Raw genomic sequence first — 57,671 nt, 5'->3', positions numbered from 1 at the left:
TGGGGCAGCAGCCTCTGATGTAGCGCTGGCGCCCTTGTTCAACGGCGCGCGTCGCTACGAATTCTTTCAACTGGTCGAACTGCTGCATCGTCATCACGGGGATGATTTGGAGCAGCGGCATGGCGGTAGCGTGCCTGCTTTTCAGCGGGTGCGTTATACCACCTCGGCGTCGTTGGGGTTTCCGAGTAGTGATGTGCTGGCTCTGGAAATGAACGAGGAGGGGCAGTATGCCCTGCAAGTCAGCTTTCTTGGTTTACAGGGAGCGCAGTCACCGCTGCCTAGCTACTACCTAGAAGCATTGGCGCATGAGTCGGCGCATCAGGAAGGGGCGGCGGGTGATTTTTTAGACTTCTTCAATCACCGCTTATTGACGTTGCTGCATCGAAGCTGGCGCAAGTATCGCCACTACGTGCGCTATCAAGACGATGCCCAGGATGGTTTTTCCGCCACCGTCTTTGCTTTGGTAGGGCTTGCCGACAGCAACCTACGCGGTGAGACACCGATCAACTGGAGCAAGATGCTGGCGTATGCCGGCTTGCTGGCCGGTCGGTCACGTTCGCCGGACGTGGTCAGCGGCATCGTCAGCCACTGTTTCGACATTGCCACGGTCGAGATCGAGCAGTGGGTACACCGCTGGGTCGACATACCGCTGGACCAGCGTAGCCGGGCTGGTTTCACGGGCATGACGCTTGGTGAGGACATGGTGGCAGGCGAACGGGTGGCCGATGTGAACGGCAAGTTTGCCCTTTGCTTGCGCGGGCTAACCCTGGAGAGGTTTCGCGATTTTCTTCCTGATGGCGTCGAGCATCAGCCGTTGAGGACACTGGTGAGTTTCGTTTTGCGCGAGCCGCTGGCTTACGACCTGGAGCTCGAGCTGCTTGAGCGCGACGTGAGGCCCATGCAGTTGGGCGAGATTGATTCCTGCCAACTGGGCTGGACGACATTCGTAAACCCTGACGGCGACGGCAGCGCGACGCATCGCCGTGTCCGTATTCAAATGACGAGTTAAACCATGCACGCCGAGCCTTTCGATGTCATTACGTTGGTTGTGTTGAACAGTGAACAGCTAGAGGGTCGCTCCTCCAGCAGCCACGTGTTTTATGAAGAAGGCGGCACGCTGGGAGCAAGCGACGCAGATGACTGGCTGCTTCAAGATCATGTCGGCCTGATACGTCCTCATCATGCTGAGATCCTTAAGATCGATGGCAAGTTTTGCTTGGTGGATGCCAGTGGCCATACCTACATCAATCGCGCGACGCTGCCCGTGGGGAGGGGCCGAAAAGTCGCTCTGCGCGATGGCGATGAGCTGATCGTAGGTGAGTATCGGTTAAAAGTGCATTTGGGCGACCGCCATGGGTGGCAGCCAGGCGTGCACTCGATCACAACGCTGATCGATGAAGAACATGAGGATATGACGCACCCGTATGACAAAGCGCCCATTGGGAGTGAGTACTCGCATCGTCAGCAGTCCAGGCAAGACGACCCCATTGAGGCACTAGGAGGTGTCATGCCTGGCTCGTTACAGCACGATCCTATGGTGGCGTTGGATCGCGGGTCAGCCCCCGTATCACCGATAGAACCTCTCGAGGAAGCCCCTTTTCGGCATCACCCGCCGCGCAGCGAAACGGTCAACCTTTCTGGTAGGCAAACCTTTAACGGCACATTTAGGCAGAGGAGCAGTGACATGGATGAGCGGCAACTTAACGACCTAGAGCGCTCGGTGGGTGAACAGCTCGAGGATCGCTGGCAAACCCCTACGACACAAGCGCTGGGCCATGTAGGCGCTGATCCCCTATTGCGAGGTATGGGGCTCGATTTACCTTTTCGTGATAGCGAAGAGCAGCAGGCATTTTTGGAAGAAGCCGGCCAAACACTACGCGCCGCCGTGGATGGTTTGCGCTTGCTACAACAGGCGCAGAATGACAGTAAGTACCCACTTCGGGATCGTCGGCTCCAGCCCATCGAGGATAACCCATTACGTTTGGGGCTCTCCTTTGATGAGACGGCACAAACGCTGTTTTCCGCCCAGCGCAGCCCCGTGCATCTGTCAGCTCCCGAGGCGGTGGCCGAAAGTTTGCGTCATCAAGGGCAGCACCAAGCCGCCGTCGAAGAGGCCATTGGCTTAGCGCTGGGGGCCATTCTGGATGCATTCTCTCCCGACGCGCTGCTCAAGCGTTTTCATGCGTACCGAGGCGCGGGCGCTCGTATCGACGATGAAGGTGGCTGGGCTTGGGAAATGTACCAGCACTATTACCGGGAGCTTAACTCTGGCCGTCAGCAAGGCTTTCAAAAACTCTTTTGGGAAGTCTTCGAGCAGGGCTATGACCAGTCCGTTCGACGCCAGCAGCGGGAGGAAGCATGAGCACCGTCCGTTTAGTTCGGCTGGCGGCAGTGGCGTGCCTCTGTTTAGTGCTGGTCGGCTGTGCCTCAACGCGGGAAGCCACGGGTAAGGCATGGCAAGTGATCCGTGATCCTTCTATCCCTGTGGGGTATCCAGAAGAGAGACCCTCTCTCGTGGACCTCAGCATGGTGGCCGAGCCCAACGCCAACCCTAATGCGGATGGCGAGGGCACGCCGCTGCGCTTTCAGATACTGCAACTGAAAGATGACTCCATGCTCATGGCCGCGGATCTGGGACAGCTGCAGCGCGATCTAGAGGAGGCACTGGGCACCAACTACTTGACCCATGATGACTTCACCCTGCTTCCCGGCCAGTGGAAATTCTACGAGCCCTTCGAGGTAGACGAGGATACGCGTTACATCGGCATCATCGCGTTTTATGCCTCGCCCAACGAGGCGGAATGGAAAAAGGTCGTGAAAATCACCAGCCAAGGCGAGCACTACCATCTGTTGGTGCACCTGCGTGACCGCGAAGTAGCACTAAGGAAGGAAGAGTAATGGCGACCCGCAACCGAGTCGTGTGGAGCGAAGGGCTCTTCATCAAACCGCAGCATTTCCAACAGCAACAGCGAAGTTTGGAAGGCTTGTTGGATACCCGCTTGAAGGGTGTTAGCCACTATCTATACGGCTTTCTCTCTTTGGAATTGAACAACGAATTCCTCAGCTTCGGGCGTGTGGCGATTAGTCGAGCCAGTGGGGTCATGCCGGACGGCGTGGCGTTCCATTTACCGGCCGATGATGTCGAGCCCACACCGTTGGAGATCGACGACGCCAGCATCACGAACCAAGTGGTTTATTTGGGATTACCGCTAGCGACAGACGGCGTAGGAGAAGTGCGCTGGCCTGGTGATGATCTGCCTGCTCGCTATCGGTTACTGAGCCGTAGCGTGCGCGACCTGCATTCACGGGAAGGTGCCACTGCCGAGCTAGACGTGGCCCGCGTATCGCCCCGCTTGCTGCTAGAAAAAGAAGATCGTAGCGGCTACGCCTGTTTAGCCGTTGCCAGAATCGTCGAACGGCGTCCTGACGGTAGCCTCGTGCTGGACGAGCAGTTCCTGCCCACGCTGCTCAACGTTCAGGCAGCTCCGGGCTTGCAGCGCTTTGTCGGCGAAATGGCCGGGTTGATGCGTGAGCGTGCACGCAACATTGCTCAGCGGCTATCGACACCCCATCAAGCCGGTGTCGCGGACGTATCGGACTTCATGCTGCTACAACTGTTGAACCGCGCCCAGCCGCGTTTCCAACACTTGGCGCGCCTAGGTCAGCTCCATCCCGAGCGCCTCTACGACACCATGCACGAAATCGCCTGTGAACTGGTCACGTTTACCGACGAGTCGCGCTTGCCGCCAGAGTGTCCCGCTTACGATCACGATCATCCCGAGCGGGCGTTCCGTCCTCTGATGAAAATGCTGCGTCAAGCGCTCTCGACGGTACTCGAGCCACGTGCCGTGGCGATTCAATTGCAGGCTCGTCGATTTGGCCTCTTGGTGGCGCCGCTGTCTGATCTCAGCTTGATCGAATCCGCCGAGTTCATTCTAGCGGTGCGTGCCGACATGCCCAACGAGCGGCTGCGCAAGCTATTCCTGCAACAAACCAAAGTGGCCAGCGTCGAGCGTATCCGCGATCTGATCAGCTTACAGCTACCCGGCGTACCGCTCGAGCCTTTGCCAGTGGCACCTCGTGAGCTGCCGTATCACGCAGGCTATACCTACTTCCAGTTGGACCGCCAAAGCGAAGCGTGGGGAATGCTCAACGGTGCCAGCGGTTTTGCGTTCCACGTGGCGGGCGAGTTCCCCGGGTTGGAAATGCAGTTCTGGGCGATCAGGAGTTAAATCATGCAGCAATTAGTGAGTGATGGACTGAGCACCTCCCGGCAGCGCGCGTTTCATGCAAAGGGGCGACACGAGGATTTGATCAACGAGCGCGGCCTTGAGCATCTCATTCATAGCCATGCCGAGCAGCTCGACGCCGACGAAGATTACTGGTTTCGCCTGCGTGGACACAATCTCAACCCCTTGGTCGATGCCGCCAGTAGTCTTTTGGGCATGGTCGTGCGGGTACGTCAGTTAGACAGTGCTGGCGATGTGGAGCGTTTGTACCGTCAAGTCGTCGACGAAATTGCGGCGATCGATATCGAGTTGACCGAGCAAGGCTATGACCGGGCGACCCTGTTGGCGTATCGCTATGTGCTGTGCTCATTCATTGATGAAGCGGTCATGGGAATGCCCTGGGGGCGCCAAAGCAAATGGGCCGAACACTCGTTACTGACGCGTTTTCACAATGAAACCTGGGGTGGGGAAAAAGTGTTTTCCATCTTGGCACGTCTGCAACAAGAACCGCAGCGTTATCGCGACATGCTGGAGTTCATCTATCTGTGCCTCTGTTTGGGCTTCGAGGGACGCTATCGGGTGATGTCGCATGGCCGCGACGAATATGAGCAAGTCGTGCGCGCCTTGGGGGATCAGTTGGCGGGGCTGAAAGAGCCTGCCGACGAGTCTTTGACGACACCGCTGAATAACGTCGTTCAGGGTCGCCAGCGCCGAGGCTCACGTTTCCCAACATGGGGAATCTTTGCCCTCTTCGGTATCGCCATGGTCGGGGTCTACCTCGCGTTCTCCTGGTCGCTGGATCAACAAGCGGACCAAATTACGTCCCTTCTCAACCAACTTTATCGTTAGGAGTCACCATGCTCAGGGTAGAGCTATCCGCACTGATTGGCCGTCTTGACACGGTGGCGAGACAAGGCCTCGAACAGGCGGCTGTACTATGCGCGCAGCAGCAAGCTCCAGAAGTGACGGCAGGGCATTTATTGCAAGCCATGCTCGACCAGCCGCTGTGCGATGTACGCCGCATCTGTGAGCATGTCGATCTGGATACGTCGCACTTGCGTGCCCAATTGGCCGAAGAGTTGCGTCCTCCACGCACCCTCGAGGTGGCCACCCCCAGCTTTTCTCCGTTGCTCATCGAGCTGCTACAAGACGCGTGGTTATTGGCCTCGACCGAGTATCAACATCTGACGCTGCGTAGTGGGGTGATTTTCACCGCCCTGCTGCATAACCCAGACCGCTACTTGGCCAGCGGATCGGTACGCGTGCTGGCCGACATCAATCGCGAGCATTTACGCCGCCATTTTGAGCGGATAACCGCTGAATCCGCCGAGGCGCCGCAAGAGGCGTCGACCTTGGCATCGCGATCGCCTACCCAGCAGAACGATGACACCGCGTTGGCACGGTTTGCCACGTCGCTAACGGAGCAAGCCCGTCAGGGCAAGTTGGACCCCGTGCTTGGTAGAGACCCGGAAATCGATCAAATGCTCGATATTCTAGGGCGGCGTCGTAAAAACAATCCTATCGTGATTGGCGACGCTGGCGTGGGTAAGAGCGCCGTCGTAGAGGGCTTGGCCGCACGTATCGTGGCAGGCCAAGTGCCCGCCGCCCTGGCGGACGTCGAGCTTTTGACACTCGACCTAGGCGCGTTACAAGCCGGTGCGGCGGTGAAAGGTGAGTTTGAAAAGCGTCTGAAAGCCGTCATCGATGAAGTGAAGAATGCACCGCGTCCGACGCTACTGTTTATCGATGAAGCGCATACGTTGATTGGTGCCGGTAACCAGGAAGGTGGCGGTGATGCGGCCAATTTACTAAAGCCCGCCCTGGCCCGGGGCGAGCTGCGTACCATCGCGGCCACCACGTGGCGTGAGTATAAAAAATACTTTGAAAAAGACCCCGCGCTATCGCGGCGTTTTCAACCCGTCGCGCTTTCTGAACCCAGCGTCGAACAGGCACTGGTCATATTGCGTGGCCTGCGGGATGTGTACGAGCGTGCTCACGGAGTGCTGATCGGCGATAGCGGTTTACGTGCGGCGGCGGCACTCTCCGCACGATATCTAGCCGGGCGACAGTTGCCTGACAAAGCCATCGATGTGTTGGATACCGCCTGCACGCGGCTGGCGCAGGCACTGGATACGCCGCCTCGCAAGCTGAGCCATCTGCAGAGCGAGCATACGGCTGCGCTGCGTGAGCGTGATCACTTAGCCCGAGAGACGCTGCTGGGTCGCGAGCCGGACACGGCGGCCCGCCACGCGTTGGATGAGCGCTTGTCGACCCTTGAAACCGAGCTATCGACCTTTGAAGCAGCTTGGCAGGCGCAGCGTGAGTGCGTGGATGCCATCGTGGGGCTGCACCGCCAACTACTCGAGCATGATTCGCAAGAGGCGTTGCCTGAACAGTGGCAGCGTGAGTTAGCCGAGCGAGAACAACAGCTAGCCCAACTTCAGGAAGACTTTGCGCTCGTGACTCCCAGCGTCGAAGAAGCGCAGATCGCGCAAGTGATCGGTGACTGGACCGGTGTGCCCGTGGAGCGAATGACCAGCGATGAGCTGACGCGACTAACCGAATTGCCTCGCTATCTGGGCGAACAAATTCAAGGGCAAGGGGCTGCCATCGAGCGGATCCATCGCCATCTGCTCACCGCCCGTGCCGACCTGCGCCGCCCCGGGCGGCCGTTGGGCGCGTTCCTGCTGGTCGGTCCTAGCGGCGTGGGCAAGACCGAAACGGTCGTGCAAATTGCCGAGCAGCTTTATGGCGGACGCCAATTTTTGACCACCATCAACATGTCCGAATACCAAGAGAAGCACACGGTATCTCGTCTGATTGGTTCGCCGCCGGGCTATGTCGGTTTTGGCGAGGGCGGGCTCTTGACGGAGGCGATCCGCCAGCGGCCCTACTCGGTGGTGTTGTTGGACGAGGTCGAGAAAGCCCACCCGGACGTGCTCAACCTGTTTTACCAAGCGTTCGATAAAGGCGAGCTTGCGGATGGAGAGGGGCGGCTGATCGATTGTAAGAACGTCGTGTTTTTCCTGACGTCGAATTTGGGCTACGAAGCCATCGTCGCCCATGGCGATGATGCCAAGGCGCTGGACGCCGCGCTCTACCCCGTTCTCGCCGACTTCTTCAAGCCTGCCCTCCTGGCGCGTATGGAAATCGTTCCTTATCTGCCCCTGGCGGGCGAGACGCTGCGCAATATCGTCCATGCCAAGCTGGCGACACTGACCAAACGTATTCAGGCGCGCCACCGCGACGCAGAGATCACCCTCGACGATGCCCTGACCGATGCCATTTGTGCCCGTGCGACGCGGAGTGAAAACGGCGCGCGCATGCTGGAGTCGGTGATCGATGGCGAGCTGTTGCCGCCGCTGTCGCGAGCGCTGTTGGCGCGTATGGCCAATCGTGAAGCCGTCACGCGCGTCTTACTTGGTATCGACCGAGCGCACGGCACCTTCACGGCGGAGGTAGGGTGACCCCATGACGCTGCCTGCTGCTTACCCTACTGCTTTCCCCTCACGGCTGCCCGTCGAGCTAGCGGGTATGCCGTTTGCCCTCACGTTGGTCGAAAGCAGCTCTCCCAGCGGATTACGCCTGCAGGCGGCCAAACTACTGCAACGGCACTTGGGCTTGACGCTAGCCGAGTGTCTCTACGTGGAGGGGAGCGGGCGTTGGCTGGGGCGGGACAGTGACGACCTGCAGTTCGACTGTGCCGATTTCAGCCATCCCTATGCCCATGTCATTCGCAGCAATAAACCATTAGCGCTGAGCGTGGCAGACGCGCGCATCCGGCTCGACCATCCTGGCTTTCAGGCCCAACTGTCGGCGTTGAGCGGCGCTTTGCAGCTCAACGTGCTGCCGTTACGTGCGCTGGACGGCGCGCGGGAGTGGCTGGGCGCACTTTTGCTAGTCGGGCAGCGAGAGACGCTCACGGCTTTGGAAAATACGCCGGAAATGGGCGCGTTCGAAGCGCTGCTTTGCCGATTGTGGTCGCGATTGACGCGGGAGCAAGGAGAGCGTCATCGCTCCCAAGCACTGCAGGCATCGTTGGCCAAACTGAACGACGGTGCTCGACGTCAAACCTTGGCCGACCGGCTCGCCGATGACCTGTTGGGTCAGTCGGCGGTGATGAGCTCCCTGCGCCAGCACATCATTCGCGCCGCAGAGACACAGCTTGCCGTTTTGCTGCAAGGGCAAACGGGCACCGGTAAAGATCGCGTGGCGCGCGCCATTCATCAATTCTCGACGCGCTCGAAGGCCCCGTTTTTGGCCATCAATTGTGCCGCCATTCCCGAAGCACTGCTGGAGTCAGAGCTGTTTGGCCATGCCAAGGGGGCTTTTTCTGGTGCTGACAAGGCTCGTGAAGGTCTGATCAGTCAAGCCGACGGCGGCACGCTGTTTCTCGATGAAATTGGCGATATGCCGTTAGCGCTACAGGCGAAGCTACTGCGCGTACTGGAGAGCGGTCGGTATCGGCCGTTGGGTGCCAGTGAAGAGCGCTGCGCCGATTTACGCTTGGTGGCAGCGACGCATCAACCGCTTAAAGAGCAGATCAAGCAGCAGCGCTTTCGAGCGGACCTTTACTACCGTTTGGGTCAGTTTCCCATCAATGTACCGCCGCTTAGCGAGCGACGGGACGATATTGCGCTACTGGCTCAGGCCTTCATTACCGCGTTTTGTCAGCGCGAAGAGCGCGACGACATCGGTATTACGCCAGCTGCCCTGCGTTTACTGAAGCGTCGAGAGTACCCAGGCAACGTGCGAGAGCTCAAAAATATCGTGGACTACGCCTGCGCCATGACGCCCGCAGGCGCTGATATCGACGTCGATGTTCTGCCTGGTGAGCATCAGGACGTGGCAACGCCTACCGCCCTGGAGGCGGTCATGCCCAATGAGTTCCCTCTCTCGGACGAAGTCGACGACCTGCGCCAAGCGCTACGTGAGGTGGAGACCTCGATCATTCGTCAGCGTTTACGGCGTTTTGGAGGAAACCGTGCACGTGCAGCGGAAAGCCTGGGACTACCAAAGCGAACGCTGGCGCATAAGTGCCAGCAACTGGAGTTGGATGGTAAATGAACACGATGCTGCTTAAACATTGGTGGCTGTTGGCTGGCCTGCTTTTGATCAGTGTGTTGATCCCCCCTCGTCTCCATGCAGAGCCCGAGACAGATTTGCTCCGTCAAGCCCGCGCCTGCGGCGAAGAGCCCTCCCGGCTGGAACGCTTGCACTGCTACGACGCGGTGTTCCAAGTCGGAGAGGGCACGTCGAACAGCGTCGACATGCCCGCACTGTGGTACGACATCGAGCAGCAAGAAGCGGCGCGTGAAGAAGAGAATGTCGGTCTCATCGTCCAAGTCTCGGGCAATGACGTGTTGATGAGCGCGCCTGCCTTGGGAACGACGCCACCTCGCCCGGTTTTGGTGATGGCCTGCGAAAAACTCATTACTCGCTTTCAACTGCACCTCCCCAGCCCTTTGACTGATGCCCGGGTAGACCTTCGACTCTCAGGGGAGGGCGGTTCCGTGCAACAGCAGTGGCGCGTGCGCGATGGCGGACAAGTGCTGAGTGGCGGCCGGGGGCTTCCCGCCATCGAAACGCTTCAGCAACTGCTGAGCGCCAATGAGCTGACCCTGCGCAGCGATGTGGGCGCTCTAGACGGTTTGCGGTTCGACGTGACGGGGCTGCGAGAATCTATTCAACCACTGCGCAATGCGTGCCGCTGGTAAAGGAGCATCGAACGATGCGCATTACGTCAGAATCTCACCTGGAGCCAATACTGGCACCGCTTTCTGCAAACGCAGAGGGCGCGCTGGTGGGTGATCCGGTGGAGGATAGCCACGATTATCTCGCGCTCGATGAAGAGATGATGAAAGTGGGATCACTGCAGCACGCTCACGTCGAGTGGGAAACCTCGGAAAGCTTGGCCATTCGCATGTTGAGTGAACGAGGTAAAGACCTAAAAGTGTTGGGCCACCTGATTCACTGCCTACAGCACGACGGCAATGGCGTTCGGTTTGCCCTTTCGCTGCGGCTGCTGGCACGCAGCATTGCCCAACCCTGGTGGGAGCATGCGTATCCTTTTACAGGGAAACGGGGCGAAAAGCTTCGCCCGCGGCTGTTTCAGCAGTTCATGCAGCGCAGCGTCAAATTGTTGGCGGGGGTGGATTTCCAAAACGCCGATGATGAGTTCGAGGCTTGCCAAGCATCGCTGCAAGAGCTGCAGCACCAAGTGGCTGAGAAATCACTGCCGAGCGAGTCGCTGGAGGAGTTCAGTCGTCAACTGCTGGCGCTGCGCCCCGCAAAACAGCGGGTACCCACTGAGCCATCGGCACCGCCAAGTGCGGAGTCCTCTTCCACGGAACCGCGTCCGTCGGCAGGCGCAGCACCGGCGGCATCTTCTGCCCATAAAGCCCCCGAGCTGCGTCTGGAAGCGGGGAATGAGCGCGCCAACCGTCAAGCGCTGCTCAAAATGGCGGAGTTTCTCGGAGAGCAATCCATCGGTGAGCCGCTGGCGTATCGTCTGCGTCGCTATGCGGTGTGGAACACCATTCAAGCACTCCCGGCCGCAAAAGAGAACGGCAAGACCGAGCTGGCTCCCGTGTCTGCCGATAGGATCGCCGATTACCGCGAAGCGCTGGCAAAAGGCGGCGATTATGCACTTTGGCAGCGGATTGAAAATAGTTTGGCGCTCAGCCCCTATTGGCTCGAGGGCCATCGCATGAGCGCTGGCTTGGCGAAACAGCTCGGGCACCTACGCTGTGCCGAAGCGATTCGTGACGAGACGCAGCGCTTCGTCGAGCGGCTGCCGGGGATTGACGCGTTGACGTTCAACAACGGCGTGGCGTTTCTCGATGGGGAGACGGCGCGATGGGTTCAGAGTAGCCCAGGGAGTAGCGATGGCGCTGGGAGTGGAAACGATGCCTGGCAGTCGGGCTTGGAAGAAGCCCGGGAAACCATGGAAAACGGCGATGTAGGCGCGGCGCTCAAAATTTTGGATCAAGGCCTTAGCCGAGCGCGATCTCCGCGCGACAGCGCCTACTGGCGGTTGGCCAGTGCGGAGCTGCTGCAAGAGGCGGGTTTGGAAAGCCTCGCTCAGCAACACTACCAAACGCTGCACCAACTTGTGACGGCCCTTGCATTAGAGCAGTGGGAACCGGGCTTGGTGTCACGCCTGAAAGCGACGATTCAAGAGACGCACTAACAACGGACATCATCAGAAGGGACGAGGGATAAAGGCTCATGTGGTCAACTTTCATGTCGAAACTAAGTCGCTGGGTGCCGGGGTTATCGCGGGCACAGTCAGCGCACAACCAAGCCAATGCGCACGGTAACAAAGCGAAAGGCTTGCTCAGGCTCTCTACGCTGCTGTGGTCGGTACTGCTGATCGTGCTGGTTGTCGCTATCTGGTGGTGGGGGCCGAGCTGGGAAGTGCGTGGCATGAGGCCGCTGGCACCGCTCACCAATCGCTTGTTGGCCACGCTGGCGGTCGTGACGGTAGCCGCCATTGTGTGGGGCGTTCGCCTCGCTCGCCGCCTGCGGGCATTGGACGAGCAGCGTCAGTTAGAGGAGGCGCGTCAGCAAGACCCCATCATGAGCCAAGTCGAGCGGCAAGAAGCGTCGCTCAATCGCGTGCTGAGTGAACTTACCGAGAGTTTGGGCGGTGGTGCTAACAGTCGGTATCGCTTGCCCTGGTACCTCGTCATGGGCGTAGAAAACGCGGGTAAGACTAGCCTGATCAACCGGTCTGGGCAAAACTTTGCGCTCACCCATGTGATGAAGGCCTCGGGGCAGAGCAGCAAGCAAGGCCAGCTAGGCTTCGATTGGTGGATTGGCGATCAAGCGGTGTTGATCGACCCGGATGGTGAGCTATTGACCCAAGGCGCGATGGAAGAGGGCGAGCCCCAGGCGCTGCAGAGCCGCCTTTGGGACCACTTTGTGGGATGGCTCGAGCGCAACCGAGCCCAGCGACCGTTGGATGGCGTGGTGCTCGTATTGGACCTTGCTCGTTTGAGCCATGCCCAGGTCGCCGTTCGTAAAGCCTACGCGGCGCTGTTGCGCAGCCGGTTACGCGAGCTGATGGAGCGCCACGGCACGCGGCTGCCCGTTTACGTCACGTTCAGTAAGATGGATTTGTTGCACGGGTTCGATGATTTCTTCCGCCACTACTCGCGCACCGCTCGCAAAGCGCCACTCGGCTTCACCTTCACCCCTGCCTCTATGCATACGCCAGGCCAGTGGGAAACCGAGTTCGAGGCGGATTACGACGCGATGTTGTCGCGCTTGAACCAACTGTTACCGACGATGCTCTCCGAGTGTCGCGACCGCGAAGAGCGCGAATCGGTCTTCCGTTTTGTTCGCCAATTAGCAGGGCTGCGTGACGTGCTGCAGGGCTTTTTGACCGAAGCGCTCTCCAGCGACCGCTTTTCGACCGCCGCCATGGTGCGCGGCACCTACTTTACCTCGGTGTATCAGCAGGGCGTACCGGAAGACCCCTTCGTGGATGCAGCGGCGCGCCGTTACGGCATGGACGATAGCGTGCAGCCCGCGCATCGGGCCACCCGCAGTGCGCTGTACTTTACCGAAGAACTCTTCGAAAAGATCATTTATCCCGAGGCAGGGTTAGCCGGTGATAATGCTCGGGCGGCCCAGCGCCGCCAGCGTATGCGCACGCTCAGCCTCGTTGCCTGTTTGGTGATGGGAGTCGGTTTAGTCGGCGGCTGGGCGCATTTCTACCAGAAAAACAGCGTCTCGCTGGCGGCCGTGGAAGAGCGTGCCGAGACCTTCTTAGCGACCCAGCCAGAAGCGTTTCAAAGTGATGACCCTTCCGGGTATGAGTTATTGGAGCCCCTCGATCGGTTGCGCTACGCGCTGGAAACCTTCGAGGGCTACCAAACTCATACGCCCTATTTGGCGGACATGGGGTTGTATCAAGGGCATATCATCGGCGCGCAGGTCGAGCGAGCCTACCTAGCGATGCTCGAGCATCAGTTCTTGCCCGCTTTGATGATCGGCATCATGGATGACATGAACCGGGCCGAGCCGGGCAGCAATGCCAAGTTAGCGCTGCTGCGTGTGCTGCGGATGATGTCGGATGACAGCGGCCGTCAACCCGAACGTGTCGAGCGCTACATGGCCCAGCGCTGGCAGAGCTTCTTTCCCCAACAGGGCGATGTTCAGCAGCGGCTGCTTACTCACCTAGACTACGCCATGGCGCATAGTGACTTACAAGGGCGCATCGCGGCAGGCAGCCCCCGCGCCGAACAGGCCATGACGCCGCTGCAAGGGAGCATTGCGGCGGCGCAAGAGGAGTTGGCACGCCAGCCTATCGATGAGCGTGTTTATGCCGCGCTGAAGGCGGCAGGCAGCCGCCAGGGTGAACCGCTGGATCTACGCCGCAGTGTGGGCACGCTGTTCGATACGGTGTTCATGTCGCGCAATGACAATCCCGAACACGTTCAATTACCGCACCTAGTGACGCGCAATGGCTTCGAGAACTACTTTTTGCAAGAGCTAGACCGTGCCACCGAGCTGGCGCTGATCGACGCCTGGGTACTCGGCCAACGCGACGACATCAACTTTAGCGCCGCCGACCGTCAGCAGTTGCAAGCGGCTCTACGAGAGCACTACGTAGCGGATTATCACGTCAGTTGGCGTGATGCCCTGCGCGACACGCAGCTAGTGCCGCTGCCCGATATTCGTCAAGCCATCGTCGTGGCCGATGCACTCGTCGGCGCGCAGCGTCCGCTGGACCGGCTGCTGGATGCAGTGGCTCGCAATACCAGCCTGTACCCTGAGCTTCCCGTCGACGATGAACAGGCAAGAGAAGCACTAAGGCAGTCCCAGCGCTACCAGTTGGCACTGGCCATCGAGCAGCCTTTCACGCCGATCAATCAGCTCAGTCAGGCGCGTAACGACAACCCCTCGTCGCTTGAGGAGATCAAATCAGCCGTCACCGCACTGCGTGATTACCTGATGGATATAGAGGAGGCGAACGACTCAGGACGCGCTGCCTTCATTACCGTTCGTGACCGCCTCTCACTGCGTGGTAACGACCCTATCTACAACTTACAGCGGATAGCCGACAACACCCCCGAGCCGGTTGGCCGGATGCTGCATAACTTGGCCAACCAAAGCTGGGAACTGATGATGGTAAGCGCAACACGCCATCTTGAGAGCCAGTGGCTGGACGAAGTGGTGGCTCCCTATCAAGAGCGATTGGCAGGCCGCTACCCGCTGTCGCCCAGTGCAAATCGGGAAGTCGCGCTCAGTGATTTCGAAGCGTTCTTTGCGCCTAACGGCACCCTAGACGCGTTCTACCAGGACAGCCTCAAGCCCTTCATCGAAGGCGCGCCGGAGTACTTGGTCGATGCAGAAGGAAACTCCCTGCTGCGTGACAGCCTCTACACCGCTGTTCAACAGGCCGAGCAGATTCGTCGCGCCTACTTTAGCCGCGACGGCGCGCTCGACGTGGAGTTTGCTTTAGAGCCCGTCAGCCTGAGCCCCGACAAGCGACGCAGTGTCATTAGTGTCGATGGTCAGCTCATCGAGTATGCACATAGTGCCAGCCAGCGGGTCTCCATGATTTGGCCCAATGCACTGCGTAGCGGCACGGAAAGCCGCATCACCATGGTGCCCAGTGAAGTGAACCGTTCGCCGCGCAGCATCAGCCAGGAGGGTGCCTGGGCCTGGTTCCGCTTGCTTGAACAAGCGGATATCACCAGCGTCAGCGAGCGTGAGCTGGAACTGCGGTTCAATGTCGATGGCGGCAGCATGCGCTATCGCCTGTTCGCCGATAGCGCCCCCAATCCGTTTACTCGCCCGTTGGCTTCTGGTTTCCAGCTGCCCTCGGCGCTCTATGCAGAGCGGAGGGATGATGCTGACCAAACTTAAGCAGCTGTTCAGCGCGCAACCTTCCCCCAAACGGCCAGCACGACATGGGGGTAAACGCTCGCGCCCTCTGGAAGAAGCGCGACCAGAGGACATCGATCGCTTTATCGAGGCCGTTTACCAAGCCGATGCCAAAGGACACTCGCCGTGGCTGCTACGCGATGACAGCGCATTGGACACCTTGCGGCGGGCCTTGGAGTTCACCGTTCACCAAGGCCTTTGGCTTCAGCGCGAAGAGGGGCAAGTGGCCCGCTGGCAAGGGCGCTTGCTGGCCCTTCGCCATGGCGAGGGGCCGCCACTGGGTATGGTATTGGCTTGCCGTCCGGATGACGAAGCCGCCTGGCAGCTCCGTTTTTTCTACATTAGCAAAGAGTGGAAAGGAAGCGGCCATGGAACGCGCTTACTCAGGGCCGTCAGGCGGAGCTTGAGCGGCGTGCCGCTGCAGATACGCCTGCCGCTGACCTGCTACTCGGCTGTGGATAGCCTCGAAGCCGCAGGCTTCACGCGTCAATACGTCGATGCGTTCGAGGTGGCCACCTACGAAGCACCCGCCAAATGGGATGAATGATCGTCGGATAGCGTGACACAGGAAAAGGAGAACCAACGATGGGTCAAAAGTTCGTACTCGTGGGTGACATGGGCACCGATCATGACGGGTTCCCGCCCACCCCCGTCACCGCCGGTAGCGGCACGGTCATCATGGATGGCAAACCGGTCGCCCGCGTTGGCGACCCGCTGGAACCCCATGACAAGCCCAACCATCCACCCCACCCGCGCACGATTGCCCAGGGCTCAGGCTCCATACTGATCGACGGCAAACCCGCCGCGCTGACAGGCCACGCGGTGGATTGCGGCGGCGTTGTTATTGGCTCTGGCTCAGGAGAAGGAAGCTGATATGCAAAGCACCGGACTGCACTTTACCGTGACGCTACCCGGCGTTGTCGACGTGGCCGTCATCGACTTCACCCATCGTGAAGCCCTCTCCCAGCCCTTCGAACTGACGCTGAACCTGGCCAGCCGTGACGGCAGCCTGGATGCCGCCGACCTGCTGGACCGCGAAGCGAGCCTCACTATTTGGCAGGATGGCGAGCCGCTGCGCCGTGTACACGGCATCATCAGCGAATTTGGCCGCGGCGACCGCGGCCACCGCCGCACGTTTTACTCGCTGGTGCTGCGCCCCGCCCTATGGCGGCTCTCGCTGCGCCACAACTCGCGCATCTTCCAAAAGGTCGACCCGCTGACCATCATCAATACCCTGTGCGACGAGCGGGGCATTACCGATGTGAGCTTTGCCGTGACTCGCGAGTTAGCCGAGCGCGAGTACTGCGTGCAGTACCGGGAAACCGACCTCGCCTTTATCGAGCGCCTCGCCGCGGAAGAAGGCTTGTTCTTCTTTCATGAATTTGAAGAGAGAGATGGGGGCGCCCACCGCTTGATCTTCGCCGATGACCCCAAGGTATTGACCAACGTCGGTGAGCGCTCTTACCACAGCCGTGCAGGTGGCACCGCGCCTACGCGCCATGTGCGCAAGCTCAGCCAGACTGCTCGGGTAGCCGCCGCCACGGCGACGTTGAAGGACTACAGCTTCAAAAACCCCGCCTACGCCCAGCTACACGAGCACTTGGGCCGCGAGGTAGAACGCCACGGCCAGCGGGACGACTACGAACACTACGACTACCCCGGCCGCTACAAGCAGGACGCATCCGGCAAGCCCTTCAGCCGTATCCGCCTGGAACAGCTCCGCCGGGAAGCCATCACGGCCAGCGCTGACAGCGACTTGCCCGAACTCGCCCCCGGCGTGCGCTTTACCCTCACCGACCACGACACCGACAGCCTCAACCGCGACTGGCAGGCCATCGACGTCCACCACGTGGGGGAGCAGCCCCAGGCGCTGGAAGAGGATGGCATGACCCACAGTGACGCCAGTGGCATGACCCGTTACCACAATCAGGTCACCCTCATCCCCGGCGACACCCCGTGGCGGGCCACGCCCAATCCCAAGCCCCGGGTCGATGGCCCGCAAGTCGCCTTCGTGGTCGGCCCGGAGGGCGAAGAGATTCACTGCGACGAGCATGGCCGGGTCAAGGTGCAGTTCCCCTGGGACCGCTACGCGGAACCAGACGACACCGCCAGCTGCTGGGTTCGCGTCGCCCAAGGCTGGGCGGGCGGCGGCTACGGCAGCATCGCCATTCCGCGGATAGGTCACGAAGTCATCGTCTCCTTCCTGGAAGGCGACCCGGACCAGCCGTTGGTCACTGGGCGTACCTATCACGCAGTGAACACCGCCCCGTATCCGCTGCCGGAACACAAAACCCGTACCGTCATCCGCACCCAAAGCCACAAGGCAGAAGGCTTCAACGAACTGCGCTTCGAAGACGAAGCGGGCGAAGAGCAGATCTGGCTACACGCCCAGAAAGACCTGGAGCTGCTCACCCTCAACGACCGCACCGAAGAGATCCGCCACGACAGCCACCTTAAGGTGCACAACGACCGCATCAGCGAGATCGACAATGACGACCACCACACGGTGCACGGCCATCGCTACGGCAAGGTAGACGGCGATGACCACCTCACCGTAGACGGCACCCGCCATGAAAAGATCGGCCAGGCGCAGTTGTTAGAAGCCGGGCAGGAGGTTCACCACAAAGCGGGCATGAAGGTGGTGATCGAAGCCGGTGCGGAAATCACCCTAAAAGCAGGCGGCAGTTTCCTCAAGATCGACCCCAGCGGCGTTACCCTGGTGGGCCCCCAGGTCAAGATCAATTCCGGCGGCAGCCCGGGTTCGGGGAGTGGACAAGCGGCGCAGGGGCCGAGGCTGCCCGAGGAGGCAGAGGCAGAAAGCCATCAGCCGGTTGCGCCCATTAACCGCCCGGCCCAGCTTAAAACGCTGCTCAAGGCACCGGCCCGCTGCGAGATTTGCGAAGATTCGAGCCAGGGAAATCGCTAGATGGAACGCCCCCAGAGAGTGACGCATGCATTGGTAGACGGCGTACGCTTCCCCAATGCGCTTCAGCGCTTATATCGCCGTGATGACCTTCGAGATATCGAACCACTCTACCTGATGACCCGCTGGTCATCGCTGGCCGAGCAGGGGCCTATTCTGGTGCATCTTAAGGGGGATGGCCTGTTAGGTGACGTGTGCGACAACGACGATGCCGAGCTATATCGGGCGCTGTCGTTCTTGAGTAGTCACGCCAGTATGAGGGAGTTGAGCCACCACCTGGCCCAGTTCGTGACGTTCAGTGTGGAAGGGCACGAGCAGTTGCTTCGCTTTGCGGACCCCCTGGTCACCCGTCACTGGCTGAGCAGTTATGGCGATACCTTGCCAGCTGAGCTGATGGGGCCCCTCGACACTTGGTGGGTGGCGGACTGGGCGCCTCTCTGGGCCGCACCTCGTACCGTGAGCTGGCAGACGTTCTGTGCTGGCCAGGCCTCCTCGGGAAATGGGTGGCAGCGCTCTTTTCCTCCCATGGGAAGCGCGCAGCTCGCCGCGCTGGATGCCGTCGATCGATGGCAGCTCAAAGAGCGCCTGGCGGATCATTTCAACCAGCACGCGGTGGCGTCGTGGTGTCAGTTGCCGTCGGCGGAGCGCGGGCAATGGCTCGATGATCGCCTGGACGATGCCATTGCGTGGGGGGCTCATACAGAACGGCAGTTGGCGATTTGGCTGAGCTTGAGCCTGGAGTGGGGTGAGCACTTCATGACCGAGCCGTATGGGCTCTATGCTCGCTGGTGGGCGCAACTGCCCGAGCCGAAGCCGCGCTCAAGGCAAGAGCAACTGTATGCATTGGATGCCTGGAGCCGAAGTCCGGAAGCCACGCCACATGGCCGAGCCCCGGCATCACTCTTGAACGACGAGGACACTCATGGATAACACGGATGCTCAGGCACGCAATGCCGCCTTCGATGAAACGCCGATTGGCGGCGGTGTGTGTCCTTTACTGCTGGATGTCACCCTGTTTCCCGTGCGCTATGCCATCGATGAAGCGCCTGAACAGGCGGGGGCTCCCCACCCTCACCCCTTGTCTGAACAGTGGCAAGGCCCTGGTTACCCGGCTATCCACACCCGTGGCTACACGCTGAGGCAGCTGCGTGACGGGTGGCTGTACGTATGGGTCGAGGAAGATGGCGAGCAGCGGATCGACGAGTATGTCGTGGAAGGGGCCACGTTCAATGGTGAGCCGCACCTGACCTATTCGACGTGCAACGCCATCGCCCTGGCCTACTCCCCGATGCAGTGGACCGAGCGTATTCGCGAGCACATGCTGGAAAACGCCGAGGCGCGCCAACGAACCATGCGCTCCGTGAACCTGATGTCGGCGATCAGCGACACCGCCGATGGCACCTCTCTCTCGGCCCATGTGGGTCCCTTGACCCAGTTGGCAGAGCACGTGGCGGATATCACGCCCAATGGTGCGGTGGAGGGTTTTACCAGTACCACCGTTTCGACCATTGAGAGAGCCGAGACGGCGGATGCCAGTGACGGCGACGGCGATGAGGAGGGTGTCTATCCGCTGTTGGCCGTAAAACCCGAGATCACCCAGGACAGCGTGCTGGCCGCCGTGGACAACCATGACGAAGCTTTGTTCGTCGCCCTGGATGACGATTTGGGTATTGTTAATGATCTAACGATGGCCTTGGTGGGGCGGCAGCTTGAGTTAGAAGCCTTTCTGGAAGAGCACGGCCATCAACTTGAAATCGCTCAAGTCGTCAAAGCGCTGTGTCTGATCGATATTGACGATCTGATCAGTGACGACGTTCGCCAGGATCCTGAGCGTTATCGAGACATCATGCTCAAGACAGGTGAATTGCTCGATGCCATGAAAAATGTCACCAATGGGTCAGATCATACCCTGCTTCGTAGAGAGCAGCGCGTCACGCAACTGCGTGAAGAGTTGGTCGAGCTGGGCATGCCGACGCCACCGGGCCGCCATAGCCCGCTCTATGAAGAGTGGCATGGAAAAGAACTGCCACGTTTGGATGTCAGATCGGAGGAGGCCATTGCGTTTCTGGCCGAAAAAGCGCCACAGCTCGAACGCTTGCACACCCATATCGACAACAGCCTGGCCGATTTTACGGTGTGGCTCGAACGGCTTCCCCTCTCAGCCCAATCGCTGTGTTTCGATACCGTTGATGCCGAGCAAAACCGAGCGATGCACGAATGGGGATGCATGGTCGTCGAAGTGTTAGGTGCCACGCAGGTTGGCCGTGCATGGCTGGATGATACGTTTCACAACCGTGATTCATTGATCAGCGTGGCGATGAGCAACTTCGACCCGGCCCTTGCCGAAGCCCTCGACACCATTGCGCGTCACTTCATTGCGCAAGGCACCGAGGATGGTCAGCCCGCTGATAGTGGTGTCACGGCGACAGGGGTGGTCAGCCAAGCCAATGCCGCGCTGGGCGTGCTCTCGCTAGAAGAAGTACAACGCCACCCGGCCTATCAAGCGCTTGCCCCGCATGTTCAGGAGGCGTTCGATACCCTGCGAAGCGAGGTCAGTAGCGCCTCCAAAAAGCTTTGGGAAACCATCGGTTACCAGTTTCTGCCCTCGTTGAGCGCCAAGGGGCAAGTGTCCATGGAGAAAGCCGCCAGAGCCCTGGTGCACTCCATGATGGTGGTCATGGTCCACCCGGACGTAGCTGCTACTGACATTACGATCGATCTCGATTACGAAGCCAGGCATCGCGAATGGCGGGAGCAGGCATGGCGACTCACTGGCGAAATTCGCACGGAAGAGTTACGCAGCCGCCGTGAAGGCCAGAGTGCCCAACAGCGCACCGCCAGTAGTCAACGACTGGAGGCATTAGAGCAACAACGCTACGAACACGCCTTCAACGAACCCAAACGTGTCACGGCTAACGAGGGAGCCGGTGGAGGTATCGATCAAAGCGCAGCAGGCAACCAGACCCGAGCCAGCAACCTCTCCAGTGCGGGCTATTACGAACTGCGTGAACAACACCGTGTGAAATTGACCAGTGGTGCCAGTGCCGCACGCCGCCACATGGCAAGCCGCGTAGAGCAGTTAGGCGGTGGCCTGGCGCTATTGATCGCAGGGTTGAACCTCTACAACTTTATCGATGCCGCTCGCACCGCCCAAAAAGAAGGCGTGGATGAGGAAGGCATGCGCCAACTGGCCGCGACCACGGGGGCCGCGACGGTGGCTGTCATGAGTCTGTGGGTCATGCCGTTTTGGAACCGTGCAGCGAAAAGATCTTTTCGGTTTAACGGCAACATGATACGTCTAACGGATGTTTCTATCGGTGAGTGGCAAAGCAATGGCAGGCAGGCGGCCTCACGTATCGCCGCGAGGTTGGCCACTCGTATGGCAGGTTTGTCGGCTATTGGGGCAATTGCTGCTGGGCTTGACATGTGGCAAACAAACAAGGATCTGAGAGAAGCAACCAGTGTTATTGAGCGTAATGCGCTTAATGTAAAAAGAGCTGCCAGCTTAGCAATGACTATTACAGGTGTTGCCCAGGTTGGTGGTGCTGCTTTGGGTCGCTGGTTTGCATTTTCCTGGATATTAGGACCTAAAGTTGCGGTCGTCCTGCTTGCTGCGGGTGTCATCCATCTAATCGCCTCTCACTTTGCTGCACGCTATAACCGTGAGGGAGTGCGGGGGTGGCTATATACCAGTACGTGGGGCAATGGAGAATTGGCATGGGAAGCCAGTGATGAGGGGCATAAGAGCGAGTGGCAGGCCCTGATGGAGATTCTGCTTCAGCCCACTGTGAAGCTCACCAGCGTCACTGATCTGGAGTTTGACTCATCCAACATGAGCTATTACGGGACAGGCAAAATGAGCCGTACGTATCAGGGCTGCTGGGTGCAAATCGCCTTTCCCGCTGTGCTGGCGGGTGAAACCGTCAAGCTATCCGAAAATGCCCGAGGCGGGTTCTGGGCACCTGCCAGTAGTTATGAACAAAGCCCCACTCAACAAGGTGAACGGGGTGCTGTGCTACCCGCTGACGCTGGCTATGACACTGGCGATGTACGCGTATGGCAAGCCTGGATTCCCGCCAGTGAACAGGCTGAGCGGGAGCCGTTTGTAATGACAGTGAATTATGCAGAGACGCTGCTCGCATCATCAGAAAGCAGCCTAGGCTTTACCTTTTACAAGCCGAATGCCGCCCGAGGCAAAAAAGAGATCGAGCCCAATAGCGAAGAAGGCCAAGGCATCAACCTGCCCGCCCGCTTTGACATCACGGTACCCATGAGTTTAGAAGAGTAAGGAAATTGATATGTGGTTTGCACAACCCAAACAGGACTATGTCTCTCAGATGCCGTGGAGACATGCAGATGAGACAGCTATTATGAGCTGGCAGATTAGGGCGCGTAATTATAATGTTTTTGTAGCTAACTCTTTGTTAGTAGTTTTAGTGATTATTTCATCTTTATTTATTTTTTTCTTCTTGATGACTGGGGATGAATCGGTTTTATCCGCTACTTTGTTCGGGGGGGGGGGATTGCTCATGGCGATATTGATTCCCATGAGCATGACTCATCAGACCTCCATTTTGGTTTACCGGTTTACAAAGAAAAATGCTGAAGTGTGCTCCTGGAAACCACAAATGGATGCAGTAAAACCATTTTTAAAATGGTCCGCTATTATTTTAATGCCGATCGTTCTGGTGCTGATTCTCATGGACCCCTCGCTACTTATTACTAGCCTAGGGCCGCTGGCAATGGGCTTCGCGGCCTGGATGATGGGATCATCAAAAGGCTACCAGGAAATGGCCCGAGGAAGTCGACATGAAGAGATTGACTGGACAAAAACGGAGCATATCAAGGTCTGGCGAAAACGAAGCATGATTGCGTTGACGTATCAGTGGAAGCCTTTCAAGCGTAATTCTAGCTATCGACCGAGAACGCATCTTCTCTACTGCCTTCCCGAAGAACTGGATGACCGCATTCAGTTCTTCAAGGAGCACCTGCCTCATGCTAAATATGAAGAAGGAAAAATTGACATACCATAAAACTCGGCTTTTCGCGAGCCGGCGGTATTACATTTTGAAGCGAAGGGGCTGATATAAAAAGATAGTAATAAGGCCCCGTTCAAGCTCGTGATGACCCTGCTGTCAATCCTGCATCAGTTCTCGGTTAATCTCATGAGAGCATTGCGGAGGGAGAAAATATCACGAGCGTATCAGGGCTGCTGGGTACAAATCGCCTTTCCCGCTGTGCTGGCGGGTGAAACCGTCAAGCTATTCGAAAATGCTCGAGGCGGGTTCTGGGCATCTGCAAACAGTTATGAAAAAAGCCCCACCCAACAAGGTGAACGGGGGGCCGTGCAACTGGGTGGTGAAGGTGAATCCCAAGCAAGCGAGGCATATATCTATATTGACCCCCGTGGTGGAGTCGGTAGTGGTAAGCGCTACATGCCTTCCTCTTTTGCGCGGCGCGGTGATCCTGGTCGTTGGCAGCTCGTTGAAGCTTGAGTTTTTTATATTACTGTGAACAGGATATCCATTATGAGTCAGAAGGCACCAGACCTGCCTCAGCCAGATGCGGCCCAGCCTCATAAGGCGGGGGATGCTCAAGCCATCCCTGGTGGCCGTATTACCTACTTGGCCCCAAGCCCTCTACCGACGACGCATGAGGCGCTGGATTTGAACGACACCATTAGCAACTTGAATGACGTCTGGCTGGATGTGGGTGGCGGGTATATGGATGCTTTTGGCTGGCAATTACTGACTGGTGGGACGTTCACTTTATTGCTTTTATTAGCTCTCTTTATTCCTAGTTTGGCTTGGATAATGATGCCTGGTACATCTTTCGGTTTTATGTGGGATGTCTACAAGTTTGGTTTTTGGGCAGGACTTGCAGGGGGGGCTGTTTTTTTGGCCATGTATTGGGGCCACTGGACAGGGCTTAGACTTCTGCGGGATACCCCCCCCCGTTCGCTTTCACCGCCAACGGCGCGAAGTCTGTTTTGTGCTGGAGGGCGGGCAAGAAACGGTGATCGTTCCCTGGGAATCACTGATGGCTTGGGTGGTAGAGGCCCGTGGTGCGACCCAATACGGCGTCCAGCAGCAGTTCGGTATGGGGTTTGGCTACGCGCATCCAGAGACCGGCTTGTGGCTCAAACAGGAATTCATGACCATGGCCAAACCCCTGGCCATCAGCCACTGGGAAGCCATCCGTGCCTCTATGGAGTACGAGGTCCATTCACTGGCCGAGGTGCAGGATCCTCAAGTAGTGAGAAATCAAGACGACCCACCCTGGGAAGACGTGCACACGCTGCGCAACGCACGTCGCCATATCAATCAGCGCCGAGCCAACGGGGAGATCGGTTGGCTGTACTGGAGCTTTTGGTACGCCATCGACATCATCCAGCTCTGGAACCTGCCGGGTTACTTAACGGAATGGGATAATAAGCGTCTGAGCAAAACGCGGCCTAATTTACTGCCTGCGGATATGGTGGCGTGGTCGCAACCCTTGCCGGAAGAGCAGTGGGCTAAACCAAGTGAGGAACTGACCAAGCTCTCCGAGGAAGTGCGCCGCATACGTGCACACGACCCGGCGCTGCCGCTTGAAGTGGTGTTTTCGGTAGCCTACAAAAGGCAGGGGCTGGAAGCCTGATAAGTATTGGCTAAACGAACACGGCACTAACCTATTAGTAGAGAGACGAATATCGCCGCAGACGGTGCATGCGACCTACCTCTACTTATACCCAGGGAAGGCAGCCTGCCTTCCCTAGCCTCTACGCTGCGCCACCATTCGTCGCCAGCGATCGGGCCTTCGGCTTCAGAGCGTTGAAATAGGTACTTGGCCCAGCATGCCGCTGACCCCCTGGGCACCCTGAACAAGGATGAAGCATGTTTAAAAGTACTCCCAATAAAGCGCTACCGCCCATGCGCGCGGGTGAACGGGAAAGCCGCGCTGGGGGCGAGCAGTACTGCCTAAGCCCCTTGCCGTTACCGGTGAATAGTGAGTACGCCGTAGACGTGGCGCATATTGACGTGCGCCACGATGAAGCCACTATGGATATTCGCCAGGGGGCCAGCCCGGATAGCATGATGACGGCGGGGCATATGCTGAGCGTAGGCGTCGTAGCTATGATGGCTTTCTTCCTTGTTGTATGGATAGGTATCGGGGGATTTCCTCCTGACCTTCAGTTAGCAGCCGCATGGGGGGGGGGCTGTATGCAAGTTTTCTATTCGTCTTTACTCTGGCAATTCTCTGGCTCAATACGTTATTCAAACGTATGCCGCCCATTCGGTTGAATCGTCAGCGTCGTGAAGTGGCTTTTGTGGTTGATCCTCCAGGTCGTTTCTGGCTGCCTGCCCCTCAAAATCTTTGGCTCGCCTCGACGGCTAGTCTGGCGGTGACTGCCTCTGGGTTTATGGGCCTCATTGAAATAGGCGAGTGGCTGCGCGGTGCTCGTGAGAGTTTTCCTTTTGGCTTTTTGCTGTTGCATGTTGGTGGGTTCGCTTTTTTCTTTGTATACCCCCCCCTTTACGATCTCATCTGCCGACTCTGCAAGCGCGAGCGCCGTACGGTACTGGTGCCTTGGGAGGACGTGGTGGCGGTGTGTGGTTTCAACCCCAGCTTGGGGCCGGGGGCCATCACCGGTTTTGGCTGGAGCTTCGCGCTGCTGCCGCCGGACCCCGAGCGCCCTGGCTACACCCTGCCTGGGGCAGGCATCATCGTTGGCGTGGGCGGTTTGCCGGGGGCCCTGGCCCAGTGGGAGTACATCCGCCGCTTTATGGAAGAGGGCATCGATGCCACCACTTCCGCCGCCCGAGAGTGGGGCGTGGAGTGGTACGACGCCTACGTGGCCCGCGAAAAAGCCGAATGCGAACGCACTAACGACATGGCCCGCTGGCGGCGCTTTCGACGTAAGCGCTTGTGGGAGCATGCCCGCTTTGCCCACTGGTACACCGAGTACCGCACGAAGCATATCCTTCCCAAAGCCGTGCCCAGCGACTGGTTGGCGGAGTGGTCAAAGCCCCTCCCTGAGTCCCAGTGGGCCAAGCCCTCCCAAGCCGTGAGTGAGTTGAGCGAACACGTGCGTGCTGCCTATCAACGCGGCGAGAAATTCGTGGAGATGGGCGATATTGAAAAACGTTTTAGGGTAGCGGCGCCACCGACTGCACAATCTCCCTATCCTTCGTTTCCCTTCCGGGCGAAGGTAGAGCAGGCATCGTCACCCCATGGTCAACGACAAGGATGACGTAATGGATAGCGCGACGAAACAGGAGCATTGGCCTTTGGATACACTGGCCATCGTAACCTGCGGCCAGTGTGGTCATTCATGGTTTGCCAAGGGCAAGCAGGTCACCACGCTCAAGGAGGGGGAGTCGTTAACGTGCCCACAATGCCACCATGAAGCTTCACTTGATCAGGACCAACGGGCCGATTTGACCGCTCATCTCACTCATGTCGATAAGGTGACAGGGAAAGGCAGCACGTGGGTCACTATCGCTGCTTTAGCCGCTTTTTTGGTGGGTATTGGCAGTTTCTTGGGCCTAGTGCCTATCGGAGTTGTCGTGATAGTCATGATCCCAGCGGTGTGGGCGATGGTGTCCTCTTCCTCCGAAGCGAAAAAGATCAGACCCGTCCGGTTGGCGTTAATGTCGTCTGAGCGGTATGAGTGAGTAGTAGTGAATATCCGTGTGCCAGCGAAATCGTCCTTTTGCATTTGACGTTGTGAATCCGTTAAGACCTGCTGCCTGACTTTATATTGCTTTTTAGAATATGTACCTTTGAATAAAGAATTTCCGGCCTTTACAGCTCAACGTTAGGCTTATAACTATTGTCCAAATTAGCCAAGCGCCTCGCTATTGCAGGCGCTTTTGGCGTTACTTATAGGTGAATTATGGCAACGACCTCAACGTCGGCACCGATCAATTATCGCGTGCCTCTTTTAGCGACGGCGGCCATTGTGCTGAGTTCGCTGGTCATTGGCGTGGTGTTCAGCGCTAACATCGGCTTGCTGATGATCGTGGGCGGGCTGCTGGGCATGGTGCTTTACCATGCGGCGTTTGGCTTTACGGCCGCGTGGCGGGTCTTCATTACCGAACGCCGTGGTCGTGGGCTGCGGGCGCAAATGGTCATGCTGGCGATTGCGGTGGTGCTGTTCTTCCCCGCGCTCGGCGCGGGCAGCCTGTTTGGTACCGAGGTGAGTGGCTTCGTTGCCCCCATTGGTCTGTCAGTGCTGGTCGGTGCCTTTCTGTTCGGGGTAGGTATGCAGCTAGGCGGCGGCTGTGCCTCTGGCACGCTCTTCACCGCAGGCGGTGGTAACGCGCGCATGCTGATTACCCTGGTGTTCTTCATTGTCGGCTCGGTGATTGGCACCGCTCACTTTGCGTGGTGGCAAAGCCTGCCTGCTTTCCAACCGGTATCGCTGGTCAATGTCGCCGGTGTAGGGGGAGGCATCGGCATCAGCTTGGTGCTGTTTGCCGCGATTGCTGCGTTCACAGTGATGATGGAAAAGCGCCGCCATGGCCATTTGGAGCAGGCCCCGGTAGTGGATAAACCGGGTAGTAAGCGTTGGTTGTCGGGCCCTTGGCCGCTGGTAGCCGGCGCGGTGGCGCTGGCACTGCTGAATTTTGCCACGCTGGCATTGGCGGGGCGTCCGTGGGGGATCACTTCCGCGTTTGCGCTATGGGGCGCCAAAAGCTTTGAACTGGTAGGTGGCGACGTGAGCCAGTGGGGCTATTGGCAATCGCCTGGCAATGCCGCCGCGCTGGAAGCCAGCTTATGGAGCGACATTACCACGGTGATGAACGTCGGCATTATGCTTGGCGCCTTGGCCGCCGCGAGCTTGGCAGGACGTTTTGCACCCAACTTCCGCATTCCACTGAAATCGGTACTGGCAGCAGTGATCGGTGGAATCATGCTGGGTTACGGCGCCCGCTTGGCCTTTGGCTGTAACATCGGCGCTTACTTTAGCGGTATTGCCTCTGGCAGCCTCCACGGCTGGGTATGGATGGTGGCGGCGTTCGCCGGGAACATGGCGGGGGTTAAGCTGCGCCCGTTCTTCTTTGATGGGGAAGCGGGACGTCGACCCGTCGCCAAAAGCTGTTAGAAGACTCACGTTAGTGGCGTCTAGAAAACGTCTCGGCAATGCCGAGGCGTTTTTTTTATGCCCTTTATTTATGTCTCTTCCACCTTTGTCGTACTAGCATGTTACATTACGCTCAAACGCCGCCAACGCCCAGCGTTGCTGCATTGCAACAGCAATTGACATAAAAAGAGAGTGCCTATGTCTACGACGAGTAAACGCCCCTTATACATTCCTTACGCCGGTCCTTCTTTACTTGAAATGCCGCTATTGAACAAAGGCAGCGCGTTTACTCAAGAGGAGCGGTTGGCGTTTAACTTGATAGGGCTACTACCCCAAAAAGTCGAAACCATCGACGACCAACTGGAGCGTGTGTACCGTCAGTACCAGCAGTGCCATAGCGATCTCGAACGCCATATCCATCTACGCGCCATTCAAGACGATAACGAAACGCTCTATTTCCGGCTGGTGTCAGAGCACCTGGAGGAAATGCTGCCGATTATCTATACGCCGACGGTGGGGCAGGCGTGTCAGGAGTTTTCCAATATTTATCGCAACCACCGGGGGCTATTCATTAGCTACCCCGATCGCGAGCATATGGATGACATTCTGCGCAGTGCTACCAAAGATAACGTCAAAGTGATCGTCGTCACCGATGGCGAGCGTATTTTGGGCCTGGGGGACCAGGGCATCGGCGGCATGGGTATTCCGATTGGGAAGCTCGCGCTCTACACCGCCTGTGGCGGGATTAGTCCGGCCTATACGCTGCCCATCATGATCGATGTAGGAACGAACAATAAGGCGCTGCTGGATGACCCGATGTACATGGGCTGGCGTCATGAGCGGGTGAGTCAGGAAGAGTACGATGCCTTCATGGCGGAGTTCATTTGTGCCGTGAAGCGTCGCTGGCCGAACGTGCTACTGCAGTTTGAGGACTTCGCTCAGGCTAACGCCGTACCGCTGCTAGAGCGCTATCGTAACGAACTGTGCTGCTTTAACGATGATGTGCAGGGGACGGCGTCTGTGGTGGTCGGTACGCTCATGGCGGCTTGCCAAGCCCGTGAAGAGACGATTGCCCAGCAGCGTGTGGTATTCGTGGGCGGTGGCTCTGCGGGCTGCGGTATTGCCGAGCAGGTGGTCGTGGCCATGGAAGCCGAAGGTCTGACCGAATCCGAAGCACGGGCACGTATCTTCATCGTCGACCGTGAAGGGCTCATGACCACGGATCAGTCGTGGCAGCGGGATTTTCAGCGTCGCTTAGCTCATGACCCTGCCCTGGTCGCAGAGTGGAATGGCCAAGGGCTTGAAGAGACCATTGCCAACATCAAGCCAACGATTCTGATTGGTGTCTGCGGTCAGCGCGGTATCTTCACCGAGCAAGTCGTTCGGACCATGCACGCAGGCTGCGAGCATCCGGTCATCATGCCGCTCTCCAACCCTACCTCGCAGGCTGAAGCGGTACCAGAAGACGTGATTCGTTGGACCGATGGCCAAGCGTTGGTCGCGACCGGTAGCCCGTTTGCCCCCGTAGTGTATAACGGCCGCACCTATCCGATTGCCCAGTGCAACAATGCTTATATCTTCCCCGGCATTGGCTTGGGTGTGATTGCCGCGAATGCCAACCGGGTCACCGATGAGATGCTGATGAGTGCCTCAAGGGCGCTGGCGCGTGAAGCACCGCTGGTGAAAGAGGGTAAAGGCGCGCTGCTGCCGCCGCTGTCGCGCATCCGTGACATTAGCAAATCGATAGCCTTCGAGGTGGCCGCGCAAGCGCAGCAAAACGGCGTCGCGTTGAAAACCAGCGGTACCGCGCTGCGCGAGCGTATCGAGTCTGCGTGCTGGTCGCCGGAGTATCGTTTCTATCGCCGCCGCGCCTTCTAATCTCGGCACCCGAGCAAAAAAAGCCCCCACCGAGGTGGGGGCGATGCAAGCATTGGTAGGTCGTACCTTTAGGCTGCGCCGATCATCTTGCGCAGCACGTAGTGAAGGATACCACCGTGACGGTAGTACGCCAGCTCATTGACGGTATCAATTCGGCACTTGGCATCAACGGTACGTTCGCCGTCGCTATTTTTAATCACGACCTGAACGTTACCGCCGGGGCTCAAATCGCTCAACCCCGCAATCGAGATCTCTTCATCCCCCGTTAATCCCAGGCTCTCACGGCTTTCGCCTTCCGGGAATTGCAGCGGTACCACGCCCATGCCGATCAGGTTAGAGCGGTGAATGCGTTCGAAGGACTCGGCGATCACAGCACGCACGCCCAGCAGTCGGGTGCCTTTGGCTGCCCAGTCACGCGAGGAGCCGGTGCCATACTCTTTACCGGCAATGACCACTAACGGCGTGCCTTCCTCTTTGTATTTCATGGCGGCATCGTAGATGGCCATCTGTTCACCACTCGGCACATGGCGCGTTTCTCCGCCTACCACGCCGTCGAGCATTTCGTTTTTGATCCGCACGTTGGCGAAGGTGCCGCGCATCATGACTTCATGGTTGCCCCGGCGCGAGCCGTAGGAGTTGAAGTCAACCGGCTTCACGCCGTGCTCTTGTAGGTAGCGGCCGGCGGGGCTGTCGGGCTTGATGGAGCCTGCTGGCGAGATGTGGTCGGTAGTGACGGAGTCGCCAAGCATCGCCAGGACACGCGCATTTTTCACGTCCTCGATGGTGTCTGGCTCCCGCTGCATGCCTTCAAAGAAGGGCGGGTGCTGAATATAGGTCGATTCTGGCCACTCGTAGACCTTACCCTCCGGCACTTTGATGGCTTTCCACGTCTCATCGCCTTCGAAGACGGCACCGTACTCCTTGCGGAACATCTCGGTGTTCACCTTCTCGACGGCGCTGGCGATATCGGCCTGCGAAGGCCAGATGTCTTTAAGATACACCGGGTTGCCGTCGCTGTCCTGGCCGAGCGGGTCGGTGGTCAAGTTGCACTGCACGTTGCCCGCCAGTGCATAGGCAACGACCAGGGGCGGCGATGCCAGCCAGTTGGTTTTGACCAGGGGATGAACGCGGCCTTCGAAGTTGCGGTTGCCCGACAGCACCGATGCCACGGTGAGGTCGCCATTGTTGATGGCTTTTTCGATCTCTTCTGGCAGGGGGCCTGAGTTGCCGATACAGGTGGTACAGCCGTAGCCCACGAGGTTGAAGCCCAGCGCATCCAGGTCATCGTCGAGGCTGGCCGCGGCGAGATAGTCGGTGACGACTTTGGAGCCGGGCGCGAGCGATGTTTTCACCCAAGGTTTGGTGGTCAAGCCCTTCTCACGGGCGTTACGCGCCAACAAGCCTGCTGCCATCATCACGCTGGGGTTCGAGGTGTTCGTGCACGACGTAATCGCTGCAATGACCACGGCACCGGGGTCCAGGCTGAAGTCCTGCTCGCCCATCGTGACGGTCTGGCTATCACTGTGTTTGAAGTCGTGTTCGTAGCTTCGGTCGATGCCCACGGCGGTCTGGCCGCCTTCAGAGGCTAGCTTGCCCTTTTCGGTGCTGGGCAGCGCCTTGCCGTCTTCTTCCATGACCTTGCCAAACGCACTGACCATATCTTTGAGTGCAACACGGTCCTGCGGGCGTTTGGGGCCCGCTAGGCTGGCCTCTACCTCGTTCATGTCCAGGCTGAGCGTGTCCGTGAAAATCGGCTCATCGCCCGGCTCACGCCACAGGCCCTGGGCCTTGCTGTAAGCCTCGACCAGGGCAATCTGGCTATCTTCACGGCCGGTTAGGCGTAGGTAGTTGAGCGTTTCGTCATCCACCGGGAAGAAGCCACAGGTGGCGCCATACTCAGGGGCCATATTGGCAATGGTGGCGCGGTCCGCTAGCGGCAGGTCTTTTAAGCCGTCGCCATAAAATTCGACGAACTTACCGACCACGCCTTTTTTGCGCAGCATTTCAGTCACGGTGAGAACGAGGTCCGTGGCAGTAATACCTTCGCGCAGTTTGCCGGTCAATTTGAAGCCAATCACTTCCGGAATGAGCATGGAGACCGGTTGGCCCAGCATGGCGGCCTCCGCTTCGATGCCGCCCACCCCCCAGCCCAGCACACCCAGGCCGTTGATCATGGTGGTGTGAGAGTCGGTTCCTACGAGCGTGTCGGGGTAAGCAACGGTCTTGCCATCTTCCTCTTTGGTCCACACCGTGCGGCCTAGGTACTCCAGGTTGACTTGGTGGCAAATCCCGGTGCCGGGTGGCACGACGCTGAAGTTGTCGAAGGCTTTCTGGCCCCAACGTAGGAATTCGTAGCGCTCGCCGTTTCGCTGCATCTCGATATCGACGTTTTCCTGGAACGCCGTCGGATGACCGAACTTATCGACCATCACCGAGTGGTCGATCACCAAGTCCACTGGAGAGAGTGGGTTGATGCGGGCAGGGTCTTCGCCCAGCTTTTCCACCGCCGCGCGCATGGAGGCGAGGTCGACCACGCCAGGCACACCGGTAAAGTCTTGCATCAATACCCGCGCCGGCCGGTAGCCAATTTCACGGCTGGATTTGCCCTCTTTTTGCCAGTCCACCAGCGCCTGCATATCGTCCCGCTCGACGCTCTCATCGTCTGCAAAACGCAGCTGATTTTCGAGCAGGATTTTGAGCGTCTTGGGCAGTCGGTCGATATTGCCTAGCGTCTCAGCCGCCGTGGGCAGGCTGTAGTAGTGATACTCTTGGCTTCCTGCCGTCAAGGTATGAAGCGTGTTGGGTATCTTGCTCATTCCATTCTCCTCTGATTGCTTGGCGTTGCGCGACGGTCACTGTTTATCTGGGTATGGCGATGTTGGCTATGGCGGTCTCATCGTGGTGTTTAACGACGACTGACGTAATATCAGTATGGCTGATTAATCAGACATGGGTGTTTCACGGTGCGCTTTCAAGCCGTCTTCGCCTAATAGCGTAGGCGAGCCCTTGTAATCGCTTGTACTTGACGCCATTTCAGGCAGACTCTCTTGCAACGTTATCTGCTCAATTGTGACAAAGGTGGTGTCATGGAAACACGTCATGAACGTTTGATTATTCTTGGGTCTGGCCCAGCAGGCTACACTGCGGCGGTGTATGCCGCGCGTGCCAACCTCAAGCCCCTGCTCATTACCGGGATGCAGGCAGGTGGCCAATTGACCACCACGACCGACGTGGATAACTGGCCTGGTGATGCCGACGGTGTCCAGGGGCCGGCGTTGATGGAGCGCATGAAGCAGCATGCCGAGCGTTTCAACACCGAGGTGCTGTTCGATCATATCAATGAAGTCAGCTTAGCTGAAAAACCCTATACCCTAAAAGGCGATAGCGGCACCTATACTTGTGATGCGCTGATCATCGCCACCGGTGCCAGCGCACGCTATCTGGGCTTACCCACCGAGCAACAGTTCATGGGGCAGGGCGTGTCGGCCTGTGCGACGTGCGATGGTTTTTTCTACCGCAATCAAGAGGTCGTCGTCGTTGGGGGGGGCAATACGGCGGTCGAAGAAGCACTCTACTTGTCTAACATCGCTTCCAAGGTCACGCTGGTGCATCGCCGCGATACCCTGCGCGCGGAAAAAATCCTGCAAGACAAGCTCTTTGAGAAAGCCGAGGCGGGTAAAATTGCCCTGGAGTGGTTCTACGAAGTCGAGGAGGTGTTAGGGGATAACACCGGCGTGACTGGCGTAAGAGTCAAGTCCACCAAGGATGGCAGCACGAAAGAGATTCACGCGCCGGGGCTATTCATTGCCATCGGCCATAGTCCCAATACGGGCATCTTCGAAGGGCAGTTGGAGATGAACGGTGGCTATATCAAAGTGACATCGGGCAGTGAAGGCAATGCAACGGCTACGAGCGTGCCGGGCGTATTTGCCTGTGGCGACGTGATGGACCATATCTATCGCCAGGCGATCACCTCGGCAGGCAGCGGCTGTATGGCAGCCCTGGATGCCGAACGCTATCTGGATGGCATTGGCTAATGTAGCTGCATTCTGGAGGAGAGCACCTGTTGGCGATCTTAGCAGTCGATAGGTGCCTCATCCACGCGTAACCTGCCTAACTGGCTGAGTACCAACCGTTTTCCTTCTGCTTGTGTGGTGCATATCGCGAAGCTGCCGTTATAGCCACTGGTATGGCCCAGCACGTTATATCGAACGTGTCGCCAGCCGCGGCTATAAGTGGTGTAAGACGCCGCCTGCCCAGGAAAGACGCGCAGGATATCGTCTGGTTGAAAGCCGTCCTCGACGTCTCCCTTTATGACGACCAGTGCGTCGCCCCACGTCGACGCACAGGTGGTGAGGTTTGCGCTTGCCGGACACACGGTCACCTTCGTACGTTGTGAAATGGCCGTATGTCTGGCCAGGGCAAACGCAGAGCGCAGGCGGCTTACTTCGCTATTGAGAAGGCTGTGGTGACTCAGTGCCTGAACGCTTGGTGTCAGCCACGCTATCATGGCGGTCATCAACAGCATCGCCACCAACATCTCGATGAGTGTAAACCCCCGCTGATAGGACGAGTGCTGCCCGTGCGTGCCACCGCATTTCATCGCTTGACCCCCTGTCGACGAGCTTGATGCTCGTTGCGCTGGTTAACGTTGCGTGATCTTGTTGATCCTAGGGGGCACCGCGCACTTTTTATGTAAGCCAAAACGGACAAACGTTGTGAGCAATCTCTTAATTTTAGGAGGTGGCGTGATCGGAATGATGACGGCACTTCAGCTAGCGGACGCTGGTCAGCGGGTCACGCTCATCGAGCGCGGAACTTGCGGAAAAGAGGCATCCTGGGCAGGCGGCGGGATCGTTTCGCCGCTCTATCCCTGGCGTTATGGTGAGCCGGTGTCTCAGCTGTCGCGCTGGTCAGAGGGCGCCTATCCCACGCTAGCCCTGCGCTTGTTGGAAGAGACCGGTATCGACCCGGAGTATCGGCAAAAGGGCTTGCTCTACTTGAATGTGGACGATGACGAGGCGGCCTTGCACTGGGCGCGACAACTCGGCAAGCCGCTAGAGCGGGTCAACGCCGATTTCGTTCATCATAAAGAGCCTGAAGCCGCTACTCCCGAAGGCAGTGCGCTCTGGATGCCCACACTAGGCAGCGTGCGCAACCCGCGCTTGGGCCAGGCGCTGCGCGCTCGTTTGGCTGCCCTGTCTCACGTGACGCTGATCGAGGCGTGTCGTGTCGAAGGTTTTCTGCAGCGTCAAGGCCGCGTAGTGGGGGTTGCGACGAGCCGAGGTGACCAGCTAGCAGAGCAGTTCATCGTGTGTGGCGGGGCCTGGAGCGCAAGCGTGCTTGACGGGCTGAACGTGCGATTGCCGGTTCGGCCCGTCAAAGGACAAATGATCGCTTATCAAGCGCCGCCCGGTTTAGTCCAGCGCGTAGTGCTCAAGGATGGTCGCTACGTGATTCCACGTAGCGATGGTTTGCTGCTCGTGGGGTCTACCTTGGAAGAGGCGGGCTTCGATAAAACCACCGATGAAGAGGCGTTGGCATCGCTCAAGCGGAGTGCGGAAAACATTATCCCTGCGTTAGCCGATTGCCCTGTTGCGTACCATTGGGCGGGGCTGCGCCCCGGCTCGCCGGAAGGTATACCGTTCATTGGCGCGCTGCCCGAGTTTCCCAATGTGTTTGTCAATGCCGGGCATTATCGGAATGGCTTGGTGCTGGCGCCTGCTTCGACGCATCTACTGGTCGATCAAGTGCTGGGGCGCAAACCCTTGCTGGACCCAACACCTTACCAGCCAACGGCCGAGCGCTTGGCGTGGCCATGATCGCTAGCGACGATTGTCTTCCTGCTCTTGTAGGAAGCGGTCACGGTGAGCGCTACAGCAGAACCACTGCTCGACGTCACGTAGCGCCTCGTTCTCTGGCACGTGAACGTCGCACCAGCGGCAGCGCACCATGTTGCCGCCTTCGTGGCGCGACGGTGCCTGCTGCTGATGGGCCAGCTTGCGTTGGCGATAGAGTCCGTAAAGCTTCAGGCCTACATAAAACAGCGCGGCAAAGATAATTAGCCGAATGATCAATAGGTTCATCCTCAATGGCTCCCCTGGTGGGAAAAGGCGACGACATGGCATTCGTAACAATGACCTTTGCCACTGAGCACGCCTTGCGGGACAATGCAGCGACTAGGTAGATGCCACCGTATTCTGAAGATTCTCAAGAGATTTTGACGCCCATGCAAGACTTAACGCTGGTAATGGCCCAACTCGACCCGCTGGTCGGCGATATTCCCGGCAACGCCGCGCGTGCCATCGAAGCGGTGCGTGAAGCGAGGATCGAGCATGGGGCGGATATCGTCGTCTTTCCTGAACTGTTTTTATCCGGCTACCCGCCGGAAGATTTACTGTTGCGTCCCTCCATGGAAACCCGCTTGCGTGAGGCGCGCGCCACGATGGCGGAAAAAATCTCCCGCGACGTGCTGGTCATCATTGGTTACCCCGGCGTGCGTGAAGGCAAGTGTTACAACTTGGCGGGGGTGCTCTACAACGGCCAATGGGAGGCGGAGTACGCCAAACAAGCGCTGCCCAATTACCAAGTGTTCGATGAACAGCGCTACTTCACGCCGGGCACCGAGCCGCTGGTGTACGAGCATAAAGGGGCCAAGTTAGGTCTACTGATTTGCGAAGACTTGTGGGAAGGTGTGCCCGTGAAGGCCGCGCGCGAGGCGGGGGCTGAAGTATTGATCAGTTTGAACGCCTCGCCCTATCATCAAGACAAGCCCGCCGAACGGCTGCGCTTGCTAGAACAGCGCGCCCAAGACGAGCAGTTGCCCGTCGTGTACGTCAATACCATCGGTGGCCAGGACGAGTTGGTGTTCGACGGTGGCTCTAGCTGTGTCGATGCCAACGGTCAACTCAAGGTACTGGCGCCCTACTGGCAGGCGGGGCTAATGCCCATTCAGCTCCTGCAAACTAGTGCGAACGTCTGGGAACCCCAGGCTGGCGAAATCGAGCCAGATATGGAACCCGAGGAAAGCCTTTACTGCGCGCTGGTGACCGGCCTGCGTGACTACGTCAACAAGAGCGGTTTCAAAGGCGTGGTGCTGGGGCTTTCTGGCGGCATCGATTCGGCGCTCTCGCTGGCCATTGCGGTGGATGCGCTGGGACCGCAGCGGGTACAAGCGGTCATGATGCCTTACCATTACACTGCGGATATATCCAAGCAGGATGCGGCCGAACAGGCGACCCTGCTGGGCGTTCATTATGACGTGATGCCCATAGAGCCCATGGTCGAAGCCTTCATGGGGACGCTGGCCGAGAGTTTTGCAGGCACCGAGCGCGATACTACCGAAGAGAACCTTCAGTCGCGTTGCCGTGGCGTGCTGCTCATGGCGATCTCCAACAAGAAAGGCCTGATGGTGCTGACCACGGGCAACAAGAGCGAAATGGCCGTCGGCTATGCCACGCTGTATGGCGATATGGTGGGGGGCTACAACGCCATCAAAGATGTCTATAAAACCTGGGTATACCGCCTGGCGCGCTGGCGCAATACCCAGTCGCCGGCCATTCCCGAGCGCGTGATCGAGCGTCCACCCAGCGCCGAACTTGCGCCCGACCAGCAGGATAGCGATTCGCTCCCAGACTACGATGTGTTGGATGCCATTCTGGTCCGCTACATCGAGGGAGACATGAGTGCCGAGGCGATCATTGCTGCAGGCTTCGAGGAAGAGGATGTCTACAAGGTCGTCAAACTGGTGGATCGCTGTGAGTACAAGCGCCGCCAGGCGCCGGTAGGCGTGCGAGTGACCCCGCGGGGCTTCGGGCGAGATCGCCGCTACCCTATCGTCAATGGCTGGCAGCCGGGCGATTGACGTAAGCCCTCAGATGGGGCATCGGCGGCTTACGTGAGCACCGGGGGCGGGGCTAAGCACTGTTTGGCCATCTCTTCTGGCGTCACCGGCCTGCAGAAGTAATAACCCTGGTAAGCGTGGCACTGGTGTTCGTTCAAATATCGCCAGTGCTCCATGGTCTCTACGCCCTCGGCAATGACGTTAAGGCCCAGCGAGCGCCCCATGGCAATAATTGTCTCGACAATGGCCATGTCATCCGCGTCCTGATGAAGGTCGCGCACGAAGGATTGATCGATTTTGATTTGGTCCAGCGGCAAACGCTTCAAATACTGCAAGGAAGAGTAGCCGGTGCCAAAATCGTCCATGGCAAAGCTGATGCCGAGTGCCTTGAGCCGGTGCATGCGGGCGATGGTATCTTCCACCTGACCGATGACCGTGCTCTCGGTGAGCTCGAGTTTCAGCTTATGAGGCGACGCACCGCTAAGTTCCAATGCCTTGGCCACTTCCTCGACGAAGTGTGGCTGCTGAAACTGTTTTGCGCTGACGTTCACGGCCAGCACTAGGTCTTTGGTATGCGCAGCCGCTTCCCACAGGGCGAGCTGTTCGCAGGCGGCATGCAGTACCCAGGTGCCCATGGGAATGATGAGCCCCGTCTCCTCTGCTAGAGGAATGAACGTGCCCGGCGATACGAAGCCTTGTATGGGGTGCTGCCAACGGATGAGTGCTTCGGCACCGATGGCACGCCCTTGGCTATCTACTTGCATTTGATAGACCAGCACGAACTCTTCCCGCTCGATGGCGAGGCGCAGGTCGCGCTCTAGCTCGGTGCGCGTTTCTAACTGGGCTTGAACGGCTGGGTCATAAAAGCGGATCATATTCTGGTCATCACGCTTGGCGAGGTGAACGGCTGAATTAGCGTATTGAAAAAGCTGATCGACGCTATCATCGACGCCTTTGAACAGCACGAGCCCTTGACTGACGTTAAGATACTGGTGATGCCCATCCAAGCAGTAAGGCTGGGTCAGCGCGTGCTGAATCTGCTGCGCCAAGAACTCGGCTTTTTCGGCGGCTTTCAACTTATCGGCATCCAAACCATCCACAATCAGTACGAACTCATCGCCACTCAGGCGGCCCATCGTGCAGCCCTGCTGCTCCAAGGTTTTAAGACGCGTCGCCATCTGTATGAGCAGGTCGTCTCCCGCCCGATGGCCGATGACATCGTTGATACGTTTGAACTCGTCCACGTCCAAATACACCAGCGCGCCGTAAGTGTTGGTTTGACTGTTGGTCTCCAACGAGTGCTGTAGATGCTCTTTCATCAGTCGCCAGTTGGGCAGGTCGGTGAGCGTGTCGTAGTAAGCCAGTTGATGCACTTGGCGCTCTGCTTCTCGTCTCTGCTGCTCGGTATCGCGAAAAGAAAGAAGTGAAAGCGCAATACGCTTTAACGGGCCGCTGTGTTGTTGACTCAACCGTTCGATCGCTTGCAAGTCGGGCAGCGCTCGGCGATTGTCGGACAGCGCCAAAATGGCATCGCCCACCGTGACGAGCCGCTGGTTGATGCGCCATGCGGCCAAAAAAGCGGCACTGATCAGCAGAGCAAAGAGACCCAAGCCCAGCCATAGCGTGGAGTTGCGCGACTGGTTGAGATCGGCGTAAGACTCTCGGTGTCGGTCACTGGCGCGATGGGTAAGCGCCTCGAAAATTTGCTGAGAAAAGAGGTTGAACGTCGTGAAATGACGTTGGGCTTCTTGCAAATAAAAAACGGGATCCCCCTGATTCAGGGTGGCGGCCTCGTTGGCCATGTTGACGAAGCGACGGTATTCATAAAAGGCGCGCTGCAGGGTAGCTGCGCTTTCCTGGCTCAAGTCCAAAATCAGCGGCGAGCTGGACAGCCGATCGACGCTTTCCCCAATACGCGATAGCTCTTGGTTGATACGACCGTACTCCGCGTAGCGCTGCATGGTGTCGAGGTCGGTCGCTTCCGCCCGGCTGAAAACCTCACTCATCCGCTGATGAAGATCTCCCAACTGGCGATCGAAGGTCGCCATTTGTACGAGGGTTTCCAGATCATTGGATTGAAGCCGGTAGTTTTGCAGCGACTGCTCTTTGATCATGTAGGTGGCCAGTCCCAGCAATAGTGCAACCGGCAGAATCACCATCAGGATGGGGAGCAGAAACACCATGAACAAGCTCTGCGAGGGTTTCATCGTCACCTCTGGGAAAGGCAGTGGGCCGTGGCGGACATGCCACGGCCTCTCTAAAAATTAACGGCAGATAAGACGTTTTATTTAGAAGCTTTCCCATTCAAGCTCGGCAGGGGCGCTGGAGCGTGTGGCGGGTAGCGACGGGGCCTTGGGACGAGCATAGCTGCTTGCCGTCGAGGGTGGGTTGGCGCGATGTTGAGCGGCCGGCGCCATCGCCGACTCAGGGAGTTTGAACGCCCCCATGGCGTTTAACAACTGGTGGGCATTCTGACGTAAGTTGTTGGCAGCGGTCGCGCTCTCATTCACCAATGATGCGTTCTGCTGCGTAACTTGGTCCATTTCGGTGACCGCCTGGCCTACTTCCTGAACCCCGGCACTCTGTTCGGCGCTGGCGTTGCTGATCTCTTGCATGATAGTGGTCACGCGCTGGATGGCTTCGACGATCTCTTCAGTGGATTTGCTCGCCTCTTCAGCGCGCTCGTTGCCATGATTGACGCGCTCTAGGTTGCTGCTAATGAGGTTGTTGATCTCGCGTGCGGCGTCGGCACTGCGCTGAGCCAGCTTTCGCACTTCTTCAGCAACGACGGCAAAGCCACGCCCATGTTCGCCTGCCCGCGCCGCCTCGACCGACGCGTTCAAGGCCAGAATATTGGTTTGGAAAGCGATCGAGTCGATGGTCGAAATGATACCTGCTATTTCTTGTGAGCTTTTATTCAGGTCGTTCATGGTGGCGACCACTTGGTGAACTGCGTCCCCGCCGCGCTTCGCCGTTATCGAGGCGCTAGCGGCTTCTTGGCTGGCCTGCTCGGAATTATCGGCGTTTTGCTTTACCGTACTATTAAGCTCTTCCATAGCAGAGGCCGTCTCTGCCAAAGCGCTGGCTTGCTCTTCCGTGCGTGAGGCAAGATCGTTATTGCCTTCTGCAATCTGTTCGCTGTTCGAGGCAACCGCTTCTGCTGACGCGCGCACCTGCGCCACGATCTCCTGCAGATGCTTCGCCATGGCGACCTGCGAGGCCATGATGCTGCGGGTATCGCCTTGTTTCAGCCGACCTTGAGTGGCGAGTTCGCCACGACCAATGGCCTGAGCAAAGGCTTTCACTTCATAGGGCTCAGCGCCGAGTTCTCGCAGCAGTTGACGTGATAGGAAGACCGCAATCAGGCCGCCAATCAGTAGGGCAAAGAGCGTCAATCCGAGCATTTGTAGCTGGAAACCAGAAGCCGTCGCGCGGGCAGATGCGGTGGTAGCGGCGCTATTCTGTGTCTGTAGGTCGATGAACTGATTGATGCGATTGAGCCATTCGGTATAAGCCGGACCTGCTTGCTCCAACAAAAGGGTTTCGGCTTGCTGGTCGTTGCCTACTTCACGAGCAGCGATGACTTGCTCGGTCAAGCGGGTCGTCGTTTCGGCTTGTTCACGAATGCTCGCGAGAATCTGTTGTTCTTCCGGAGAGGCCGTGGAGGTTTGATTGATTTGTGCCATGCCGACGGTGGCTGTTTGGTAAGCCTCCTCTAGCTGGCGTATATCACCTTCCAGCTCGGCCAAACGCCCGCTACCAGCGGTAATTACGATATCGCGCAGGGCAATCGCGCGGTCATGGACGCTGCCCCGCATGTCGACGGCAAATCCTTGCTTTTCACCTTGGACATCGTTGATGACGGTCAAATCACGGTCGATTTGATTGACTTGAAGAATGCCCGCTACGGTCAATAGCACCAAGAGAGCTAACAGAATAGAGAAGCCAATGGCTAGCCGGGTGCTGATTGTCGTTCCAGACAAGCGTTTCATTAGGGAGGTCATCCAGGGTCTCCTAGGCGCCGTGGAGGCGCTTTATTATGTGGTTGCAGGAGAATCATAATGCTCAGTGCTAGTGATGTACAATATTTGTAATGATATTTTGTCTATAATTTGGTTAAGATTTTGTTATTAAACAATTATCTTCTTGTACAAAAAAACCACGCCTAAGCGTGGTTTTTTGTCAGTGAAAAGCAAATGGTGTCAGTCGCTGTTGTCATGCTTTGGCACGAAACGACCACCTCGAAGTTGCTCATGATCCGGTGCATTTTCACGCAGCACGGTGAGAACCTCGCTCGCGCGATCTTCCATCCCTAGCCCCTGGTAGCCCTCGACCATCGTCGCCAGCGCATCGCGAGTCGCGTTGGATTCCGGGTAGTTTTCGATCACCCAGCGGCCTCGCTCGACGGCGGCTAGAAAAGCGCCGCGGCGGAGGTAGTAGTCGGCCACGTGCAGCTCATGGCGTGCTAAGAGCTCACGCAGGTAGACGATACGTTGCTGGGCATCCGGGGCGTACTGGCTCTGTGGGAAGCGCTGAATCAGTTCGCGGAAATCGTTGTAAGCATCGCGCGAGGCTCCCAGATCACGCTTTGAGATGTCGATCAGGCGCAGGCGCTCGAGGCTGAAGCGGCCCGCCTGCCAAGCGGCTAGCCCGCGGAGGTAATAGGCATAGTCGACCTGAGGATGATCGGGATGTAGACGAATGAAGCGGCTGGCAGCCGCCCGCGCCTCTTCCCAGTTGCTGTTTTCGTAGTAGGCGTAAATCAGTTCGAGCTGAGCCTGTTCGGCGTGAGGGCCAAACGGATAACGGGTATCCAGTGCTTCAAGGCGCTCGATAGCAATCGGGAAGCGGTTGCTATCGAGCGCGGTGCGTGCCAGCTCATATAGCTCGCGCTCTTGGACACCCGCAAACTCGTCTTCCTCTTCCGGGGTCGTGTCGTTGCTGGCGCAGCCTGCGAGAAGGGCAAGGCTCAAGGCTAGGGCGCCAAAGCGGTGGGCAGCGGAAAAAACGCGCATCATCATCCTCGTTGCAAACAAGCCTCAATCACCGAAAAGCGACGATGGCCATAAGTAGAAATGGTAGAATAGGTCGCAGTGAGCCCACTATAAAACACCTAGACGCAAAACGCAGGCTTAGCGACACGTCGTAGCGGTGAGTCGCGCATCTCAGGTGGTTCGATTGGGCGGTTAGCGTCTTAGAGAGGTTATTCATGTCTCGTATTGTTGAAGCCACGCAGCGGGTGCCCGCAACGTTAGCTGGTGCGCGCTTGGACCAAGCAGCAGCGGAGTTGTTCAGTGATTACTCCCGCGAGCGTTTGAAAGCGTGGATCAACGCCGGTGAACTCACCGTCGATGGGGTCAAGGTCAAGCCGAAAGCCAAACTGCATGGCCACGAAGTGCTCACGCTCAATGCGACCATCGAGGAGGACACGCGTTTCGAGCCCCAGGACATCGCGCTGGACATCGTCTACGAAGACGAGGACGTCATCGTCATCAATAAGGCGGCGGGCATGGTCGTGCACCCGGCGGCGGGCAACCCGGATGGCACCTTGCTCAATGCCCTGCTGCATCATCACCCGGCGTTGGCCGAAGTGCCCCGGGCAGGCATCGTCCACCGCTTGGATAAAGACACGACCGGCCTGATGATGGTCGCTAAGACCTTGCCCGCGCAAACAGCGCTAGTCGAGCAGTTGCAAGCCCGTACCGTGTCGCGTCAGTACGATGCCATCGTGATCGGTAAGCCCGTGGCGGGTAGCACCATCGATGCGCCGATTGGCAGGCACCCGAAAGACCGCAAGCGCCAGGCCGTGACGGCGTCCGGCAAGCCCGCCGTGACGCATTTTCGCGTGGTCGAGCGTTTTCGTGCTCATACCCACGTGCGCTGCCAGCTAGAAACCGGCCGCACTCACCAGATTCGCGTGCACATGGCCCACGCTCGCTATCCTTTGATTGGCGACCCGCTCTACAGCGGCCGTGCCAAGCTCCCACCGGGGGCCGCTGGGCCGTTGAAAGAGATTTTGCGCGAATTCCCCCGTCAGGCGCTGCATGCCCGAAAGCTCAGCTTCGTGCACCCCGTTAGTGGTGAAACCCTTACTTTTCAAGCCGATCTGCCCGATGATCTACTAATGTTGTTGGACTACCTGCGCGACGATAGCGAGACCATGCGATGAGCGATGCCATAGATCTGCGCCCGACGCTTCTGCTGCCGGACTGGCCAGCGCCCGCCAACGTGCGAGCCTTTGTGACCACGCGTGAAACGGGGCCGAGTCAGAATGACTTTGCGGCGTTCAATCCGGCCGCTCACGTTGGGGACAATGCCGACCATGTTGCACTGTGCCGACGGTTGCTACACAAAGAGATCGGCGATGAACGCCCGCTACTGTGGCTTAACCAAACGCATGGTGCGCGGGTGCAGCAGGAATACCAAAGCAACACACCTGATGCAGATGCAGCGCTTGCCAGCAGCAGCGAGTACGCCTGTGTCGTTCTCACCGCCGACTGTTTGCCAGTGCTGTTTTGCAATCGTCAAGGAACGCAGGTGGCGGTTGCGCATGCGGGCTGGCGTGGGCTGGCCGGTGGCGTGTTGGAAGCCACCATCGCCGCCATGAATTGCGACCCGGACGATATCCTGGTGTGGTTGGGGCCGGCCATCTCGAATGCGCAGTTCGAGGTGGGACCCGAAGTGTATGGCGCTTTCGTGGCTGTACATCCAGACACGGCCGACGCGTTCGACCACAGCCCGTACCGGCTAGGCCACTATATGGCCGATCTGTATCGGCTGGCCCGTTTTCGCCTAGAAGCACTGGGCATCCACCACATTAGCGGCGGACACTTCTGCACCGCCTGCGAATCGCGCTTTTACTCCTATCGCCGTGACAACGGCAACACTGGTCGCATGGCGAGTGTGATCTGGATCAATTAATCGCCACTTGAAATGCGTGGATATGACGCCATCTTACTTGTCAAGCTAATCGTCTTTAGCACGTTCAACGACAGGTCAATGGGCAGCGCCGTGGGTCCAAACGCACGGCATCCCCAGGAGGCACACCATGCGATTCGATAAATTCACCGCCAAATTACAGGCCGCCATTGCCGAGGCGCAGTCCCTCGCCGTGGGCCAAGGCCACAACCAGTTAGATCCCGCGCATCTGCTGCTGGCGCTGATCGATACCAAAGATACCGGCATCAAAGCGCTGATCGAGAAAGCCGACGGCAGCAGTTCACGCCTGCGCGACGGTCTGCAGCGCCTAGTGGATGACCTACCCAAAGTCAGCCAATTCGATGGCGAAGTGCAGCCATCGCGTGACTTCGTCAAACTGATCAATCTCACCGACCGCGAAGCGCAAAAGCGCGGCGATCAATTCATCGCCTCCGAGCTCGTGCTGCTGGCTGCGCTGGAGATGAACAGTGCCATCACCAAGCTGATGAAAGAGGCTGGACTCAGCCATAAAACGTTAGAGGCGGCGATCGACAGCCTGCGTGGTGGTGCTAGGGTAGATGACCCCAATGCCGAAGAGCAGCGGGAGGCGCTCAACAAGTACACGTTGGACCTCACCCAGCGCGCGCTGGACGGCAAGCTCGACCCTGTGATCGGTCGCGACGACGAAATCCGCCGTACGATTCAGGTGTTGCAGCGTCGCACCAAAAACAACCCGGTGCTGATTGGCGAACCTGGTGTAGGTAAAACCGCCATCGTCGAGGGCTTGGCCCAGCGCATCGTCAACGGTGAAGTACCCGAAGGTTTGAAAGAGAAGCGCGTGCTGTCGTTGGATATGGGCGCGCTGCTCGCCGGAGCCAAGTTTCGCGGTGAATTCGAAGAGCGCCTGAAAGCCGTGTTGAAAGAGCTCTCCCAAGAAGAGGGACGAGTGATCCTGTTCATCGATGAGTTGCATACCATGGTGGGCGCTGGAAAGGCCGATGGCGCCATGGATGCTGGCAATATGCTCAAACCAGCGCTGGCACGGGGCGAATTGCATTGCGTGGGGGCGACGACGCTGGATGAGTATCGCAAGTACATCGAGAAAGACGCCGCCCTGGAACGCCGTTTCCAAAAAGTGCTGGTGGACGAGCCTACCGAGGCCGATACCATTGCTATTTTGCGGGGCCTTAAAGAGCGCTACGAGGTGCATCATGGCGTTGATATTACCGACTCTGCGATCATCGCGGCCGCCAAGCTCTCGACGCGCTATATCACCGACCGCCAGTTGCCGGACAAGGCCATCGACCTGATCGATGAAGCCGCCTCGCGGATTCGTATGGAGCTTGACTCCAAGCCTGAAGAGATGGACCGTTTAGACCGTCGTCTCATTCAGCTCAAGATGGAGCGGGAGGCGCTCAAGAAAGAGACCGACGAAGCGACCAAAAAACGCTTGGAGGCGCTCAATCAGCAGATCCACGAGTTAGAGCGTGACTACGCTGACCTAGATGAGATCTGGAAGGCGGAAAAAGCCAGCATTCAAGGCGCCGCGCAGTTCAAAGCGGAGCTCGAGCAAGCGCGTATCGATCTTGAGCAGGCGCGTCGTCAGGGTGATTTGGGCCGCATGTCGGAAATCCAGTACGGCAAGATTCCCGAGCTGGAGAAAAAGATCAGCGAAGCAGGAGAAGGCGAAGCCGATACTGCCAGCCATCAGCTGTTGCGCTCCAACGTCACGGAAGAGGAAATCGCAGAGGTGGTCTCGCGCTGGACGGGCATTCCCGTATCCAAAATGCTGGAGGGCGAGCGGGATAAACTGCTGCGCATGGAAGAGGCCCTGCACGAGCGCGTCATCGGCCAGAACGAGGCGGTCGAGGCCGTCGCCAACGCAGTACGCCGTTCCCGGGCGGGTCTTGCCGACCCCAACCGCCCCAACGGCTCATTCCTGTTTCTCGGTCCAACCGGTGTGGGCAAGACCGAGCTGTGCAAGTCGTTGGCCAACTTCTTGTTCGACACCGAAGAAGCCATGGTGCGCATCGACATGTCGGAATTCATGGAGAAGCATTCCGTGGCCCGCCTGATCGGCGCGCCTCCCGGCTACGTGGGGTACGAAGAGGGCGGCTACTTGACCGAGGCCGTTCGCCGCAAGCCTTACTCGGTGCTGCTGCTGGACGAGGTGGAAAAAGCACACCCGGATGTGTTCAACATTCTGCTGCAAGTGCTGGAAGATGGACGTTTGACCGATGGCCAGGGGCGCACCGTCGACTTTCGTAACACGGTGATCGTCATGACCTCCAACATGGGCTCGGACATCATCCAGCGCATGGGCGGGGATGATAACGACTATGAGCTGATGAAAAATGCGGTGATGGAGGTCGTGGGTAACCATTTTCGCCCTGAGCTGATCAACCGGATCGATGAGGTGGTGGTGTTCCACGCCCTTGGTCAGGAGCAGATTCAGGCCATCGCTGGCATTCAATTGGAGCGCTTGAAGGCACGGCTTGCGGAGCACGATCTGCGTCTGGAATTGAGCGACGATGCCATGGCGCAACTCGCGGTGGTGGGCTTCGACCCTGTGTTTGGGGCACGGCCACTCAAGCGTGCTATTCAGAGCCGTATCGAAAATCCGCTGGCGCAGGATCTGCTCGCAGGCAAGTATCTTCCCGGCACGACCATTCACATCAGTGCAGAAGAAGGAAAGTTGGTGTTTAACTAATCTTACCTTCTCGAAGAGTCGGATTTAGCGCAATGTCGTGCGGATATTGCGCAATGAAATAGGGCAAATGCCCCGTCAGCGTCGCGGACGGGGCATTTTTTTGCGCTGACTGCGACCTTTGTTGCGTTTGGTCGGTTCTGAGGTTGACAGGCTAAGGGTGCTAATGGAATCTTGTGGGTTCCTGATTTGCGGGCGCGGAACCAACGGGCAACCCCTCATCCCCGCGCGAAGGGTAGGCTCACGCCTTTACCCGCCGAAGGACTTCCGGGCTTGGGCTAACCGCCTGACCTGGCCAACGCCCCGACACGGTAAACCGCCGTGTAAGGGAGACGCTCTTTATGGTTGCCATCAATGAGCGTTCCCGATGAGAGTGCAGGCCCTAACCGGGCCATATTGCCAGGGTTTGGCATCAGGTGCCGGCATGGGCCGGCAGCGGCATACCGCCGCACTCGACCCCGCAGGATGCCCTGCGGATCGCACTCGAGACCTCCAGGGGAGAAACACAGTGGAACTGCTTTCCGGCGCAGATATGATCGCCCGCTTCTTGCAAGATGAGGGCGTCGAGTACATTTATGGTTATCCCGGTGGTGCGGCGCTGCATATTTATGACGCGCTGTTCCGCCAAGACAAAGTGAAGCACATTCTCGTACGTCACGAACAGGCGGCCACTCACGCGGCCGATGGCTATGCCCGTGCCTCCGGCAAGCCCGGCGTGGTGCTGGTGACCTCGGGCCCCGGCGCGACAAACGCGGTGACGGGCATTGCGACTGCCTACATGGACTCCATTCCCATGGTGGTGCTGTGTGGGCAGGTCATGAGCCACCTGATCGGTGACGACGCCTTCCAGGAAACCGATATCGTCGGCGTCACGCGCCCCATCGTGAAGCACAGCTTCTCGATTCGTCATCCGTCCGAGATCCCGGAAGTGCTGAAAAAAGCCTTCTATTTGGCATCGACCGGCCGTCCTGGCCCGGTGGTCGTCGACATTCCTAAGGACATGACCGCTCCTACCGAGCGCTACGAGTACGTGTACCCGAAAAAGGTCAAGCTGCGCTCGTATAACCCGGTGACCCGTGGCCATACGGGACAGATCAAAAAAGCCGTCGAAATGATGCTGAAGGCCAAGCGCCCCGTATTCTACACCGGCGGTGGCGTGGTGACCGGCAAGGCCAGCGAAGGCTTGACCGATTTGGTGAAGCAGCTGGGTTTCCCCATTACCACCACGCTGATGGGCATCGGCGCGTATCCGCAAAGTGACCGCCAGTGTTTGGGGTGGCTGGGGATGCACGGCTCCTACGAGTCCAACATGGCCATGCACCACGCCGATTTGATCATTGCCATTGGCGCGCGTTTTGATGACCGGGTAACCAACAATACGTCGAAGTTCTGCCCGACGGCGAAAATCATTCACGTCGACGTCGATCCCAGTTCGGTCTCCAAGACCGTGCGTGCTGACGTGCCGATCGTCGGCCCGGCCTCCAGCGTCATCAACGAAATGATTAGCCTAGTGCAGGGCAATGCCATTGCGCATCCTGACGCGTTGACCGACTGGTGGCAGAAGATTGACGGCTGGCGGGCCGAGCGTGAAGGTAAGCTCTACGAGCCTTCCAAGGCTGGCGAGGCGCTGAAGCCGCAAGAAGTTATCGAGGCGCTGTGCCGCGTCACCCGTGGCGAAGCCTACGTCACCACCGACGTAGGTCAGCATCAGATGTTTGCCGCGCAGTATTACAAGTTTGATAAGCCCAACCGCCTGATTACCTCCGGTGGCTTGGGAACCATGGGCTTTGGCTTCCCGGCGGCCATGGGGATCAAGCAAAACTTCCCGGACGACGATGTGGTGTGCGTTACCGGCGAAGGCAGTTTCCAGATGATGATGCAGGAACTCTCCACCTGTAAGCAGTACGGCGTGGGCGTCAAGATCGTCAACCTGAATAACGCATCGCTCGGCATGGTGCGCCAGTGGCAAGATTTGAACTACAAGTCCCGCCATGCGCACTCCTACATGGAGTCGCTACCCGACTTTCATATGCTGATAGAGGCGTACGGGTTCACCGCGATCACCGTTACGACGCTAGACGAGTTGGAACCGGCGCTGGAACGTGCCTTTGCCGACAAGCATGAGCTGGTCTTCCTGGACGTCAAGGTCGATCCCCATGAGCACGTCTATCCGATGCAGGTACCGTTGGGTGCTATGCGTGACATGCTGCTGTCCAAAACGGAGCGTACCTGATGCGTCATATCATCTCGATTCTGATGGAAAACGAACCGGGTGCGCTGTCGCGTGTGGTCGGGCTTTTCTCCCAGCGTAACTTCAACATCGAAACGTTGAACGTAGCGCCGACGGAAGATCCGTCGCTGTCACGCCTGACGGTCACCACGGTGGGCGACGACCGAGTGATCGAGCAGATCACCAAGCACCTCAACAAGTTGATCGATGTGGTGAAGCTGGTGGACCTCACCGAAGGCAACCACATCGAGCGCGAGCTGATGCTGGTGAAGGTGAAAGCACTCGGTGCCGCCCGCGATGAAGTCAAGCGCACGGTGGATATCTTTCGCGCGCAGATCGTCGACGTCACGCCCAGCCTGTACACCGTACAGATCACTGGCGACGCGTCGAAACTGGACGCTTTCCTGCAGGCTATGGCACCCGTGGGCATTCTCGAAGTAGCACGTACAGGGGTGTCGGGTATTGCACGGGGCGATAAAGTCCTGTCGCTTTAAATCGCGACTCAACGCTGCAACGTTCAAAGCCGCCCTTCGCCGGGCGGCTTTTTCGTGCGTAAGGGGCGCCTCAGCGTGGGATCACCGCCGTCCAAAACGCGTCGATCATCGGATTTTTGAGCCGCCGGTTCAGTACGCAGAGGCCAACGTCGTAGTGGGGGAGCTCGGGTTTGACATTGAGTATCTGCACGCGCTCTGCCAGTGGGCTATTGTCCAAAACGATCTTGGGCACCACGCCCACACCAAACCCAAGCCCGACCATGCTGACGATGGCTTCGTGCCCCGCGACCTGGGCATAAATCCGTGGGGTAATGCCCATGGCCTTGAACCACGTGTTGGCGTACTCCCTAGAGAGACCGGCTTCTGACAAGATCATCGGCACGTGCTGCCACTGCTCGGCGGTGGAGCTGTCCGGCTGCGGTGGCAGCCACGCATGCGCGTCGGTAGGCGCAATGAATAGCAGCGGTGAGCGGGTCAGCGACTTGAAGGCCAGTGCGCTGGGCGGGATGCGCGGTCGCGGCGTGATCGCCATGTCATCAGCGCCTTCCAGTACCCGGGACATCGCATCGGCGGGGTCGCCGGTATGAAGCTTGAGCTCGATGCCGGGGTGGCGGGTGCGCACATCGCTGAGCAGTTCATAGAGGAAGCTATAGCTTGCGGTGACGGAGCAGTAAATGCTGATCTCGCCGCTGAGCTGCTCCGTCGTCGCCGCCAGTGTGCGCTTTTGCGTTTCCCACTGCTCGAGCGTCTCCTTGGCATAGCGTTGGAAGGTGATGCCTTGAGGAGTGAGCGTTACATGGCGGTTGTCCCGTTCAAACAGGCGCGTACCGAGCTCGCTCTCCACCTGTTGGATGGAGCGGCTCAGCGTCGAAGGGCTGATATGGCAAAGCTCGCTAGCGCGGCCAAAATGCAGCGTATCGGCCAGGATGGTGACATGCCTGAGTAAGCGGAAATCCATGAGAGCCTTTGGACTGAACGATATTTCATAATATGAAATAGTATGTTGCAAACATAGCGTTTTACGCAATAGCTGCGCTGGCGTAGAGTGGCTTCAACGCCAAATCCTAGTGCTGCAAAAGACGGCACGGGTGGCCATCAACGCTGACACATACGCAATAAAAACTTTCGGTTTCATCGACTTCTGGAGTTTCGCCATGCACGTTTATTACGATAAAGATTGTGACCTTTCTCTCATTCAGGCTAAGAAAGTCACCATCGTGGGTTATGGCTCGCAAGGCCATGCGCATGCTAACAACCTGAAAGAGTCGGGCGTCGACGTCACCGTTGCCCTGCGCAAAGGCTCCTCGTCTGCAGCAAAAGCCGAAGCGGCTGGCTTGAAAGTCGCCAGCGTACCGGAAGCGTGTAAAACCGCTGACCTCGTCATGATTCTGGCGCCGGACGAAAACCAAAAGGCGATCTACGAGCAGGAAGTCGAGCCGAACCTGAAAGAAGGCGCAACCCTGGCGTTCGCCCACGGCTTCAACATTCACTACAACCAGATCGAGCCGCGCAAAGACCTCGACGTGATCATGATCGCGCCGAAAGCGCCGGGCCACACCGTTCGCTCCGAGTTCGTCAAGGGCGGTGGTATTCCGGATCTGATCGCTATTCACCAAGACGCGTCAGGCAGCGCCAAAGAACTGGCACTCTCCTATGCGGCCGGTGTCGGCGGTGGCCGTAGCGGTATCATCGAAACGACCTTCAAAGACGAGACCGAAACCGACCTGTTCGGTGAACAAGCGGTCCTGTGTGGCGGTGCGGTCGAACTGGTGAAAGCGGGCTTCGAGACGCTGACCGAAGCCGGTTATGCCCCGGAAATGGCTTACTTCGAGTGTCTGCATGAGCTCAAGCTCATTGTCGACCTGATGTACGAAGGCGGCATCGCCAACATGAATTACTCCATCTCCAACAATGCCGAGTATGGTGAGTACGTGACGGGGCCTGAGGTCATCAACGATGAGTCTCGCGCGGCGATGCGTAATGCTCTTAAGCGTATCCAAACCGGTGAATACGCCAAAATGTTCATTCAGGAAGGCAACACCAACTATCCGTCCATGACGGCTCGTCGTCGCCTGAATGCGGAACACGAGATCGAGCAGGTCGGTGCCAAGCTGCGCGGCATGATGCCGTGGATTGCTGCTAACCAGCTCGTCGATAAGTCCAAGAACTAAACGACGTATAGCGTTATCCACGCCCCGAAGCGCTGCTTCGGGGCGTTTTTCGTTGTCTAGGGCAATTGGCTGGTCGCCTGGGCGTCACCGTGTAGAATGAGAAGAGAACCCTTTTCGTGTGAATTCACTTCAAATGGATGATGCTTATGACCCAGGATGCTCGCGACCAAAAGCACGGCAGCACGCAGCCTTCCGAGACGTCGGCTGCCGATGACACCTTTCCGTCTTCGTCTGCCAAAGACGAAGACGTCGGCAATGAAGATCTTGCCGCCGCGTTTTTGCGAGAAACCGAGGTCGTGGAAGAAGCCGTCGAAGATGGTAAAAAGATTCGCCGTAAAGGGATCTATCTACTGCCCAACCTGTTCACGACTTCTGCGCTCTTTTCCGGTTTTTTTGCCGTCGTGGCCGGTATCAACGGTGAGTTCACCTCGGCAGCCGTCGCCATTTTCATTGCTATGGTGCTGGACGGTCTGGATGGTCGCGTGGCGCGTATGACCAATACCCAGAGTGAGTTCGGTGCTGAATACGACAGTTTGGCCGATATGATCTCGTTCGGTATGGCGCCGGCACTGGTCGCCTTCACCTGGATTCTCCAAGATATTGGAAAAACAGGTTGGGTGGTCGCTTTTCTTTATGTCGCCTGCGCTGCGCTGCGCTTGGCGCGTTTCAACGTGCAAATCGGCAGTGTCGATAAAAAATGGTTCATCGGCTTGCCTAGCCCATCGGCGGCGGCGTTAGTGGCCGCTAGCGTATGGACGTTTCACAGCTTCGATGCCGATGCCTTTGGCTTCAAGCTGCTGATGCTCGTTGTCGTTGGAGCGGCAGGGATCTTGATGGTGAGTAACATCCGTTACTACAGTTTCAAGGACTTGGACTTCAAGAAGCCCGTGCCTTTCGTGGTACTGTTGGCGGTCGTGCTGGGGTTCGTAATGATCTCCGTCGAGCCGTCGGTCATGCTGCTGCTGCTGTTTGCGGCTTACGTGTGTTCAGGGCCCATCTTGGCCGTCATGCGTAAGGCAAAACCCAAACGCTGAACGTTTTTAAAACTTTTTCACATTAGCCCTTGCCAACCCGGCGTCGAATCCGTAAAGTACGCATCCGCTGCCGGGGACGCACAGCGTTACCAGCGGTAATGAGGTTGGAAAACCTCTTGTTTGTCAGGAAGTTAGAGCTCTGTGGTAGGTTGGTCAGATCGCTCGCTTCGCCCGCTGAAAACAGCGGTTGACAAACGCCACGGAATGCGTAAAATACGCCTTCCTCGCTGAGGCAACACGGGTCAGGTCATCGAGCCCGCCGCAGCGATATTAAGAAAGTTGCTCTTTAACAATTTGATCAGGTAATTCATGTGGGCGCTTGCCGATGAGGGTGATAAATCACCTATTATCAAGGCAAGCGACTCGTCAAACAGGCTTCGGCCTAATGAATGAATTCGTTTGACCCTTGAGCCAAGTTTGGTTCGCTTCTGTTGCTTCGGTGACAGGTAAGAACCGCATTGATCTTAAACTGAAGAGTTTGATCATGGCTCAGATTGAACGCTGGCGGCAGGCCTAACACATGCAAGTCGAGCGGTAACAGATCCAGCTTGCTGGATGCTGACGAGCGGCGGACGGGTGAGTAATGCATAGGAATCTGCCCGGTAGTGGGGGATAACCTGGGGAAACCCAGGCTAATACCGCATACGTCCTACGGGAGAAAGGGGGCTTCGGCTCCCGCTATCGGATGAGCCTATGTCGGATTAGCTAGTTGGTGAGGTAACGGCTCACCAAGGCCACGATCCGTAGCTGGTCTGAGAGGATGATCAGCCACATCGGGACTGAGACACGGCCCGAACTCCTACGGGAGGCAGCAGTGGGGAATATTGGACAATGGGGGGAACCCTGATCCAGCCATGCCGCGTGTGTGAAGAAGGCCCTCGGGTTGTAAAGCACTTTCAGCGAGGAAGAACGCCTAGCGGTTAATACCCGCTAGGAAAGACATCACTCGCAGAAGAAGCACCGGCTAACTCCGTGCCAGCAGCCGCGGTAATACGGAGGGTGCAAGCGTTAATCGGAATTACTGGGCGTAAAGCGCGCGTAGGTGGCTTGATAAGCCGGTTGTGAAAGCCCCGGGCTCAACCTGGGAACGGCATCCGGAACTGTCAAGCTAGAGTGCAGGAGAGGAAGGTAGAATTCCCGGTGTAGCGGTGAAATGCGTAGAGATCGGGAGGAATACCAGTGGCGAAGGCGGCCTTCTGGACTGACACTGACACTGAGGTGCGAAAGCGTGGGTAGCAAACAGGATTAGATACCCTGGTAGTCCACGCCGTAAACGATGTCGACCAGCCGTTGGGTGCCTAGCGCACTTTGTGGCGAAGTTAACGCGATAAGTCGACCGCCTGGGGAGTACGGCCGCAAGGTTAAAACTCAAATGAATTGACGGGGGCCCGCACAAGCGGTGGAGCATGTGGTTTAATTCGATGCAACGCGAAGAACCTTACCTACTCTTGACATCCTGCGAATTTGGTAGAGATACCTTAGTGCCTTCGGGAACGCAGAGACAGGTGCTGCATGGCTGTCGTCAGCTCGTGTTGTGAAATGTTGGGTTAAGTCCCGTAACGAGCGCAACCCTTGTCCTTATTTGCCAGCGCGTAATGGCGGGAACTCTAAGGAGACTGCCGGTGACAAACCGGAGGAAGGTGGGGACGACGTCAAGTCATCATGGCCCTTACGAGTAGGGCTACACACGTGCTACAATGGTCGGTACAAAGGGTTGCCAACTCGCGAGAGTGAGCCAATCCCGAAAAGCCGATCTCAGTCCGGATCGGAGTCTGCAACTCGACTCCGTGAAGTCGGAATCGCTAGTAATCGTAGATCAGAATGCTACGGTGAATACGTTCCCGGGCCTTGTACACACCGCCCGTCACACCATGGGAGTGGACTGCACCAGAAGTGGTTAGCCTAACGCAAGAGGGCGATCACCACGGTGTGGTTCATGACTGGGGTGAAGTCGTAACAAGGTAGCCGTAGGGGAACCTGCGGCTGGATCACCTCCTTAACCGATGACTCATCCTCGCGGTAAGCGCTCACAATGAATTACCTGATCAGATAGTAGAGCAAACGGTAGCTATTTCTGCTTTGTTTGGGCAACAAGCTCAAGCATACAGCGAAATGACCGGGTCTGTAGCTCAGTTGGTTAGAGCGCACCCCCTGATCTTAAATGGAAAGGAGGGTGAGGTCGGCCAGCCGATGCAGTAACGAGAGGTCGTTAGAAGCACGGGTCTGTAGCTCAGTTGGTTAGAGCGCACCCCTGATAAGGGTGAGGTCGGCAGTTCAAGTCTGCCCAGACCCACCAAATTCCTGTAATACGGCGTTAAAATGTTCCTCGTATAGCAGGCTATACGTCGTCGCATTTTGCCTTGTCTTACAGAAATTTGTGGAAGTAAAGTGCTACAAGATGGGGCCATAGCTCAGCTGGGAGAGCGCCTGCCTTGCACGCAGGAGGTCAGCGGTTCGATCCCGCTTGGCTCCACCATTCTCGACACCGTTTGTTGTTTCGTGACCATTGATAAGTCAGACGCATTAGCGTTGCCTTATCACTGTTCACTGAACAGTCGCTCTTTAACAATGTATATCATGCTGACATGAACGTTTATTGAAACGTTCATACGTAATTGTTAAGTGATACGTCTCAAGCGTATCCGGCAATCGTTATCATTGCGAGACACCAGACCCCTTCGGGTTATAGGGTCAAGCAATGAAGCGCACACGGTGGATGCCTAGGCAGCCAGAGGCGATGAAAGACCTGGTAGCCTGCGATAAGGTTCGGTGAGGTGGCAAACGACCTGTGACCCGGACATCTCTGAATGGGGAAACCCACTCATCACAAGATGAGTATCTTGCGCTGAATCCATAGGCGTAAGAGGCGAACCAGGGGAACTGAAACATCTAAGTACCCTGAGGAAAAGAAATCAACCGAGATTCCCCTAGTAGCGGCGAGCGAACGGGGACCAGCCCTTAAGCGTGTGAAAGATTAGGCGAACAGATTGGGAAGTCTGGCCATAGCGGGTGATAGCCCCGTAGTCGAAAATCTGATCACGTGAAATCGAGTAGGTCGGGGCACGAGAAACCTTGACTGAAGACGGGGGGACCATCCTCCAAGGCTAAATACTCCTGGCTGACCGATAGTGAACCAGTACCGTGAGGGAAAGGCGAAAAGAACCCCGGAGAGGGGAGTGAAATAGATCCTGAAACCGTGTGCGTACAAGCAGTAGGAGCGGACTTGTTCCGTGACTGCGTACCTTTTGTATAATGGGTCAGCGACTTATATTCAGTGGCGAGGTTAACCGTATAGGGGAGCCGTAGGGAAACCGAGTCTTAACTGGGCGACACAGTCGCTGGATATAGACCCGAAACCGAGCGATCTATCCATGAGCAGGGTGAAGGTTGAGTAACATCAACTGGAGGCCCGAACCAGGATCTGTTGAAAAAGATTTGGATGACTTGTGGATCGGAGTGAAAGGCTAATCAAGCTCGGAGATAGCTGGTTCTCCTCGAAAGCTATTTAGGTAGCGCCTCACGTATCACCGCCGGGGGTAGAGCACTGTTTCGGCTAGGGGGTCATCCCGACTTACCAACCCGAGGCAAACTCCGAATACCGGTGAGTGCGAGCGTGGGAGACACACGGCGGGTGCTAACGTCCGTCGTGAAAAGGGAAACAACCCAGACCGTCAGCTAAGGTCCCCAAATCCTGGTTAAGTGGGAAACGATGTGGGAAGGCTCAGACAGCTAGGAGGTTGGCTTAGAAGCAGCCATCCTTTAAAGAAAGCGTAATAGCTCACTAGTCGAGTCGGCCTGCGCGGAAGATGTAACGGGGCTAAACCAGGTACCGAAGCTACGGGTTCACACTATGTGTGAGCGGTAGAGGAGCGTCGTGTAAGCCGATGAAGGTGTGTTGAGAAGCATGCTGGAGGTATCACGAGTGCGAATGCTGACATGAGTAACGATAAAGGGAGTGAAAAACTCCCTCGCCGGAAGACCAAGGGTTTCTGTTCGACGCTAATCGGAGCAGAGTGAGTCGGCCCCTAAGGCGAGGCCGAAAGGCGTAGTCGATGGGAAACGGGTCAATATTCCCGTACCGGACATGATTGCGATGGGGGGACGGAGAAGGCTAGGTGAGCCAGGCGTTGGTTGTCCTGGTGAAAGTGAGTAGGCTGAGCGCTTAGGTAAATCCGGGTGCTCAAGGCCGAGACACGAAACGAAGACACTACGGTGTCGAAGTCATTGATGCCACGCTTCCAGGAAAAGCCTCTAAGCTTCAGATCATGTGCGACCG

At 57.9% G+C, this 57,671-nt stretch carries 41 protein-coding genes, 2 tRNA genes and 2 rRNA genes (3 of these 45 only partly in view); 38 read left to right on the top strand and 7 right to left on the bottom strand.

Annotated features, from left to right (window positions below; all coding sequences use genetic code 11):
* Nucleotides 1–23, top strand: the final stretch of a protein-coding gene (gene tssF, locus FRH_RS03125) for a type VI secretion system baseplate subunit TssF (protein WP_281997725.1). Its footprint begins 1,741 nt before the window's first position; only the last 23 of its 1,764 coding nucleotides appear in the window; its start codon lies off the left edge, out of view; the stop codon is at nt 21–23.
* Nucleotides 1–1,009, top strand: partial view of a type VI secretion system baseplate subunit TssG gene (gene tssG, locus FRH_RS03120; RefSeq protein ID WP_139525717.1) — the 3' portion only. 14 nt of this gene lie to the left of the window's left edge; 1,009 of the gene's 1,023 nt are visible here — the last part of the coding sequence; its start codon lies beyond the left edge, outside the window; its stop codon occupies nt 1,007–1,009. Before tssF ends, tssG begins: the two co-directional genes overlap by 37 nt.
* A gap of 3 nt (nt 1,010–1,012) precedes the next feature.
* The gene (gene tagH / locus FRH_RS03115) at nt 1,013–2,362 is read left to right on the top strand and encodes a type VI secretion system-associated FHA domain protein TagH (RefSeq protein WP_139525716.1); all 1,350 of its coding nucleotides are present in this window, start codon (nt 1,013–1,015) and stop codon (nt 2,360–2,362) included.
* Nucleotides 2,359–2,898 carry a type VI secretion system lipoprotein TssJ gene (tssJ, locus tag FRH_RS03110; RefSeq protein WP_139525715.1) on the top strand — a complete coding sequence of 180 codons (540 nt, stop codon included), beginning with the start codon at nt 2,359–2,361 and terminating at the stop codon, nt 2,896–2,898. The genes tagH and tssJ overlap by 4 nt, the downstream gene beginning before the upstream one ends.
* On the top strand, nt 2,898–4,232 hold the full coding sequence (tssK, locus tag FRH_RS03105) for a type VI secretion system baseplate subunit TssK (protein WP_139525714.1): 1,335 nt from the start codon (nt 2,898–2,900) through the stop codon (nt 4,230–4,232). Before tssJ ends, tssK begins: the two co-directional genes overlap by 1 nt.
* 3 nt (nt 4,233–4,235) lie before the next feature.
* Nucleotides 4,236–5,078: a type IVB secretion system protein IcmH/DotU gene (icmH, locus tag FRH_RS03100; RefSeq protein ID WP_218013962.1), complete on the top strand. Its 843-nt coding sequence runs from the start codon at nt 4,236–4,238 to the stop codon at nt 5,076–5,078.
* 8 nt (nt 5,079–5,086) lie between these two features.
* The gene (gene tssH / locus FRH_RS03095; protein ID WP_281997724.1) at nt 5,087–7,696 is read left to right on the top strand and encodes a type VI secretion system ATPase TssH; all 2,610 of its coding nucleotides are present in this window, start codon (nt 5,087–5,089) and stop codon (nt 7,694–7,696) included.
* Between the two features lie 4 nt (nt 7,697–7,700).
* Complete coding sequence (locus tag FRH_RS03090; RefSeq protein ID WP_281997723.1) at nt 7,701–9,296, top strand: sigma-54 dependent transcriptional regulator; 1,596 nt, start codon at nt 7,701–7,703, stop codon at nt 9,294–9,296.
* Entirely contained in the window at nt 9,293–9,946 is a 654-nt protein-coding gene (vasI, locus tag FRH_RS03085; protein ID WP_281997722.1) for a type VI secretion system-associated protein VasI, read from the top strand. The genes FRH_RS03090 and vasI overlap by 4 nt, the downstream gene beginning before the upstream one ends.
* A gap of 14 nt (nt 9,947–9,960) precedes the next feature.
* Nucleotides 9,961–11,421: a type VI secretion system protein TssA gene (tssA, locus tag FRH_RS03080; RefSeq protein ID WP_281997721.1), complete on the top strand. Its 1,461-nt coding sequence runs from the start codon at nt 9,961–9,963 to the stop codon at nt 11,419–11,421.
* Nucleotides 11,422–11,474: 53 nt separating this feature from the next.
* The gene (gene tssM, locus FRH_RS03075) at nt 11,475–15,110 is read left to right on the top strand and encodes a type VI secretion system membrane subunit TssM (RefSeq protein WP_281997720.1); all 3,636 of its coding nucleotides are present in this window, start codon (nt 11,475–11,477) and stop codon (nt 15,108–15,110) included.
* Nucleotides 15,094–15,675 (top strand): GNAT family N-acetyltransferase, encoded by a 582-nt coding sequence (locus FRH_RS03070; protein ID WP_139525708.1) that lies wholly within the window; start codon nt 15,094–15,096, stop codon nt 15,673–15,675. The genes tssM and FRH_RS03070 overlap by 17 nt, the downstream gene beginning before the upstream one ends.
* A 38-nt stretch (nt 15,676–15,713) precedes the next feature.
* Nucleotides 15,714–16,001: a type VI secretion system PAAR protein gene (locus FRH_RS03065; protein WP_281997719.1), complete on the top strand. Its 288-nt coding sequence runs from the start codon at nt 15,714–15,716 to the stop codon at nt 15,999–16,001.
* Between the two features lies 1 nt (nt 16,002).
* Nucleotides 16,003–18,054 (top strand): type VI secretion system tip protein TssI/VgrG, encoded by a 2,052-nt coding sequence (tssI, locus tag FRH_RS03060; protein WP_281997718.1) that lies wholly within the window; start codon nt 16,003–16,005, stop codon nt 18,052–18,054.
* Nucleotides 18,055–18,981, top strand: a complete 927-nt coding sequence (locus tag FRH_RS03055) for a DUF4123 domain-containing protein (protein WP_281997717.1) — start codon at nt 18,055–18,057, stop codon at nt 18,979–18,981.
* The gene (locus FRH_RS03050; protein ID WP_281997716.1) at nt 18,974–22,339 is read left to right on the top strand and encodes a T6SS effector BTH_I2691 family protein; all 3,366 of its coding nucleotides are present in this window, start codon (nt 18,974–18,976) and stop codon (nt 22,337–22,339) included. The genes FRH_RS03055 and FRH_RS03050 overlap by 8 nt, the downstream gene beginning before the upstream one ends.
* A 10-nt stretch (nt 22,340–22,349) precedes the next feature.
* The gene (locus FRH_RS03045) at nt 22,350–23,084 is read left to right on the top strand and encodes a hypothetical protein (protein WP_281997715.1); all 735 of its coding nucleotides are present in this window, start codon (nt 22,350–22,352) and stop codon (nt 23,082–23,084) included.
* A gap of 87 nt (nt 23,085–23,171) precedes the next feature.
* Nucleotides 23,172–23,546, top strand: a complete 375-nt coding sequence (locus tag FRH_RS03040; RefSeq protein WP_281997714.1) for a hypothetical protein — start codon at nt 23,172–23,174, stop codon at nt 23,544–23,546.
* A gap of 544 nt (nt 23,547–24,090) precedes the next feature.
* A complete protein-coding gene (locus FRH_RS03035) occupies nt 24,091–24,690 on the top strand; it encodes a hypothetical protein (protein WP_281997713.1) in 600 nt (199 codons plus the stop codon).
* Between the two features lie 236 nt (nt 24,691–24,926).
* A complete protein-coding gene (locus tag FRH_RS03030; RefSeq protein ID WP_281997712.1) occupies nt 24,927–25,334 on the top strand; it encodes a hypothetical protein in 408 nt (135 codons plus the stop codon).
* Nucleotides 25,335–25,360: 26 nt separating this feature from the next.
* Nucleotides 25,361–26,284, top strand: coding sequence for a hypothetical protein (locus FRH_RS03025; RefSeq protein ID WP_281997711.1), 924 nt, complete (start codon nt 25,361–25,363; stop codon nt 26,282–26,284).
* Nucleotides 26,285–26,288: 4 nt separating this feature from the next.
* Nucleotides 26,289–26,708 carry a hypothetical protein gene (locus FRH_RS03020; RefSeq protein ID WP_281997710.1) on the top strand — a complete coding sequence of 140 codons (420 nt, stop codon included), beginning with the start codon at nt 26,289–26,291 and terminating at the stop codon, nt 26,706–26,708.
* Between the two features lie 221 nt (nt 26,709–26,929).
* Nucleotides 26,930–28,141 carry a YeeE/YedE family protein gene (locus FRH_RS03015; protein WP_281997709.1) on the top strand — a complete coding sequence of 404 codons (1,212 nt, stop codon included), beginning with the start codon at nt 26,930–26,932 and terminating at the stop codon, nt 28,139–28,141.
* Between the two features lie 177 nt (nt 28,142–28,318).
* Entirely contained in the window at nt 28,319–29,998 is a 1,680-nt protein-coding gene (locus tag FRH_RS03010; protein ID WP_139525694.1) for an NAD-dependent malic enzyme, read from the top strand.
* A gap of 68 nt (nt 29,999–30,066) precedes the next feature.
* Here the strand turns inward: FRH_RS03010 and acnA are convergent, their stop codons facing one another.
* A complete protein-coding gene (gene acnA, locus FRH_RS03005) occupies nt 30,067–32,814 on the bottom strand; it encodes an aconitate hydratase AcnA (RefSeq protein ID WP_139525693.1) in 2,748 nt (915 codons plus the stop codon).
* Between the two features lie 270 nt (nt 32,815–33,084).
* On the opposite strand from acnA, the gene trxB reads away from it, so the two are divergent.
* Nucleotides 33,085–34,035 carry a thioredoxin-disulfide reductase gene (gene trxB, locus FRH_RS03000; RefSeq protein ID WP_239285551.1) on the top strand — a complete coding sequence of 317 codons (951 nt, stop codon included), beginning with the start codon at nt 33,085–33,087 and terminating at the stop codon, nt 34,033–34,035.
* 38 nt (nt 34,036–34,073) lie between these two features.
* Here the strand turns inward: trxB and FRH_RS02995 are convergent, their stop codons facing one another.
* Nucleotides 34,074–34,601: a GspH/FimT family pseudopilin gene (locus FRH_RS02995; protein ID WP_239285549.1), complete on the bottom strand. Its 528-nt coding sequence runs from the start codon at nt 34,599–34,601 to the stop codon at nt 34,074–34,076.
* 115 nt (nt 34,602–34,716) lie between these two features.
* On the opposite strand from FRH_RS02995, the gene thiO reads away from it, so the two are divergent.
* Nucleotides 34,717–35,820, top strand: coding sequence for a glycine oxidase ThiO (gene thiO, locus FRH_RS02990; protein ID WP_139525690.1), 1,104 nt, complete (start codon nt 34,717–34,719; stop codon nt 35,818–35,820).
* Between the two features lie 3 nt (nt 35,821–35,823).
* On the opposite strand, the gene FRH_RS02985 is transcribed toward thiO, so the two are convergent.
* Entirely contained in the window at nt 35,824–36,084 is a 261-nt protein-coding gene (locus tag FRH_RS02985) for a PP0621 family protein (protein ID WP_139525689.1), read from the bottom strand.
* Nucleotides 36,085–36,227: 143 nt separating this feature from the next.
* Here FRH_RS02985 and FRH_RS02980 point away from each other — a divergent pair, with 143 nt between their 5' ends.
* Nucleotides 36,228–37,862: an NAD+ synthase gene (locus FRH_RS02980; protein WP_281998146.1), complete on the top strand. Its 1,635-nt coding sequence runs from the start codon at nt 36,228–36,230 to the stop codon at nt 37,860–37,862.
* 29 nt (nt 37,863–37,891) lie between these two features.
* On the opposite strand, the gene FRH_RS02975 is transcribed toward FRH_RS02980, so the two are convergent.
* From FRH_RS02975 to FRH_RS02965, 3 genes are all read right to left on the bottom strand, one after another.
* Nucleotides 37,892–40,048 carry a GGDEF domain-containing phosphodiesterase gene (locus FRH_RS02975; protein ID WP_281997707.1) on the bottom strand — a complete coding sequence of 719 codons (2,157 nt, stop codon included), beginning with the start codon at nt 40,046–40,048 and terminating at the stop codon, nt 37,892–37,894.
* Nucleotides 40,049–40,129: 81 nt separating this feature from the next.
* Complete coding sequence (locus FRH_RS02970; protein WP_281997706.1) at nt 40,130–41,845, bottom strand: methyl-accepting chemotaxis protein; 1,716 nt, start codon at nt 41,843–41,845, stop codon at nt 40,130–40,132.
* 198 nt (nt 41,846–42,043) lie between these two features.
* On the bottom strand, nt 42,044–42,856 hold the full coding sequence (locus FRH_RS02965) for an outer membrane protein assembly factor BamD (protein ID WP_281997705.1): 813 nt from the start codon (nt 42,854–42,856) through the stop codon (nt 42,044–42,046).
* 194 nt (nt 42,857–43,050) lie between these two features.
* On the opposite strand from FRH_RS02965, the gene rluD reads away from it, so the two are divergent.
* The 5 genes from rluD to ilvN all read left to right on the top strand — a co-directional run bounded on the left by rluD (nt 43,051) and on the right by ilvN (nt 50,190).
* Complete coding sequence (gene rluD, locus FRH_RS02960) at nt 43,051–44,010, top strand: 23S rRNA pseudouridine(1911/1915/1917) synthase RluD (protein WP_139525685.1); 960 nt, start codon at nt 43,051–43,053, stop codon at nt 44,008–44,010.
* Nucleotides 44,007–44,762 carry a peptidoglycan editing factor PgeF gene (pgeF, locus tag FRH_RS02955; protein ID WP_139525684.1) on the top strand — a complete coding sequence of 252 codons (756 nt, stop codon included), beginning with the start codon at nt 44,007–44,009 and terminating at the stop codon, nt 44,760–44,762. The genes rluD and pgeF overlap by 4 nt, the downstream gene beginning before the upstream one ends.
* Nucleotides 44,763–44,889: 127 nt before the next feature.
* Nucleotides 44,890–47,469 (top strand): ATP-dependent chaperone ClpB, encoded by a 2,580-nt coding sequence (clpB, locus tag FRH_RS02950; protein WP_219861801.1) that lies wholly within the window; start codon nt 44,890–44,892, stop codon nt 47,467–47,469.
* A gap of 505 nt (nt 47,470–47,974) precedes the next feature.
* Nucleotides 47,975–49,699 (top strand): acetolactate synthase 3 large subunit, encoded by a 1,725-nt coding sequence (locus tag FRH_RS02945; protein WP_139525682.1) that lies wholly within the window; start codon nt 47,975–47,977, stop codon nt 49,697–49,699.
* Nucleotides 49,699–50,190, top strand: a complete 492-nt coding sequence (ilvN, locus tag FRH_RS02940; RefSeq protein ID WP_030074339.1) for an acetolactate synthase small subunit — start codon at nt 49,699–49,701, stop codon at nt 50,188–50,190. The genes FRH_RS02945 and ilvN overlap by 1 nt, the downstream gene beginning before the upstream one ends.
* A gap of 70 nt (nt 50,191–50,260) precedes the next feature.
* Here ilvN and ilvY read toward each other — a convergent pair whose 3' ends face one another.
* The gene (gene ilvY / locus FRH_RS02935) at nt 50,261–51,148 is read right to left on the bottom strand and encodes an HTH-type transcriptional activator IlvY (protein ID WP_281997704.1); all 888 of its coding nucleotides are present in this window, start codon (nt 51,146–51,148) and stop codon (nt 50,261–50,263) included.
* A gap of 196 nt (nt 51,149–51,344) precedes the next feature.
* Between ilvY and ilvC the strand changes: the two genes are divergently transcribed.
* The 6 genes from ilvC to FRH_RS02905 all read left to right on the top strand — a co-directional run.
* On the top strand, nt 51,345–52,361 hold the full coding sequence (gene ilvC / locus FRH_RS02930) for a ketol-acid reductoisomerase (protein ID WP_153843120.1): 1,017 nt from the start codon (nt 51,345–51,347) through the stop codon (nt 52,359–52,361).
* A gap of 146 nt (nt 52,362–52,507) precedes the next feature.
* A complete protein-coding gene (gene pssA, locus FRH_RS02925) occupies nt 52,508–53,395 on the top strand; it encodes a CDP-diacylglycerol--serine O-phosphatidyltransferase (protein WP_219861797.1) in 888 nt (295 codons plus the stop codon).
* Between the two features lie 466 nt (nt 53,396–53,861).
* A 16S ribosomal RNA gene (locus FRH_RS02920) occupies nt 53,862–55,394 on the top strand.
* Between the two features lie 220 nt (nt 55,395–55,614).
* Nucleotides 55,615–55,691: transfer RNA gene (locus FRH_RS02915), tRNA-Ile, on the top strand.
* Nucleotides 55,692–55,795: 104 nt separating this feature from the next.
* A tRNA-Ala gene (locus FRH_RS02910) sits at nt 55,796–55,871 on the top strand.
* Between the two features lie 213 nt (nt 55,872–56,084).
* Nucleotides 56,085–57,671, top strand: a 23S ribosomal RNA gene (locus FRH_RS02905) (it continues 1,304 nt past the right edge of the window).
* The 16S and 23S rRNA genes sit together here with 2 tRNA genes alongside, the layout of an rRNA operon.

Origin of the sequence: Halomonas sp. A020, assembly GCF_027943625.1 — a bacterium.
GTDB lineage: Bacteria > Pseudomonadota > Gammaproteobacteria > Pseudomonadales > Halomonadaceae > Vreelandella > Vreelandella piezotolerans.
Note: the sequence above shows the minus strand (reverse complement) of the source record. Positions and strands in the feature narration are given on the sequence as shown.

Coding starts and splice junctions, on each gene's coding strand:
- tssA (WP_281997721.1), top strand. CDS start 9,961: ATGCGCATTACGTCAGAATCTCACCTGGAGCCAATACTGGCACCGCTT.
- FRH_RS03050 (WP_281997716.1), top strand. CDS start 18,974: ATGGATAACACGGATGCTCAGGCACGCAATGCCGCCTTCGATGAAACG.
- FRH_RS03015 (WP_281997709.1), top strand. CDS start 26,930: ATGGCAACGACCTCAACGTCGGCACCGATCAATTATCGCGTGCCTCTT.
- tssI (WP_281997718.1), top strand. CDS start 16,003: ATGCAAAGCACCGGACTGCACTTTACCGTGACGCTACCCGGCGTTGTC.
- FRH_RS03045 (WP_281997715.1), top strand. CDS start 22,350: ATGTGGTTTGCACAACCCAAACAGGACTATGTCTCTCAGATGCCGTGG.
- FRH_RS03070 (WP_139525708.1), top strand. CDS start 15,094: ATGCTGACCAAACTTAAGCAGCTGTTCAGCGCGCAACCTTCCCCCAAA.
- FRH_RS02985 (WP_139525689.1), bottom strand. CDS start 36,084: ATGAACCTATTGATCATTCGGCTAATTATCTTTGCCGCGCTGTTTTAT.
- tagH (WP_139525716.1), top strand. CDS start 1,013: ATGCACGCCGAGCCTTTCGATGTCATTACGTTGGTTGTGTTGAACAGT.
- FRH_RS03010 (WP_139525694.1), top strand. CDS start 28,319: ATGTCTACGACGAGTAAACGCCCCTTATACATTCCTTACGCCGGTCCT.
- FRH_RS02995 (WP_239285549.1), bottom strand. CDS start 34,601: ATGAAATGCGGTGGCACGCACGGGCAGCACTCGTCCTATCAGCGGGGG.
- FRH_RS03055 (WP_281997717.1), top strand. CDS start 18,055: ATGGAACGCCCCCAGAGAGTGACGCATGCATTGGTAGACGGCGTACGC.
- tssJ (WP_139525715.1), top strand. CDS start 2,359: ATGAGCACCGTCCGTTTAGTTCGGCTGGCGGCAGTGGCGTGCCTCTGT.
- FRH_RS03065 (WP_281997719.1), top strand. CDS start 15,714: ATGGGTCAAAAGTTCGTACTCGTGGGTGACATGGGCACCGATCATGAC.
- tssM (WP_281997720.1), top strand. CDS start 11,475: ATGTCGAAACTAAGTCGCTGGGTGCCGGGGTTATCGCGGGCACAGTCA.
- clpB (WP_219861801.1), top strand. CDS start 44,890: ATGCGATTCGATAAATTCACCGCCAAATTACAGGCCGCCATTGCCGAG.
- icmH (WP_218013962.1), top strand. CDS start 4,236: ATGCAGCAATTAGTGAGTGATGGACTGAGCACCTCCCGGCAGCGCGCG.
- FRH_RS03030 (WP_281997712.1), top strand. CDS start 24,927: ATGTTTAAAAGTACTCCCAATAAAGCGCTACCGCCCATGCGCGCGGGT.
- FRH_RS02980 (WP_281998146.1), top strand. CDS start 36,228: ATGCAAGACTTAACGCTGGTAATGGCCCAACTCGACCCGCTGGTCGGC.
- FRH_RS02965 (WP_281997705.1), bottom strand. CDS start 42,856: ATGCGCGTTTTTTCCGCTGCCCACCGCTTTGGCGCCCTAGCCTTGAGC.
- trxB (WP_239285551.1), top strand. CDS start 33,085: ATGGAAACACGTCATGAACGTTTGATTATTCTTGGGTCTGGCCCAGCA.
- ilvY (WP_281997704.1), bottom strand. CDS start 51,148: ATGGATTTCCGCTTACTCAGGCATGTCACCATCCTGGCCGATACGCTG.
- FRH_RS03020 (WP_281997710.1), top strand. CDS start 26,289: ATGGATAGCGCGACGAAACAGGAGCATTGGCCTTTGGATACACTGGCC.
- FRH_RS02970 (WP_281997706.1), bottom strand. CDS start 41,845: ATGACCTCCCTAATGAAACGCTTGTCTGGAACGACAATCAGCACCCGG.
- pgeF (WP_139525684.1), top strand. CDS start 44,007: ATGAGCGATGCCATAGATCTGCGCCCGACGCTTCTGCTGCCGGACTGG.
- tssH (WP_281997724.1), top strand. CDS start 5,087: ATGCTCAGGGTAGAGCTATCCGCACTGATTGGCCGTCTTGACACGGTG.
- tssK (WP_139525714.1), top strand. CDS start 2,898: ATGGCGACCCGCAACCGAGTCGTGTGGAGCGAAGGGCTCTTCATCAAA.
- ilvC (WP_153843120.1), top strand. CDS start 51,345: ATGCACGTTTATTACGATAAAGATTGTGACCTTTCTCTCATTCAGGCT.
- FRH_RS03035 (WP_281997713.1), top strand. CDS start 24,091: ATGGCTTGGGTGGTAGAGGCCCGTGGTGCGACCCAATACGGCGTCCAG.
- vasI (WP_281997722.1), top strand. CDS start 9,293: ATGAACACGATGCTGCTTAAACATTGGTGGCTGTTGGCTGGCCTGCTT.
- pssA (WP_219861797.1), top strand. CDS start 52,508: ATGACCCAGGATGCTCGCGACCAAAAGCACGGCAGCACGCAGCCTTCC.
- acnA (WP_139525693.1), bottom strand. CDS start 32,814: ATGAGCAAGATACCCAACACGCTTCATACCTTGACGGCAGGAAGCCAA.
- FRH_RS02975 (WP_281997707.1), bottom strand. CDS start 40,048: ATGAAACCCTCGCAGAGCTTGTTCATGGTGTTTCTGCTCCCCATCCTG.
- FRH_RS03090 (WP_281997723.1), top strand. CDS start 7,701: ATGACGCTGCCTGCTGCTTACCCTACTGCTTTCCCCTCACGGCTGCCC.
- ilvN (WP_030074339.1), top strand. CDS start 49,699: ATGCGTCATATCATCTCGATTCTGATGGAAAACGAACCGGGTGCGCTG.
- rluD (WP_139525685.1), top strand. CDS start 43,051: ATGTCTCGTATTGTTGAAGCCACGCAGCGGGTGCCCGCAACGTTAGCT.